Here is a 56,273-nt window from a genome sequence, read left to right on the forward strand (position 1 = left end):
TGGGCAAGCCGCTGCGTGAGCTTGTAGGCGATGTTCCCGGCGTCCAGGTCCGGAAAGACCAGCACGTTCGCCCGTCCGGCCACGGCGGACCCCGGCGACTTGCGCGCGCCCACGGACTCGATCAACGCCGCGTCGGCCTGCAGCTCGCCGTCCGCGGGGATGCCGGGCGCCTTCTCGCGGAAGATCTCCAGCGCCCGGCGCACCTTGTCGATGGACGGCCCCGCCGCGCTGCCCCTGGTGGAATACGACAGGAAGGCCACGCGCGGATCGTCGCCCACCACCTTCCGCCGTGCGTCCGCCGCCGCGACGGCGATGTCGGCCAGCTGCTCGGCCGTGGGATCCGGGACGACGGCGGCGTCGGAGTAGCTGAGCACCTCTTCGTCCGCCCCGCGGAACGGGGGCACCACCATGTAGAAGGTGGAGGAAACCGTGCGGATCCCCGGCGCCGGGCCGATCGCCCAGATGGCGGCGCGCATGACGTCCGCCGTGGTGCTCACCGCCCCCGCGACGCATCCATCCGCCTCGCCCGCGGCGACGAGGAGCGCGCCGAACAGCAGGGGATCGGCGGCGAGACGATGGGCATCCTCCTCCGTCATCCCCTTCGCGCGGCGGCGTTCGAAGAGGAGCGCGGCCAGCAGGGGCCGGCGCGCGTCCCCCGCCGGATCGAGCACCTCCACCTCCCCCGCCCCGATCCGCCTCAGCTCCGCGGTGATCTCCGGTCCGCCCACGACGAGCGGGCGCGCGAGGCCGTCCGCGTGCAGCCGGGCGGCGGCCACCAGCGTGCGCTCGTCCGCGCCCTCGGGGAGCATGATACGGCGCGGATTGGCCCGCGCCCTGGCGTGAACGGAATCCAGGAAGCTCATCGCGCCCCGAAGCGCTCCGTCAGCCGGCGGAGCACGGCGGGGGAGACGAACGGGGTGACGTCGCCGCCCAGCGAGGCGATCTGCCGCACGAGCGAGGACGAGAGGTACGAGTGCTCCAGGTCCGGCGCCAGGAACACGGTTTCCATCGCCTCCCACAGCTTGCGGTTCATCAGGGCCATCTGGAACTCGTACTCGAAGTCCGAGACGGCCCGCAGCCCGCGCACGATGATGGTGGCGCCCTGCGACTTGGCGAAATCCACCAGCAGCCCCTGGAAGGCCATGGGCTGCACGCGCGGCTCGTCGGCGAAGGTGTCGCGGATCATCTCCACGCGCTCCTCGACGCTGAACATCCCGCTCTTCACCTGCGTGGCGCTGTAGGCCACGGCGACGATCACCCGGTCCGCGAAGCGAAAGCTGCGGCGGATGATGTCTTCGTGGCCCAGGGTGACGGGATCGAACGATCCGGGACAGACCGCGATGCGCTCTGCGCTCATTCGGGCGCCGGGATGAAGGTGAGCTGGGTGTCGCCGTAGCGGCGGGTGCGCGCGCCGGGAAGTTCGGGCAACTCGTCGTCGCGGCCGTGCTCCACGCAGAGCAGCCCCGCGAATGGCGTCGCGTCGAAGGCCCGCACGATGGCCTCCGCGAATCCCTGGCCGTACGGCGGGTCGGCGAAAGCCACGTCGAAGGCGCCGGCGTCGAGGCCCGCAACGTACTTCACCGCGTCGGCCTTTACGATCTCGACGCGGCCGGCGGCGTCCAGGGCGGCGACGTTGTCGCGCAGCACCTTGAGCGCGGGCGCGCCCTGTTCCACGAAGGCGGCGTGCTCGGCGCCGCGGGAAAGCGCTTCCAGCCCCAGCGCGCCGGAGCCGGCGAACAGGTCCAGGACGCGGGCGCCGGGCAGGTACGGCGCCACGACGGACATCCACGCCTCGCGTACGCGGTCCGTCGTGGGCCGCGTGGCCCGCCCCGGCGGCGCCGCGATGCGCCGCCCGCCCCACTCCCCCGCGACGATCCTCACCGGCACCCGCTGGTTGTGGTTCCCCCTCCCCCGGCCCCTCCCCCGCAAACCGCGCGGGAGAGGGGGGAACTTCGACTGGGAGTCGATAGGACTCTTCGCATTCCGCGGGAGGGCCCCTCCCCCATCCCCTCCCCCGGCAAACTGCGCTGGGAGAGGGGGAACTTCGACCGCGCTATTCCGACGGGCGGAGGTCCACGAGCTTGGCCTGCACGCGCGTCTGGCCGTTGTAGTGGTTTTCCTCCAGCTTGAACGCCACGTCCAGCAGCGACGCGCCGAAGCCCGGCTCCTCGCACCGGTCCGCCATGTTGAAGCCGATGGCGTCGAGCTTCGCCCCGTAGGCGCCCAGCGTGAGCTTCAGGTGCCCCTTCCCGACCACCTTCTGGTCCACGACCGCCACGCCGCGCGCCGCGAACACCGGCGTGGCGTTCCCCGCGCCGAAGGGGCCCGCGTGCTTGAGCATGCGGACGAGGTCCAGGTCCGCGTGGCGCAGCTCCATCTCCAGGTCGATGCGCACCTCGGGAACCAGGTCGTCTTCCGTGAGCGCGGCGCGCGCGACGTCGTTGAAGGCTTCGCGGAAAGCGTCGACGTTCTCGCGGCGGATGGTGCACCCGGCCGCCACGCGGTGGCCGCCGAAGCGCTCCAGGTGGTGGCCGCAGGCGCGCATGGCGTCGTACAGGTGAAAGCGCGAGATGGACCGGGCGCTTCCCTTCCCTTCGCCGTGCTCGTCCAGCGCGATCATCACGACGGGCCGGTGGAGGCGCTCCACCAGCCGAGACGCCACGATGCCGATGACGCCCGGGTGCCAGCCGTCGTGCGCCAGCACCACGCCGTACTGGCGGTCCGGATCGTACCCGAACTCGAGGGCCGCCATCGCCTGCTTGAGCGTCTCGCCTTCCACCGACTGGCGCCACCGGTTGTCGGACTCCAGCGACTGAGCGATCTCGTCGGCCTCTCGCGGATCGTCGGTCAGCAGCAGCTTCACGCCGCGCTGCGCCTCGCCCATCCGCCCCACGGCGTTGATGCGGGGAGCCAGCTGGAAGGCCACCTGGGTGGAGGTGATCTCGCCCTTGTCCATCAGCCCCGTCACCCGCAGCAGGGCGCGGAGGCCCGGGTTGGGCGTTTCGCGCAGTACCTTGAGCCCCCAGCGCACCAGCGCGCGGTTCTCTCCCGCCAGCGGCGCCACGTCGGCGATGGTGGCGATGGCCACCAGATCCAGGAAGCTGAAGAGCTTCTCGACGGGGTAGCCGGTCTCGCCCGCCAGCGCGCAGCACACCTTCCACGCCACGCCCACCCCCGCGAGGCCCTTGTCGGGATATCCGCAGTCCACCCGGTTGGGGTTCACCGCGGCGACCGCTGCGGGAAGGGTAGGTCCGGGGGTGTGATGGTCGGTGACGATGACGTCGATTCCCGCGGCCCGGGCGCGGTCGATGGACGCGTGCGCCACGATCCCGCAGTCGCCCGTGAGGATCAACGTGGCGCCCATCTCGGCGGCGGCGCGGATGCCGGCGTCCGAGAGGTCGTAGCCGTCCTGGATGCGGTGCGGGACGAACGGAAGCGCCACGGCGCCCATCATCCGCAGGGCGCGGACGTAGAGTGCCGTGGCGCAGATGCCGTCGACGTCGTAGTCGCCGTGAACCAGGATGATCTCGCGCCCGTCGATCGCCTTCTTCAGCCGCGCGACGGCGTCGCCGATGCCGGCCAGGGCAGTGGGGGCGTGGATGTGCCCCGGCGTGGGGCGCAGAAAACCGCGGGCCGCATCCACCTCGCCGTGCCCGCGAAGCACGAGCAGGCGGCAGAGCGGCGCCGGAAGGCGAAGCTCGCGGCAGAGACGGTCGACGGCGGCCGCGTCTGGCGAGGGAGAAAAGACCCAGCGGCGCGCGGCAAGGACGGCTGACATTGTAAAAAGCTAGCCGCGTGCACGCCGACCACGCAACCCGATTCACGGTCCGCCACCGCGCGTGCGGGGCTAGTGCGCGAAGAAGTAGAGCACGGAGGCGGCCACCACCAGCACGGAGACGATGAGCGTGGCCACCTGGGCTACGCTGCGCCCCGGGCCGGGCACGGGGTCCTTCTGCTGCGGGACGGGCTGCGACCCTCCCTGGAACGGCGGTTCCTTGCGGTCTTCGGCCACGTTGGTCTGCTCCGGCGCGGTGGTTGGGATTCGGTGCACGTGCGGCCCGGCCCTGCGCAACGGGCATGCCTGACGTGGGAAGACGGAATAGGAAACCCGGACCACGGCGGGCCGGGTCGACGGTGCTGGCGCGGGCACCGATCTCGCCTAGTTTCGTACCCCGCACTCACGCACTCACGCACTCACGCACTCACGCACTTCCATGACGCTCGATCCACCCAACCTCACCACCGACCGCGTCATCGTGCGCATGGCGCAGCCGGACGACGTTCCCGCGATCGCCCGCTACTTCGTCGACAACCGGGAGCACCTGGCGCCCTCGCGCCCGCTGATGGCGCCCGAGTTCTACACCGAGGCGTTCTGGGCCGTGCAGGTGCGCGCCAACGCGGCGGAGTTTCGCGAGGGAAAGAGCGTGCGCACGTTCCTGTTCGACCGCTTCCACCCGGAGCGAGTGATCGGCAACGCCAACTTCACGCAGATCTTTCGCGCGCCGGCGCACTACTGCGTGCTGGGCTACGGGCTGGACAGGGCGTACGAGGGGCGCGGGATGATGCGCGAAGGACTGGAGGCGGCTCTGGGATACATGTTCCGCGAGCAGAACCTGCATCGCATCGAGGCCAACTACGTGCCCCGCAACGAACGAAGCGGCGGCCTGCTGCGGCGCCTGGGGTTCGTGGTGGAGGGCTTCGCGCGCGACTACCTGCTGCTGAACGGAAAGTGGGAAGACCACGTGCGGACGAGCTTGACGAACCCGGATTGGCGGCCGTGGTGAAGGGGAGTGCGTGAGTGCGGAAGTGCGTGAGTGCGTGAGTGCGTGAGTGAAAAAACTCACCCCGAGCGGATGACCGTTCGGGGGTGAGTGCGTTTCGGATCGCCCTCAGCGGGGCGGCGCGGGAAAGCGGATGGTGTCGCGCGGCGCGTTGGGGCGCGGCAGCGGTGCGGGCGGCGGTGTTTCCGGGCGCGGCTCCGGGATCGTTTCCCGCGGCGTGGGCGCGGGTGGCGGCCGCTGGGCCGGAGGCCGCTGCGCCGGCGGGCGCTGCTGAACCGGCTGCCGGGGCTGGGCCGCGGGCGGGCGCGGCTGCGTGGCGGGCGGTCGCTGCGGTTGCGTGACCGGCGGGCGCTGCGGCTGGGCGGCCGGCGGCACCCCGGGCTGCATGGCCGGTGGCACCGCGCCGGGCATCGGCTGCCCGGGGGCGGGCTGCGTTCCGGCCGGGGGCACCACCACGCCCGCGCGGCGGAGGGAATCCATGCGCAGGCTGTCCAGGCGCGTGGAGTCCACCGGAACGGTGATGGGCGCGCCGCCCAGCAGCCGGCGGAACGGCGGCCCGCTCACCCGGCGCACCAGCGCGGCGCGCGTTCCCCGCGGCCAGCTTTCCACCGCGCTCTGGAAGGTGGTCAGCTCCACCCACAGGGTGTCGCGCCGAACGTGGCCCGCCACGAACTGCCCCGTCCCCCCGCTGAACAGCACCAGCGAGACCGCGCTGTCGCGGCGCACCTCGCCCACGATGGGAAAGGCCACGCCGGCGCGCAGGTACTGCCCGGCGATGGAATCCAGCCGCTGGGTGGCGATCTGGAAGTCGCCCGGGGGCGTCAGGGCATACACCCGTTCGCGAACCAGCGTGGTGTCGGAGGCGGGGATCTCGAATCCCGCGAACCGCCACAGCCCGCGTACCTCCGGCAGCCCCGCGCGCGCCTCCGGCGACGGGCGCTGCAGGGGCGGAAGCGGCTGAACCTCAACCGACTGCGCCTCCTCGCACGCGCCCGCGGCCATCGCCGCGCAGCAGACCAGCATTGCTCCCCGCCGTGCTCGCACCTTGTTTCCTCTTCTCCGTGATTTGGACTGCCGCCGTTCCGCGCGCGAACCTCGCATCCTCCGTGCCCGGTACGCAAGTTTCGCGGCCGCAGACCGTTGACATCATCTCCCGCCATCCCTAGCTTGGATAGAGGGAAATCCTTGCCCTTGCGGCGCTTCTGTTCACCTCCTTCGCTTTCGTCCTCTCGCAGTGGACCCGATGCCGATCACCGCACGCATGTCGCCGGACCAGTTGGACGCGGTTCTTCGCGAGGCGCTCGAGGCCAACGGCCAGCGCTTTACGGAGCAGCGCGCCGCCGTGTACCGCGTTCTGCGAGGCACCACGGACCATCCGTCCGCGGACGAGGTGTTCACGGCCGTGCGCGGCGACATCACCGACATCTCGCTGGCGACGGTCTACAAGGCGCTCGAAACCCTGGTGAGCTGCAGCCTCGCCGTCAAGCTGACGTACGGCGACGGCTCCGCCCGCTACGACGCGCGCACCGACGACCACTACCACTCCCGCTGCCTGGTGTGCGGGCAGGTGCGCGACGTGCCCGGCGAGCCCCACGAAGTGCTGCCCCACATCGACGCCGGAGCGGGGTTCCAGGTGCGGGGCTACCGCGTGGAAGTCGTGGGACTGTGCCAGGCCTGCGCCTGATGACGCCCCCCGCTGGCCGGATCTACGCTCCCCAGCCGGGGAGCGTTTTTCGTTTCGGGCGCGGATGACGGCCGATGCGCGTTTTGCGATCGGCGGCGCGTTCGCCATCCCCGAACGTGGCTGCGTGGTCGTACACGGGTCGATCGTTTCAGGCCAGCTCGCTCCTGGTATGATCGTGACCGCCGGCCCTCCCGGCGCGCCGCGCTTCCACGAGCCCATCCAGGCCATCGGAAGCGTTCGGCCCCGCGCGGACGACCCCGAAGAAGTCGCGCTCGTCTTCCGGTGCCTGCATCCGCACTTCGGCGTATGGTGGCCGCCCCTGTTTCGCTCCGGGCAGGTGCTCCTCATCCCTGTCGATCCCGTACTTCACCCCTGCCCCTGCTGCGGATTCCATACGCTCTCCGAAGCGGAGCGCGGCACGTACGAGATCTGCCGCGCCTGCGGGTGGGAGGACGACGGCGCGCAGTCCGATGACCCCGAGTACCGGGGCGGCGCCAACTCCGAGAGCCTGAACGAGGCCCGCGCCGCGTTCCGGGCCGCGCATCCACACCTGTTCCCCTCGTTCGATGCGTGAGCGCCTCGTGTCGGCTGGCGTATCTCTCCCCGCCGACCCTCCGCCCGCGTTCCGCGGCGAGTTCTGCGTGGAGGAGGCGCGGCGCACGGAGTTCTCCGAGCACGCAGGGATCCTGCGCTCCACCCCCGCCGCCATCGCCGTGCCGGTGGACGCGGACGACGTCTCGGCCCTGCTGCGCTGGGCGTGGGACCACGGCGTGCCCGTGGTACCGCGCGGGGCGGGAACGGGGATGCCGGGCGGGAACATCGGGCCGGGTGTGGTGGTGGACCTGGTGACGCACTTCCGGCGAGTCGGAGCGGTAGATACCGAACGGCGCACGGTCCAGGTGCAGCCCGGCGCCACGCTGGCGGCGGTGAACGCCGCCGCGAGCCGCCACGGGCTGCACTTTCCCGTGGACCCGTCCAGCGCCGAACGCGCCACGATCGGCGGGCTGATCGCCAACAACTCCGGCGGCGCTCACACGGTTCGCCACGGCTCCACGCGACGCTGGGTGCAGTCCGTGGACGTCGTCTGGGACGATGGCACCCGGTCGACGCTGACGCGCGGCGTTCCCGCGGACGACGAGCACGCCCGCGTGCGCCTGGCCCGCGTGGACGAGGCGATCGGGCCGCATCGGGACTGGATCGATCACTCGTGGCCGCGGGTGCGCAAGAACTCGTCGGGCTACGCGTTGCGCGAGTACCTGCAGACCGGCGACCCGGTGGACCTGCTCGTCGGCAGCGAGGGGACGCTGGGGCTGGTGGTAGGCGCGACGGTCCGGCTGGAGCCCATCACCGCGCACCGGGGGCTGGCCCTGGTGGAGTTCACGGACCTTGAGGCCGCCGGCGCGGCCGTGCTGCGCATCCTGGAACTGGGCCCCGCCACCTGCGAGATGGTCGACCGCACGTTCATCGACCTGGTGCGCGATTCGGGGGAGGACCCCGGCTACCCGCTCGGCGAAGGGCTGGAGGCCATCCTGTTCGTGGAGATGGAGGGCGAATGGGTGGAGGCCGTCGCGGACGCCCTGGAGCGGGTGCGCGCGGAGATGGCCGGCGTGGCGCACCGCGTCTCCCTCGCAGTGGATCCCCAGCAGCAGGAGCGGTTCTGGCACGTCCGGCACGCCGCCAGCCCGCTGATCGCCAGGATGGCCGGCGGGCGGGTGTCGATGCAGTTCATCGAGGACGGCGTGGTGCCGGTGAACCGCCTTCCCGACTACATCCGCCTGCTGAGGGCCGTGCTGGAGCGGCACGCGCTGCCCGCCGTCATTTTCGGCCACGCCGGCGACGGCAACCTGCACGTGAACCCGCTGGTGGACGTAGCGAAGCCCGGGTGGCGCGAAGAGGCGGAGGCGATCGTGTACGAGGTGGCGGAGGGCGTGGCGCTGCTGGGCGGCACCATGGCCGGCGAGCACGGCGATGGGCGTCTGCGTGCGCCCGTGCTGGAAACCATCTGGGGGGCGGAGATGGTGAGCCTCTTCCGCGCGGTAAAGGACGCGTTCGATCCGCGCGGCATCCTGAACCCCGGCGTCATCCTTCCCCTCCCCGGACAGCGCCCGCTGGACGCCATCAAGTACGCGCCAGTCCTGGCGGACTGAGGGCGGCCCCTCCCCCGGCCCCTCGCCGCACGGTACCGCTGTGCGGAGAGGGGAGAACTTCGATCGAGGTTCGACGATCTGCATCGCATGCCGCGGGAGCCCCCTCTCCCGTCTACTCCCGGGTAAGCGTTACCGACACGTCGCGGTACCCCGATCCGCTCACCTTGCCCTTGATCACGTTGTCGCTCATGCGCTGGCCCCCGAAGTTCAGGGGCGCGTACTCCGGCGAAGAGAGCACCATGGACAGGTCCGGATGCGTGTAGCTGCTGGACGTTACCCTCAGCTCCAGAAAGGTGGGCACCACGGAAATGTTGCCGAAGCCGCCCACCACGGTTCCGTTTGGGCTCTCCGCCAGAATCAGGTACAGAGTCGCCCCGTCGACTTTTCCCCGCCACGTGCCGTCCAGCTTGGAAGTCTTCGCGGCGGGGGTCGGTTCGGTGGGCCCATCCCCGCCGCCGCAGCCGGCGAGTACGAGACAGATCGCGAACGACAGGAAGGCGCGTCGGCTAAATGCGCGGGCCATGCTCGATTCTCCTGCTGGGGGGTGATGGACGGGCTGGATGAACGACCACCTGGAATGCGGAGCCGCGGCGCGTGAGCCGGGTCGGGTGACCGCGGGCCGTGTGGCGGCGGAAGAAGGTACCCGTCCCGATCATCCCGCGCCAGACACATACGTTTACGCCCGCTCCGCCTCGCTTCCTGACGGGGTAGGCCAACACGCCGTGAGGTCGTTGCAGCGAATTCATTCGCCCGTGCGGGGCCGGCGGCGATCAGCGCCCTGCCAGCCCGCGGACGATCCTGGCGGTCGTGATCACCTGGCCGGTATGGCGCTGCGTGTGCTCCGCCGCGTGGAACAGCAGGCCCAGGACGTTGCTGGGAAGCTGCTGCCGGCCCACGCCGCGGAACTCCAGCAGCGTATCGGGTGACGTGGCGCGGATCTGCGCCAGGGCCCGTTCCACCGCGGCGTGCATCGCGCCCACCAGGTCCGCGGCCGTGCGGGGCGGATCACCCGGGTCCTGCTCGGCGCGCAGATACGCGAACTGCTCCTCGCTCAGCGCCTCGCCACGGGCGTAGGTGAGCAGCCGGTCCAGGCTGCCCGCCGCGTGCGCCAGGTGAAAGCCCACGGACGCAGCCCCGCCGGGCTTCGCCCACAGCTCGTCGTTCGACAGGCCGACCGCGGCCGCCTCCATGTCCTCGGCCGCGCCGATCAGCGCATGGGCAGCCGGCATCAGCAGCGGATGCACGCCTTCGACGGGTCCCCGCATCCAGGCTTCAGGCTTGGTCATCCCCGGTTTCTCTCCACAATCGTCCACACGGGTCACCCCTCGGGCGACGAGATGCGCTCGCGGACCATCCGCGTCAGCGTTTCGCGGTCGTTGAGCGACGGGTCGTCGGTGACGCGCTCCAGCAGGTCGCGCAGGATCTCGCCGTAGAGCGGCCCCGGAGGCAGCCCGAGGGCGCGCAGCTCGCCCCCGCCGATCGCCAGGCCGCCGATCTCCAGCGGAGCCTGCTGGCGCAGCTCGCGGCGGATGCGCTTGCACAGGCGGAGAGTCTCGTCCAGGCGCGGATCGCCTTCCCCTCGCGCCCGCAGGTCGGCGATGCGCAGGCGGACGAGGTCGCGCAGGTACTCCTGCCCGATGCGCCGCAGCCAGCGCCGCAGCTCCGGCGCCGGCGCGTCGGGCGCGGGAAAGCCGGAGTGCTGCGCCACCAGGTGCACCGTCCGGTCGATCTCGGCGTTGGAGAACTTCAGTCGCCGCATCAGCACGTGCGCCGTTGCCGCACCGGCCGCGGCGTGGTCGGGAAAGCCGGCCCCCGCCTGCGTCCGCGGCTTTCCCGCATCGTGCAGCAGCGCCGCGACGCGGAGAACGGTGCGGTGCTCCGGCACCTCACCGACCACCCGGAGCAGGTGCGTCCACACGTCAGCGTGGCCGTCCTTTACGCCGACGCACGCTTCCAGCTCGGGATACAGGTGCCGCAGCGCGCCGCATTGCTGGTACAGCGCCAGCGAGACGGACGGGGGCCGCACCTGCCGCAGCACCTTCAGCAGCTCTTCGCGCACGCGCTCGGCGGACAGGTGCACCAGCTCCGGCGCGGCATCCCGGGCGGCGGCCCAGGTGCCGTCCTCGATCGTCAGACCGAAGCGGCCGGCGAAGCGCAGGGCGCGAAGGACGCGCAGCCGGTCTTCGCAAAAGCGCTCCCCTGCGTCGCCCACGGTGCGCAGCAGGCCAGCGCGAAGGTCGGGGACGCCGCCGTGCGGATCGCGCACCTCGCGCGTCAGCGGGTGCCAGGCGACGGCGTTGATGGTGAAGTCGCGCCTCCGCAGGTCTTCGTCCACCGTCTGGGCGAAGATCACCCGTGCGTGCCGCCCGTCGGTTTCGACGTCTCGGCGAAAGGTGGTCACCTCGTACAGGCGCCCGTCGCGCCCCAGCACGCCCACAGTGCCGTGCGCGACACCCACGGGAACGGTGCGCCTGAAAAGGCGCTGTACGTCGCCCGGGCGCGCGGCCGTGGTGAGGTCCCAGTCTCCCGGGCGGCCGCCGGACAGGGCATCGCGCACGGCACCGCCCACGGCCCAGGTCTGGAACCCGGCATCCTGCAGGCGCCGCGTGATACGGACGACGTCGTCGGGCGCATGCAGGTCCGGACGGGGCGGATCGTGATCGGCTACGGTCACGCGGACACTCGCGGACAGCCGGCGGAACTGAGCACGCAAATCCGCATGCGGGAACGACTTGGCGAAATGGGCACGATGCGTTAGATTCTGCGGTCCGCGAAAAAGTTCCCTCCACACCCGGTGCTGCCCGTGACCCTTGCCGACCTGCTGGACCGCTCCTCCGCGGCCTCTCCCTTTCGCGAAGCCCTCCTTCGCTTCATCGACGACGGCCGCTCCAGCGAGCGAATCAGGTTCGGCTACGGCTGCCCACCGGTAAAGGTTCAGCGGACGCTGCACAAGGCGCTGGTAGAATACCCGGCTCTCCCCATCGAATCAATCGAGCTTCGCGCGTCCTCGGGCTGCGAGTACTTCCGCGGCACGCTCATCGTGCGCACGCTCACCGAAGAGCGCCACATCGCCTTCCACTGGGATTGCAAGTGGCGAGCGGAAAGCGAGGGGTGGCGCGACTGGTTCGGCTTTCCCGACCAGACCCGCGCCGCGCGCGAGTTCGACTGGGACTGCTTCCGCGCATGGAACCAGGAGGAGGTCATCCAGGTGGCCCCGTTGCTCGTGGTGGAGCAGGATGCCGCCCGCCCCCTGATGGTGGACGCCATCCTGGCCTGACGCACCCGGCTTGTGCCAACGTGTTCCGGCCGCCCTCGCCATGAGGGCGGCCGGATTCGTTCCACGACCCCGCCGACAAAGCGTCGCTACGCGATGCACACAGGGGAGCCAGTTAAGCGTACCGCTCAAAAAAGGCCGTGACGTTCCAGGTTGTGCAATCCCCCTGAATGACTGGAACGCGCAAAGTTTTCTGCGTACTGAACCACATTTCGGTTGCAGATGAGTAGATTGATGCCTGGTTAGCACAGGTGCCCAAAGCGCGATGAAGGGTCGGTGACGGCGGGTACGAGCGCGCTACTTCTCTGCCCTACAAGCACTTGTGCTCAGTCGCACCGGATCGGAGTCGGACGCGGTATACGGTATTCAGGACAACATCGGGGGGCTTGCGCGAAAGGGTGATGTTAAGGCATTATGTGTGCGGATGCTATCCGACGCATTTCCCTGCAAGACAAATTTTCTCTCCTGGCCCACCACCCCGCCAGGCCGCGGTCCTTATCCATCCCCCCGGAGCTTCCAATGATTCAGCTGTCGAACGCGTTCGGCACGCGAGGCGTTCGCGTGGTCGGTGCGGGAGCCTACGTGCCGCCCCGCGCGGTGAGCAACGAACACATCACGCAGGCCATCCCCGGCTGGTCGGCCGAGTGGATCGCCGAGAAGACACAGATCCAGGAACGCCGCTTCCTGTGGGACCTGAACCCCGAAGCCGGCGTCACCACGGCCCCCGCCGCGGTGGCGGGCGAGCCCGTGAACAACACCGACATGTGCGAGGCCGCCCTGCGCCGGGCCATGGAGATGGCGGGCATCGAGGGGCACGAGCTCGACGCCGTGTTCGTGGTCACCTGCACGCCAGACCGGGTGAACTTCAGCCACGACGCCATGGAGGTGCACCGCCGCGTGGGGTGCCGCCCCGACTGCTTCGGCCTGCTGATCGACGACGGCTGCGGCGGCACCCCGTACGTGACCGACATGGTGTACAAGATGATCCGCAGCGGCGCCATCCATACCGCGGCGGTCATCGGCAGCGCGTTCACCTCGGCGCTGGTGGACCGCGACGTGTGGAGCGGCGACGTGGCCTCGGCCCCGGGCCGCAAGCGGCTGCCCGCCGCCTTCGGGGCCTACGTGTTCGGCGACGGCGCGGGGGCCATCATCCTGCGCGGCGACGGGCGCCCGGGCGAGGGCATCATCTCATCCATGTCGGGCAACGACTACCTGCAGCTGGTCATCCGCCGCGCCGGCGGGCTGGAAAGCCGCATGGCGGCCGTCGCCAACCGGGCAGACGAGGCGTTCGTGGTGGACGGGCACCTGGTGGCCCGGTCGTACCCCACCTACATGAACGCCTGCATCGACGGCGTTCTGGCCGAGCAGCCGGAGCTCGCCCCGTTGGTGCAGCGGTACTACTTCCACCAGCCCAACAAGCGGCTGATGGACACCTTCGTCAGGCAGTCGGGACTTCCCGCCGACCGCGTGGCGTGCAACGTCGACCGCTACGGCAACACCTCGGCCGCCGGAATGCTGATCCTGCTGGCCGAGGACCTGGAACAGGGCGTCGTGCAGCTGGGCCGGGGCGACCTGGTTCTGATCGCGGCCGTCGGCGCGAACGTGCACTACGGCGCCCAGCTCATCCGCCTGTAGCCGATCTTCCATCCATCTTTCATCGAAGGATTCGCATGTACTCCCGCTCTGTTGCAGCCCTCGCGCTCTGCGTCCTGCTGTCCGCCTGCGGCGATGCCCCCGCGGGCACCGACCGCCACCCCGCCCCCGGCGACGCCGCCCTGTACGGCGGCAGCGCCGAAGTGATCAACTCGTCGCCCCAGACCGGCGCGCGCCCCACGGTGCTGCGCTTCCGATCGGTGGAAGACCCCGACTTTCCCGCCGACCGCGCCGTCTGCGCGCAGGCGCCCTTCCAGACCAACGTGTTCCTGGGCGCCTCGCTGTGGTCGGAGGCGGGCACCGCCTCGTCGGGCCGCATCGTGAACAACGGCGTCCGGCGCGTGGGCAGCGCCACGGCCTGCCTTCGCATCACCGATCCGCGCTTTCCGCCGGGGCTGCCGCAGCAGTTCTACGCGCGGTTCGACACCCCCGAGGGCGTGTTCACCGCGTCGGGCGCGTGCACGCTGATCAGCAACGACGTCCCCCGGGCCGGGCTGGTGATGGGCGGCTGCCACCTGCGCGTGGTGGACGGGCCGTCGTGGATGGCGGGCGGCGCGGTGACCAGCCTGAGCATCTTCAACCCCGCGAAGCTGGCCGGCTTCGCCACCGGCTCGGAGTGGACGGTGCAGTTCTATCCCGAGTCCTGACCGTCGGGTGGCTCGATCAGAGCGAAATAGCCGGCCGATTCGGCTGGTTGTGAGATGAAAAGCAGGCCGTCCTTTCAGGGGCGGCCTGCTTCGTTTCATCCACGTCCGCGCGGTGGCGGGTGGCGGTTTGGAATTCCGGTATCCACGACGCGATATTTCACTCCGTCCACTTGCTGCATCGCCAAGCCCCGCGGAGCGGCGCTCCCGAGGGTACGCGATGTGCCGCGTTTATCCACCCGACGACCCGGAGCCGCAATGAGCCCCACGGCAGGTATGCGCGAGAAGCCTCGTCTGGATACGATCAGCCACTGGCACGTGCTGCCCATTCCCGGAGGGGGCTGGCACGTTTTTGACGGGGGCACCCCGACCCCGGTTGGGGAGTTCGCGCGAAAGAAGGACGCCGTGGCGCTCGCCCGCGAGAAGGCGGCGGCGAGCAACGCGGGCCAGAAAGACCCGAAGAAGCATCGCAGGGTGATCATCTCGCCACGCGCGATCTACAAGACCGAGATCGTTGGGAATGTCGAGCGGTTCGTGCCCCTGCCTGGCGAGCCCCCGCCACGTCGCGCATTCGGGAGCCTGGCAGGCCGGGTCTGGATGTCTCCTGATTTCGACGATCCACTCCCGGAGTTCGAAGAGGAGGACGAATGAGGCTCCTTCTCGATACTCACGCGTTCATCTGGCTGGTCAGTGGGGCACCCGAGCTCTCCGCGGGTGCGCGTCGGATGACGCTCGATCCAGCGAATGAGTTGCTCGTGAGCGCGGCGAGTCTGTGGGAAATGGGGATCAAGTCGAATCAGGGTAGGCTCACCCTCAAAGATCCGTTCATCGAGTTTGTGCGAGAGGGCCTTGGACAGAACGGAATCGACTTGCTGCGGGTCGAGCTCACTCATGTGTTCCGGTTCGAGAGGCTGCCGCGCCTCCACAAGGATCCGTTCGACCGCATGATCGCCGCGCAGGCGCTTGCGGAAGGCATTCCGGTCGTAGGGCGGGACCGGATGCTGGACGAGTACGGTGTAGACCGGCGCTGGTGAGCGTCGAACCCGGCGACGATGGCGATGGCGAGGTGCCGCGCCTTGCCCTGACGGGCCCGCGGGTCCAGTTTTCGTCCATCGCACCTTCCTCCCCCGCGCCCCCTGATGACGTGAACCACCCAACGAACCTTCCGCCCGACGAGCTGGCCCGCATGATCGTCCAGGCCGCGGAGCAGGCGCAGCAGCAGGGCTACTGGCGCGGCGAGGGCTCGGTGACGGAAGACGCGGCCCGGCACCTGTCGCACTTCCTGGGGCTGCTGATGGCCGGCGACGACGACCTTCACCGCCGCGAGCTGGACGTGTACGGGCGCGTGTTCCACGCAGCGGGCAGGGGCGAGCACTCGCACGACGACCTGCGCACGGCGGCGATGGAAAGCATGGAGATGGCCAACGACCCCGACGCGCTCCACGCCTTTCTGACCGACACGCCGGCGTACCTGCGCGCCATCCTGGAGATGGACCGCGAGCGCGGCACCCACAATGCCGACCAGGTGGTGACCGCGCTCGGCGGGCTGGGCCTGGCCATCCTCACGGCGGACGGCCGGGAGACGGTGGAAGAGGACAGCTTGTTCACCACGCACCTCAATCACCTCCGCGGCGAGCTGGACGTCTACGGAGTGGCACTGCCGACGTGACCTGACGCATCCAGGGGCATGGACGAAGGGCCGCTCCCGGCGAGGGGAGCGGCCCTTTCTTCACCCCGGCAACCCGCGCCCGCCTACTTGACGAACAGCATGTCGCGGTAGGTGGGCAGCGGCCAGTAGTCGTCCGGCACCACCTTTTCCAGGCGGTCGGCGGCGGCGCGCACGGCGCCCATGGCCGGGACCACGTTGTCGCGCACGTGGTACGCCTTGCTGTGCACGGTTTCGCCGCCCAGCTCGGCGTTCTGCTCCACCAGCGCGTCCAGCGCGTCGCGAAGCTCGTCCACCAGTTCGTTGACGATCTTCACCGTGCGGGTGAGCCCGCGCGTTTCAACACCCAGCGTGCGGGTGCGGTCGGCGGCGGCCACCAGGTCGTTCAGGTAGCGCACGGCGGCCGGCAGGATCATGGTGCTGGCGATGTCGGCCGTGGTTTCGCCCTCGATGTTCACCGTCTTGAAGTACTGGTCCAGCGCCACCTCGTGCCGGCTTTCCAGCTCGCGGTGCGAAAGGACGCCGTATTTTTCGAAGAGCGCCCGGTTCTTGTCGCCGGGCTGCATCTCCAGCGCGTCGAGCGTGTTGGGCAGGTTCAGCAACCCGCGGCGGGCCGCCTCGTCCTTCCAGTCGTCGCTGTAGCCGTCGCCGTTGAAGATGATGCGCTTGACCTTGCGGATCTCCGACGCGATCAGCGTGCGCAGCGCGTCCTCGAACGACGTCCCCTTCTCCAGCTCCGCATCCAGCAGCGTGTTCAGCTCATCCAGCGACTCGGCCATGATGGTGTTGAGCACCGTGGCCGCGAACGACACCGACTGCGACGAGCCCGGCGCGCGGAACTCGAACTTGTTGCCGGTGAAGGCGAAGGGCGAGGTGCGGTTGCGGTCTCCCGCGTGCTGCGGAAGGTTGGGCAGCACCGGCGAGCCCAGCCCCAGCAGGCCGCCCTGCTTGCTTTCCGTGGCCGTGCCGGCGCGCTCGATCTGCTCGAATACGTCCGCGAGCTGGTCGCCCAGGAACACCGAGATGATGGCCGGCGGCGCCTCGTTGGCGCCCAGGCGGTGGTCGTTGCCGGCGTGCGCCACGGTCGCGCGGATCAGGTCCTGGTGCCGGTCCACCGCGCGCAGCACGGCCGTGCAGAAGAACAGGAACTGCATGTTGTCGTGCGGCGTTTCGCCCGGCTCCAGCAGGTTGGCGCTCTCCGTTCCCAGCGACCAGTTGAGGTGCTTGCCGCTGCCGTTGACGCCCGCGAAGGGCTTTTCGTGAAGCAGGCAGGCCAGGCCGTAGTTCCGCGCCACCTTGCGCAGCGTGATCATCATCAGCTGCTGGTGGTCGGCGGCCAGGTTGGCGTTCTCGTAGATGGGCGCCATCTCGAACTGCCCGGGCGCCACCTCGTTGTGCCGCGTCTTCACGGGCACGCCCAGCCGGTACAGCTCGCGCTCCACTTCCATCATGAACGCCAGGACGCGGTCCGGAATGCTGCCGAAGTAGTGGTCTTCCAGCTCCTGCCCGCGCGGCGGCTTGGCGCCGAACAGCGTGCGCCCCGTGGTCACCAGGTCCGGCCGGCGGTAGAAGAACTCCTGGTCGATCAGAAAGAACTCCTGCTCCGGCCCGCAGGTGGCCGTCACCTTTTCCGACGTGGCGCCGAACAGGGCCAGCGAGCGCTTGGCCTGCACCGCCAGCGCCGACATCGACCGCAGCAGCGGGATCTTGGTGTCGAGCGCGTCGCCCGTCCACGACAGGAACGCCGTGGGAATGCTGAGATAGCACCCGGCCGGCGTCGATACGATGAAGGCGGGCGAGGTGGGGTCCCACGCGGTGTAGCCGCGGGCCTCGAAGGTCGCGCGCAGGCCGCCCGAGGGGAACGACGACGCGTCGGGCTCGCCCTGGATCAGCTCCTTGCCGTTGAACTCGGCGACGGCGCCGCCACCCTCGTTGGGGGTGATGAAGCTGTCGTGCTTTTCGGCGGTGCTGCCGGTCAGCGGCTGGAACCAGTGGGTGAAGTGCGAGGCGCCCTTTTCCAGCGCCCACTCCTTCATGGCCAGCGCCACGGCGTCGGCCACGGAGGGGTCCAGCGGCTCGCCGTGGTCCACGGTGCGGCAGAGCGCCTTGTAGATCTGCTTCGGCAGCCGCGCGCGCATCTCCGCCAGCCCGAAGGTGTTGCTGCCGAAGAGGCTTTCGATGTCCATCGGCTCGGAGGTGCCGTTGCCGTTGCGGCTGTCGGCGCCCCATCCCGTGGCGGCGGCCAGGGTGTCGAACCGGGCGGTGGTCCTGGGCATGGGCTTGGTTCCTTGCAAGGGGTTGAGTGCTGTGTCGCGTCCGTCGGGGCCGCTGCCCCGCCCTGGAATTCAGCCTGCGTCCCCCGTGGGACGCGGGCCCAGCCGCAGGTCGCTGGTTTCCTTGATCGTCGAAAGCACGATGCTCGTGGTGGTCCACTGCACGCCGGGCCACGCCTGGATCTCGGCCAGCAGCCCCTCGAGCGTCGAGGTGCTGTCGGTGCGGATCTTCAGCAGGTGCGATCCCTGGCCGGTGATGCTGTGGCACTCCAGCACTTCGCCATGGGCCATCACCCGCTCCCTGAACTCCGGGTAGTGGGGCGAGCCCGCCATCCCCACGGCGATGAAGGCGGTTACGTCGCGTCCCAGCCGCTTGGGATCCACCACGACGGTGAACCTGCGGATGATCCCGCGTTCCTCGAGCTTCCTCACCCGCTCGCCCACCGCCGGCGACGAAAGCCCCACCGCCTGCGCCAGGTCGTGCTGCGAGGTGCGCCCGTTCTCCTGCAGCATCTCCAGCAGCCGCAGGTCGATCTCATCCAGACGAGTGGGTCCGTTCACTTTATTTTCTTAGGTATAGCAGCCAGTCAGCATAATTTTCGCGACGATAGTTTGCCGTGGCGGCTTACGCAAGAGGTGTGACACGGAATGTTGATGGGGGGATCGGGTCGCCGTCTATGGGCCACACATACTTTTCCCAGTGCGGGGCGAGGCCTCGGCTCCGCTGGGGCGAATGAATTCGCGGCAACGACGGCCCAAAGTCCGCCTGCGCGGACTGCACGCGCAGCCGAGTGCGCGAGGCCAGCCGAAGTGGGATTCAGGTCTCCCCCTCCCCTGCGCAGCGGGGGCCGGGGGGGTTCGCGCGGCATGCAAGGCACCCAGTGGAACCCGACCGAAGTTCTCCCTCTCCGCACGCTGTTTGTGCGGGGAGGGGCCGGGGGAGGGGCCCACGCGAACGAATCCCCCGCGCCGATGCTCCGGCGCGGGGGATTTCGTCTTCAGGGCCGATGTCGCCAGCCGTGGCTCAGGGGCCGATCACCCGCTCAGTGGGCGACGTCCTGACGGCGCAGGAAGTTGTTCACCTGCGTGAAGAACGCCGTGGGCTGCTCGAGCCAGGGGAAGTGCCCCGCCTGCTGGATGACGCTGAAGCGGGCGCCGGGGATCTCGTCGGCATAGGTCTTCGTGCTCTGGAACGGGATGGGGTCGGCGGCGCCGTGGATGACGAGCGCGGGCGCCTGCACCGTCCGCAGCATCGGCCGCAGGTCGAAGTCCGGGCCCAGCGACGCGCGGCCCACCACCATCGTAAACAGCAGCGCGTTGGCCGCGGGGGCCGGGACGTCGCACCAGCTTCCCTTCAGGTTCGACATGTTGGCCGCGTCATGGAAGTAGGCGGGGAACCAGATGCTGAGCAGCTCCTCGCACGCCGCGGCGGGGTCCGGCGACTGCCCGCCCGCCAGCTCGCCAAACAGCTCTCCCTGGCGCTGCAGCGCGGCGGCCGGGGTGCGGGCGATGCGCTCCGCCTCGAACTGCGCGTCGTAGTGCGCCTGCACGGGGCCGGGCGTCACCATCACCAGCCGGTCGACGTTGGCCGGGTACTGCGCCGCGTACATCGGCGCGACCATGGCGCCCCACGAGTGGCCGACCAGGGACAGCTTTCCGATGCCGAAGTGCTGGCGGACGGCTTCCACGTCGGCCACGTGCTGCTGAATGCCCATCTGCGCCGGATCGAAGAGCAGCGTGGACCGGCCCGCCCCGCGCGAATCGTAGAAGATCACGGTGCGGCCGTTGGCGAGCGGCGCCAGGTCGCGGTCCAGGTAGCCCAGCGACAACCCGGGGCCGCCGGAGATCACCACGGCCGTGTCGGGACCGCTGCCGTACACGCGGTAGAACAGCTGGACGCCGCCCGCGCCGGGCAGGTATCCCTCGCCGGTCTTTGGCGCATCGTACGAGGTCGCCAGCGGGGCGGACGTTCCGGCGGAGACGGTGGGAGCGTCGTCGCACGCGGCGGCGGCGAGGGGAAGCAGCAGGGCAAGAGTGCGGATCTTCATGGCGATCACCCGGTGGTCGGGAGGTTTTTGGATGTTTTTCAATGCCCGGCACTCCGCCGCGGCACGTCCTCCGTAAAGGCAGAGACGGGGCCGGGAGCGGCACGGCGTACCGCCATCAAGCTAAGTGTTTGTCGAAAAGCAGCTTGCTTGAGGACGGGGACGCCGGACGAGCTCCGCCGGCGCGGGGCATCTCCGACCCAGCGGGGAGACCCCGTCCCACCGCCGTGTATCTACCGTTCCGCCAAGGGGTTGCCTCAATGGGTCAGGTGACCCGGATGCCGCGGGTGCAGAACACGAAAAAAAGCGCCCCTCCGGAGACACGGAGAGGCGTCCAAGGTGCGGGGGAAGGTCGAGAATCAGTGCTCGTAGCGGCCCGCTTCGATCACCTCGCGGATCGCACCGAGATCCTGCCCGTGCACGCCGATGGCCAGCATCAGCTCGATGCGGGCCTGCTGCCCGGTCATGTGGTCGGCCAAGATGGCGCCCATCTCGCGCAGCATGTGGCCGCCGCCAGGATAGGCATAGGTATCCAGCACCCGTCCGCGCAGCGACCGCGAGGTGATGACCATTGGCCGTCCCGCATCTGCCCACCGCTGCATGCCGGGCATCACCTCCGGCGGCACGTTTCCCCGCCCCAGCGCCTCCAGTACGATGCCCTGTGCCCCGCTTTGCAGGCTGGCCTCCAGCAGCCGCGAGTCCGCGCCCGCGACGATCTTCACCAGGTCCACCGGCGTGGCGGGTGCGGAGGGCGTCAGCGGCGGCTTGCGGCGCGACTCGCGATAGAAGAGCACGCGGCCCTTGTCGGTGACGCCCAGCGGGCCCCAGTTGGGCGAGCGGAAGGTGCCTGCCGCCTCGGTGTGGGTCTTCACCACCTCCGCTCCCTGCACGATCTCGTCGTCCATTACCACCATCGTCCCGCGGCCGCCGGCTTCCGGCGCCGCCGCCACCTCGATGGCCGCCATCAGGTTGGCGGGCCCGTCCCACGACAGCTCCGACGAGTTGCGCATGGCCCCCGTGATGACGACGGGGTGGCCGGACGCGATGGACCGGTCCAGCAGGTACGCCGTCTCTTCGATGGTGTCCGTGCCGTGGGTGACCACCACGCCGTCGTAGCCCTCGTCGAGCGCGGCGAGCACGGCGGCCCGCATCTCCCACATGCGCTCGATGGTCACGTGCGGCCCCGGCAGGCGCCCGAACTCGCGCACCTCCACCCGCGCCACCTCCTGCACGCCGGGGATGAAGTCCAGGATCTCGCGCCCGCTCAGCCGCGGGACGGCGCCGCCCCGCTCCGGGTCTACCTGCATGGAGATGGTGCCGCCCGTGGCCAGCAGCAGCACGCGCGGCTTAGCCACAGAGCACGCTCCCGCCGTTGACGTTCAGCACTTCGCCCGTCACGTGGCGCGCCAGGGTGGAGCAGAGAAAGACGATGGGGCCGGCCACGTCGTCGGCGCTGGCCACGCGGCCCAGGGGAATGCCTGCCTCGATAGGCCCACGTCGTTCGGCCAGCGGCCGCTCGATCATTTCGGTGTCGATCCACCCCGGCGCCACGCAGTTCACCGTCACGTCGCGCTCCGCCAGCTCCACCGCGACGGACTTGGTGAACGAGATCAGCGCCCCCTTGCTGGCGGCGTAGTCCGCGTGGAACGCCTCGCCGCGCTGCCCGGCGGTGGACGAGACGATGACGATGCGCCCGCCGTCCGTCACGAAGCGCGCGGCGAGCCGCACGGTCTGGAAGACGGAGGTGAGGTTGGCGGTGATCGTGCGCTCCCACTGCGCGTCGGCCATGCCGGCCAGCGGCACGTCGTCGGGCACCCAGATGCCCGCGTTGGCCACGAACACGTCCACGCCTCCCAGTTCCACCAGGCAGCGCTCGAACAGCATCTCGGCGCCCCAGGGGGTGCTCACGTCGGCGGCCTGCGCAAAGGCGCGCACGCCCAGGTCGCGCGCCAGGCCCACGACTTCGTTGGCCTCGGCCTCGCGGGTGGCGTAGCCCACGCCTACGTCGGCGCCGGCGCGCGCCAGCATCAGCGCCGTGGCGCGCCCCACGCCGCGCGACGCGCCCGACACCAGCGCGCGGCGGCCTCTGAGTCCCAGCATCAGGCGGTTGTCCACTTCCCCCCCAGCTCCTCGGCGTGGTGCCGCTCGGTGTCCAGTATCTCGCCGAGCAGCGCGCGGGTCGTGTCGTCCATCCCGGTCCTCAGCAGCTGCTCGTAGCGAAGCACCTCGGCCTCTTCGCGGACCCGGGCCGCGGCTTCCCACGCCTCCATCCTCACCGCCTGGGACGAGACGTGGTCGAGGTCGGTGAGGCCGGCGCCCAGTTCCAGCAGGCGTGCCGTCAGGCGGGAAAGGTGGTGCTGCTCGTCGGCGTGCAGCTCGTTGCAGCGCTCGCTTAGCTCGGCGTCGCCGCGGTCTTCGGCCTGCGCGGCCAGCCCGCGGTAGAAAAGCGCCTGCTCCTTCTCGGCCGCGCGCGCCTCGTGAAGGGCTTGAATGAGGTTCAAAACTGGTCCGGGCTGTGGCGGGTAAAGATGCACGTTCTGGACGGTTTGGGTGCTAGATTTCAGGTGCCTGTTCGACCGGCGCCTGAACCCCGCACCAAACTCGCAGATCGGCCGGGATTATGCAATTTGAAGACGAATACGCGATCATGGGACCCATCCGGGGTGCGGTAACGATCGCGCGAGGCCACGGCATCAGGGAATTGGCCGAACTGCGGGCGGAGTTCGGGCCGGGCCAGTGGCGCAAGAGAAAAGGCGTCGCTACCGTTCTTGTAAGACGGACAGGCGACGTCCTCGAAGCCGAGCTTCACTGGTACGAGGCTGCCGGAATCGGGAAGCGGCGGATGAAGCTGAAGCGGAGATTGCGATGAACGTAAACGTCGCGCCGAGTGACGAAGCGACGACTCACGAGGAGGGCTGTAATGAAGATCAAGCCACCGGCAGAGAGCGAGCAGTTTCTGGTTTGTGTCGATAACGAAGGCTACCGCTTCGATCTCCTGGTGGAGAAGCGGTACCGGGTGATCCCCGATCCAGACGGCGAAGAGGTCGGGCTGGTCCGTATCGTTGACGAAACCGGCGAAGACTACCTGTACCCACGCAGCATGTTCGCGCCAGTGGAGCCGTCACAGGCTGCGCCAGGCGAGATGCTTCGCGCGTCCTGAAGCGCACGTCAGGCGGGAGAGCATATGGAAGATTCGCAACGCCAGCGCGGCCAACTCGGACGATGCGTGCAGAACATGGGCTATGAGGTAGACCTCCGGGTGGGAAGTGTCTACCAACTGCTCCCGGACCCGGTAGGCGAGCGCCGCGGGTTCCTGCGAGTGGTCGATGAAGACGGGGAAGACTTCATGTTCCCGAAACGCTGCTTTCTGCTCATCGAAGCGGCGCACGCAGAGGAGAGCACGTTCCCGACCTCTTCCTGACCTGCGAGAGGACGCGTATGGGCAGTCAACAGAGAGCGCGCGGCCGGTTCGTGCAATGCGTGCGCAACGACGGGCTCGAGATTTCTCTCGAACTACACCGTTGGTACGAGGTGCTCCCTGACCCCGAGTGGGAAAGCCGGGGATGCATCCGTGTCATCGACGACTCCGGCGAGGACTACGTGTACCATCCGCGGTACTTCGCGATTTCAGATCCTGCCGAGCAGGCGGACGGGAACGCGGTCCCACGGGATCCCTGATCGCGTTCCCCTGCACTACTTCTTACGAGCAGCCTTCCACGTACTCCACCTGCGGGTGCTGGCCGGCGCGGAAGCGGAGCACGCGGCTGCCGTCCGTCTCGAAGACCAGCAGGCGCGTCGTGTCTCCGTCCGCCGGGCGCACGACGAGGTAGTGGCCGTCGGTGTACTTGTGGGGCTGCACCTCCACACGGCCGGGATACGTCTGCTGGATTCGTGCTTCCAAGTCCCCGATTCGCGCGCCTTCCACCGTGGCGACGTTCCCCGAGTCCACCTCCACGCGCACTACGCGCGCTCCCTCCAGCATCACCATCATCCCCTCGGGCAACTGACCTGAGCGGGCGTACTGGCACCCCTCCGGACCGTCTACCGCGCCCACGGCCTGGCCATCGGGCTGAAAATCGCCGCCGAGCGCGGCGCGCGCCTCGCCCACCGTCATCCCGACGCGGAGCGGGCCGGCCCCGTCGAACCGCAGCGCCCACGTGGTGTCGCCGGCGAGCTGCGGCGTGGTGACGGTAGCGGGTGCGGAGTCGCCCGGCGCGGCGGTGGACGCCGGACGCTCGTCGCCTGGGCCGCAGGCAGCGAGAACGGAGAGAGCGAACAGCGGCAGCAGGCGGTGCATCGGCAGGGATATCTTCTGGCGAGAGATGGCGCGCACATCGGCGAGTCCGGGATGCGGGCCCTGAGGTACCCCTGCCAGGGGCGATTGGTTACAGCAGACCCATCAGGAAGCCAACGATCGCGGGTTGCAGGATGCTGACGGCAGGTGTATCAATGGCTTCCCGCTCGCACGTCGCTCATGCATCACCCAATCGCGGCTTTCCTCCCACATTCATGCCGGATTCGACCACAACGAGCGGCAGGCGCGCCGATGTCACCAGGGAGCCGCGCGGAAGGCTCGCCGCGGTGTCCGATGCGGGGCGAAGGGCGTGGCTCCCTCTCTGGGTGGCGCTGGCGTGCCTGCCGGTGCTCGCGGCGCCGTGGATCAGCCGCGCGCTTCACCCGCGTCCAAAGGCCTTCAACTCCGACCTGGCCATTCCCGTGCTGATGATTCGCGCCCGGGAATGGAGCCTGTTCGACGTCTACTACTGGGGCCAGGACCGGCTGGGCACGTGGCACCTGCTGCTGCTGCGGGCGGCCAGCCAGGTTTCGGGGCACGCGTTCGACTACGCGGACCTGCACCTGGCGGGCACCGCGTGGGTGCTGATGGCGGCCGTGGTGATGGCGCGCCTGGCGGGCGCCTGGGGGTGGGCGGCGGGGGGACTGCTGGCCGCCGTGCTCGTGGGCAACTCCGATTCCCGCGTTCCCCTCTTCGACGCCGCGCACCCCTACGCCTGGCAGATCACCGCCATCATGCTCGCCTGGTGGGGGCTCCGAAGGCTCGGCGATCGGCCGGACGCCGAGGGGCGCGGCCGTTGGCGGTTGCGCGGCGCTACCGCCTGCGCCGTGTTCCTGGCGCAGTGGACGTCGCCGCTGAGCGGGCAGATGCTCCTGATGGTGGCGGGGGTCGAGGCCCTCCGGGCGCACGGGCTTGATGCGGCGCCGGGCCGCTCCCTCCCGCGGAGGCTGGCGGAGAGCGGGCTGGTCGTGATGGGGGGGATGCTCGCCGGGCGGCTGCTCCGCGCCGGCTTCGACCTCTACTGCCACGTCCGGTTCGGCAGCTATTTCCGAACGGGCCTGGTGATCGACCACGGGCACCTGGCGGACAACGCGTGGCGCGTCTGGAAAAGGCTGGCCGCATCCGCCTCCATGCCCCTGCTGGTGTTGGCGACCTTCGGCGCGCTCGCCGCCGCCGTCGTGCTGTGGCGGGCGCGCGGGGGGCGGTCCCCCGCGTGGCGGGTGGAGGGCGCGGCCCTGGTGCTCGCCTGCTGGATGATGGCCGTCGTCCAGGTGCCGGTGTTCTTTCTCGTGCGCCACGTGCGCATGAACGATTTCCACGTACGCTATTTCTCGCTCGTCTTCGTCTTCGGGACGCTCGCCGGGCTGATCACGCTGGTGTGCCTGGCGGCGAGCCTTCCCGGCGTGTCGCGCCGGTGGCGGGGGGTGCTGGCGCTGGCGGGGATCGCGGGGCTTGCGGCGGGCGTGCTGCGGGTGCCGGCATCGGCCGCGGCGTACCCGCAGGGCCTGGGGAACGTCGCCGTCCGTCTGGAGATGCGGGCCCCGGGGGCGACGCTCCTGGGCGGCTACTGGAGCACGTACGTCTTTGCGGCGCTGCAGCGGTCCGGGACCATGCTCCACCCGGTCCCGTGCGAAGGGCGGCAGGTTCGCACTCCCTGGTGGGCCGACGAGGTGCCGCGGCGCCGCTGGGTGATCGTGGTGGGAAACACGTGGGAGTGCCCCGACGCCGGCTCGCGCGCCGACCCCGCGCCCTGGGTATACCAGCACGGGGCGCTGCTGCGGCTGGTCCAGGGAAACCTGGAACGCGGCGCCGACGTCAGCTTCGCCCTCTACGAGAACGCCACCGCGCGCGCGGTGGCCCACACCGCGCAGCCCGCGGCCGCCACCTGGCGCTACTGCCAGGCGGGCGCGACGCTACGAATGAGCTTTCCCGCGCGCGGGGAGGCGTTGGTGATGGTCGCCCGCGTGGCGCGCTCGCCAGCCGCTACCCTGCTGGCGGCGCCCGTCTTCGCCGACGGCAGGGTGGGACAGCCGGTGCCCATGGCCGCGACGGGGCGCCTGCACCGCGCGGAGTTGCGCGCGGCCGGGGCGCGACTGGTGGGTGCGCGCATCACCGTGCGGGGCGTCGCGCCACTCAAGGCGCGGCAGACGTGCATCGCGGCGAACAGCCTCGTCGTAATCCCGGATCCCCCAACGGAGCGCTGACTTCGCGAGGGAGGCGCCGCGCGGAACGTTCCTTCTCCCGAAACTCCTGGCTTCACCGAAATGTCGCCGGACGAAACGAAGGGCCGGCTCCATGGCGTGGAGCCGGCCCCTTCTGTCCGCATGCGAAATTCTCCGCCCCTACCGCATCCCCAGCGATCGAAGCAGCAGCGCCACGGCCACCGTCATGCGGGCATCATCCAGCCGAGCGCGCCCGCTGCACCCATGCGGTCCGCCAGCGCGGGAAGCCCGTCGGGGTCGGCCTCGGCCTGGGCTTCCAGGGCGTGGGTGAACAGCGCGTCCGCCGCCAGCAGCGGAAGCGCCTCTTCGCGGCTTTCCCCGCGCAGCCGGGCGTAGAGCGCCAGCGCGGCGGCCGCCAGCGCGTCCGGGACGGGGAGCGCCGGGTCGGCGGGGAGCACGGAGACCATCGCGTCGAGCAGCGCGGGAGGCGCGCCCCGCAGCCGCCCGCGGATCCACTCTTCCGCCGGGTTCACGCGGGAGCGCCGGCCAGCAGCCCTTCCACGATCTCCCGCACCTTTTCCATTGCGCCGGGGACGCGCGAGGGATCGCCCACGCCGGCCTGCGCCATGTGCGGCTTGCCGCCGCCCTTTCCTCCCGCCAGGGCCGCCACCTCGCGAACGACTGCATCGGCCCGAATGCCGCGCCGAATCAGGTCGTCCGTGACCACCACGACAATCATCGGCTTTCCGCCCTCGGTTTCGGCCAGCACGGCGACACCGCTCCCCAGTCGCTCGCGGAGAACGTCGCCCAGGGCCTTCATCTCCTCGACGCTGCCGAATGCTCCGCTGGAAGTCACCACCCGCACGCCGTCCAGCGACGCGGCCGAGGCCAGCAGTGTCGACACCACGTCGCCGCCGCCGGAGGTGCGCGCCTTTTCCACCTGCTTCTGCAGGTCGCGGCCCTGCTCCAGCACCTGCTGGATGCGCGGCAGCAGGTTCTCCTCGCGCGTCTTCAGCAGGGTGGCGGCCTCACGCAGGGTGCGTTCGTCGCGGCGCACCCGTGCGAACGCCTCGCGCCCGGTCACCGCCTCGATGCGCCGCACCCCCGCCGCCACGCCGCTTTCCGAGAGGATGCGGAAGAGGCCGATCTGCCCCGTCGTCCGCACGTGGGTGCCGCCGCACAATTCCATCGACACGCCGGGGATTTCCACCACCCGCACCACGTCGCCGTACTTTTCGCTGAACAGGGCCATGGCGCCCCGGGTGATGGCGTCGGGGTACGCCATCTGGTTGGAGCAGACGTCGTAGTTGGCCCACACCGCCTCGTTCACCATCCCCTCGACGGTGGAAACCTGCTCCGGCGTCATGGGCCCGCCGTGCGTGAAGTCGAAGCGCAGGCGGTCGGGCGCCACCAGCGATCCGCGCTGGTGCACATGCTCGCCCAGCACGCGGCGCAGCGCGGCGTGAAGCAGGTGCGTGGCGGTGTGGTTGCGCTCGGTGTCGCGACGGGGCGGCTCGTCCACCTCCGCCGTCACCGGGCCGGGGATGAAGTCGCCCTCCACCGGGCCGACGACAGCCACGCGACCCGCCACCTTGCGCACCTCGTTCACGGCCATCGACCAGCCGTCGCCGCGCACGTGGCCGCGGTCGCTCACCTGGCCGCCGCTTTCGGCGTAGAACGGGTTCTCGCGCAGCTGCAGCGCCATCCGCCCGTCCTCCATCCGCCGGAACGCCAGGATGTCGGTCTGCGCCGCCGTGGCACGATACGCGGCGAAGTCCTGGTCGGCCGTGTCGCCCGGCACCTCTTCCCACCCCATGGCGAACGCGTCCGCCTCCACGCCGATGCCGGCCGCCTTGCGGTCCTCACGGCTGCGGTGGCGCTGGGCATCCAGCTCGCGCTCGAAGCCCTCCAGGTCCACCGCGTAGCCCCGCTCCTGCGCCATCAGCTCCGTCAGGTCCACCGGAAAGCCGAAGGTGTCGTACAGCTTGAAGACCTGCGCGCCGGCGATGGTCCCGCTGCCCCCCGCGGGCGCCAGCTGATCGAACAGCTTGATCCCCGCGTCGATGGTCGCCAAGAAGCGCTCCTCCTCCGCCCGCGTGTTGCTCACGATGTACTCTCGGCGCGCCAGCAGCTCGGGAAACGTCACCCCCATGCGGTCGATGACGGCCTCGACGACTTCCACCAGCGTCGGCGCGCGGCGGCCCAGCAGGTACGCGTGGCGAACCGCGCGGCGCAGGATACGCCGCAGCACGTACCCGCGGCCCTCGTTCGACGGGAACACACCGTCCGCCAGCAGGAACGCCGTGGCCCGCCCGTGGTCCGCCAGCACGCGATAGGATACGCCCTGTTCCGTGTCGTACTCGTACGGCACGCCCACGACATCGACGGCGCGGGCGATCACGTCGGCGAACAGGTCTGTCTTGTAGTTGGCGTCTACGCCCTGGAGAACCGACGCCAGCCGCTCCAGCCCCATCCCGGTGTCCACGCAGGGCGCGGGCAGCGGATGAAGCTCGCCGTCGGCGTCGCGGTCGAACTGCATGAAGACCAGGTTCCAGATCTCCAGGAACTCGCCCTTCTCACCCAGCTCCTCGAACTCCTCGCGCGACACTTCGGTCCCGCGCCGCCGCTCGGGGCGCAGGTCGAAGTGGATCTCCGAGCAGGGGCCGCAGGGTCCCGTGTCGGCCATCTGCCAAAAGTTGTCCTTGTCGCCCAGCCCAAAGACGCGCTCGGGGCTGATGCCGGCGATCTCCAGCCACAGCTGCCGCGCCTCGTCGTCGGTGTGGTGCACCGTCACCCACAGCCGCTCCCGGGGAATGCCGAACTCCTCGGTCAGCAGCTCCCAGGCGAAGCGGATGGCGTCGCGCTTGAAGTAGTCGCCGAACGAGAAGTTGCCCAGCATCTCGAAGAAGGTGTGGTGGCGCGCCGTGACGCCCACCGCCTCCAGGTCGTTGTGCTTGCCGCCCGCGCGCACGCACTTCTGGCTGGTGGCGGCGCGGGTGAACGGCACCTCCTCCATGCCCAGGAACACCTTCTTGAACTGCACCATCCCCGCGTTGGTGAACAGCAGCGTGGGATCGTCGCCCGGAACGAGCGACGACGACGGCCGCACGGCGTGCCCCTGGCGGGCGAAGTAGTCCAGAAAACGGGAGCGGATTTCGTCGGCGCGCATGGATCCGTCGGGCGAGGGCTTGGCTTCGGCTCGGAAAGCCGTAAGATAACGCGCCCGTCGTGCGCCTCTCAAGGTGCGGGCCGTGCCGCGGTTCATCCAGCAGAGACACTGGATGGAACTTGCATCACTACCCCGCGAGTATGAGCCATGCTCATCCGCGCACGCCCCACGTTCCCCGAACTCCACCGTCGATGAAGCCCAGATCCGCAGTCCTGCGCTGGCTGGCGCTCGCCATGCTGGCAGTGCCGCTGTGCACGGCGGCGCCCGTGCTGGCGCAGGCCCCCGCCGCCGAATCGGCCCAGCCCGCCGGCCCCGCGCCGGGGGTGAACCCCGCGCAGGCCCCCGGCGGCGCCGAACAGGCCCCGGTGGCCACCTCCGAAGAGGCGCAGCCCGCCGAAGAGGCCCAGCCCGGGTTGATGGGCTCCATCGACCGGGCGATGGGGACGGTGAACCAGGTGATCTCCGCCGTGTTCTTCTTCGACGTGCTGTTCTTCACCGACGCGGCCGTGCTGCCGCTGGTGGTGCTCTGGCTGGTGCTGGGCGCCATCTTCTTCACGGTGAAGATGAACTTCATCAACTTCCGCGGGTTCGGCCACGCCATCCAGGTGGTGCGCGGCAAGTACAGCGACCCCACCGACGTGGGGGAGGTCAGCCACTTCCAGGCGCTCAGTGCGGCGCTCTCCGCCACGGTGGGGCTGGGCAACATCGCGGGCGTGGCCATCGCGGTGAGCGTGGGCGGCCCGGGCGCCACCTTCTGGATGATCGTCGCAGGCCTGCTGGGAATGAGCAGCAAGTTCGCCGAGTGCACGCTGGGCCAGCAGTACCGCGAAGTGCGCCCCGACGGCCGCATCATGGGCGGCGCCATGGAGTACCTGTCCAAGGGATTGAAGGAGAAGGGCTGGCCGCGGCTGGGGATGTTCCTGGCCGTGATGTTCAGCATCCTGTGCATCGGCGGCTCGTTGGGCGGGGGCAACAGCTTCCAGGTGAACCAGTCGCTGAACGCCATGCAGGAAACGCTGCCGTTCCTGGCCGAGCAGCCGTGGATCTACGGCCTGTTCATGACGGTGATCACGGGCGTGGTGATCGTCGGCGGGATCAAGCGCATCGCCAACGTGGCGGAAAAGATCGTCCCGCTGATGTGCGGCGTGTACGTGCTGGCCGCGCTGGCCATCCTGGCGATGAACTTCAGCGCCATTCCCGGCGCCATCGGCGCCATCGTCTCGCAGGCGTTCACCCCCGCGGCGGGGTACGGCGGGTTCATCGGCGTGCTGGTGACGGGCTTCCGGCGCGCGGCGTTCAGCAACGAGGCGGGCGCCGGCTCGGCGGCCATCGCGCACTCGGCGGCCAAGACGCCGTATCCCGTGCGCGAAGGCATCGTGGCGCTGCTGGAGCCCTTCATCGACACCGTCGTCGTGTGCACCATGACGGCGCTGGTGATCGTGATCACGGGCGCGTACAACAACCCCGAGTACGCCGACCTGGTGTCGCAGAGCAAGGGCGCGGCGCTGACCTCGCGGGCCATGGGCGAGTACATCTCGTTCTTCCCCTACGTGCTCTCGTTCGCCGTGTTCCTGTTCGCCTATTCGACCATGATCTCGTGGTCGTACTACGGCGAGCGGTGCTGGGCCTGGCTGTTCGGCGACCGCAGCACGCGCGTGTACCAGGCGCTGTTCCTGCTCTTCGTGTTCCTGGGCTCCATCATCACCTCCGTGAACGTGCTGGAGTTCGGCGACCTGATGATTTTGGGGATGGCCTTCCCCAACATCCTGGGCGTGGTGATGCTGAGCGGAAACGTCAAGCGCGAGCTGACGGCCTACTGGGCCAAGCTCAAGAGCGGCGAAATCCGCCGCTACGACGCGCACGCCGTGGCGGGCGATTGATCTTTCGGCGCGCGCCGTGCACAGTCGGCGCGCGGGCAGTTGTGGGCCGGCCCGGGAACACCGGGCCGGTCTCGTTTACCAGGCCAGCGACCCGTACTCCATGACTGACAGGAACGACCCCGCGGTGCCGGCGCCGGACGCGTTCGAGCGCGAACTGTCGACGGACCTCGACGACCGCACGCCCGACAAGCCGCGCGGCATGCCGCTCCATACCAAGATCCTGCTGGGGCTGGTGATCGGCGCCGCGGCGGGGCTGGGGGCCAACGCCCTGCTGGGGGCCGACCATCCGGGGCTGGCGTGGACGGTCAACAACGTGGCCTCGCCCATCGGCGCGCTCTTCCTGCGGCTGCTGCTGATGGTGGTGATGCCGCTCGTCTTTTCCGCCCTGGTGGTGGGGGTGGCGGGCATCGGCGACATCCGCAAGCTGGGCCGCGTGGGCGCCAAGGCCTTCGGCTACACCCTGGTGGTGTCGGCCATCTCGGTGGTGATCGGCATCACCCTGGCGAACACCATCCGCCCGGGCGAGCGCATCGACGCCACCACCGCCGCGGGGCTCGAGGCGCGCTACGGGCAGGACGCCGCCAAGCGGGTGGAGGCGGCCACGGGAAACGATGCGGCGAAAAAGCCGGTGCTGACCCAGGTGGTGGAAACCATCGTTCCCGCCAACCCGGTGGCCGCGGCGGCGGGAGAAACGCCCAACCTGCTGCACGTGATGTTCTTCGCCCTGGCGCTGGGCGTGGCCTCCACGCTGGTGCGGCCCACCGTGGCGGCGCCCTTCATCAAGGTGATGGAGGCGCTGTTCGACATCTCGGTGAAGCTGATCGAGCTGATCATGAAGATGGCGCCCTACGCCGTGGCGGCCCTGCTCTTCGCCAACACCGCCGGCTTCGGGCTGGACCTGCTGGGCACGCTGGCGTGGTTCATGGCCACGGTGCTGCTGGGGCTGGCGCTGCAGATGTTCGGCGTCTACTCCATCTCTGTCGCCCTGCTGTCGCGCATTCCACCGCTGGAGTTCTTCAAGCGGATCAAGACGGTGATGATGACGGCGTTCAGCACCTCGTCGTCCAACGCCACACTGCCGACCGCACTGCGGGTGACGGAAAAGAACCTGGGCGTGCCGCCGGAGATCAACTCGTTCGTGCTGACGGTGGGCGCCACGGCCAACCAGAACGGAACGGCGCTGTACGAGGGGGTCACGGTGCTCTTCCTGGCGCAGATCGCGGGGGTGGACCTGTCGCTGGGCGCGCAGATCACCATCGCGTACATGGCCATCCTGGGCGGCATCGGCACGGCGGGGGTGCCGTCGGGCTCCATTCCCTTCATCATCGTCATGCTGGCGTCCATCGGCGTGAACCCGGCGCTGATCGGCATCATCCTGGGCGTGGACCGCATCCTGGACATGTGCCGGACCACGCTGAACGTGGCGGGAGACATCACCGCCGCTACGTACGTCGCGCGCTCGGAGGGCTACACGCTGCTCGGAGGCCGCGGCAGCCCGCCCGCACCGATCTGATCGGCGTCGAGCGGCCCGTCCATCGCATGATGGACGGGCCGCTTGACCGTGCGCCGCCGCCGTCGCATTCTCTCCCGTCCTCCGCCGTCTTCCCTGCCCCGTCCAGCGTACGAAATTCCTCCAATGCTGAAGAAGCTCGCCTACGTGGTCCTGGGGCTGGTGGTGGTCGTCGTGTGCGTCGCGGCGGGAGGCCGATGGTGGCTGGGGCGTTCGGCGTCCCCCGGCGGAGACGCCCGGCTGGCCGGGCTGGAGCAGCCGGTGGAGGTGTGGCGCGACTCGCTGGGCGTGCCCCACGTGTGGGCGAAGACGGATGCGGACCTGTTCCGCGCCATGGGCTACGTGCACGCGCAGGACCGGCTGTTCCAGATGGAGATGTTCCGGCGCGTGGCCGACGGGCGCCTGGCCGAGATCCTCGGCGAGCCGCTGGTGGATACCGACAAGTTCCTGCGCACCGTGGGGATGGGGCACTCGGCGGAGGAGAGCGTTCGGAGGCTGACGCCGGAGCAGCGCCGGCTGATGCAGGCCTACGCGGACGGGGTGAACGCGTGGATCGCCGACCATCCCGGGCCGCTCCCGCCGGAGTTCGTCACGCTGCGCTTCGAACCCGAGCCGTGGACCGTCCGCAACAGCATGTCCATCGCCAAGATCATGGCGTGGGACCTGGCCGACTGGGAGGTGGGCCTTTCCGTGCAGCAGGCCATCGACCGCGTGGGCGAGGCGCTGGGGCGCGAGCTGATGCCCTTCTACCCCGACTCGGGGCTCACCATCGTCGGTGCCGACGCGCAGTGGCGCGGGAAGGGCGGTGCGGCTCCCGCGGCGGCTCCGGGGCCCGCCCCGCGCGTCTCCGGCCCCGTTCCCCGCGTCGATGCCCCGCCGCTCGCCCTTCACCTGCTGGAAGGTGTGGCCGCGGCGCACGCCTCCAACTCCTGGGTCGTCGGCGGCAGCCGGACTCGCTCGGGCAAGCCGATCCTGGCCAACGACATGCACCTGACGCTGCGGGCGCCCGCCATCTGGTACCTGGCGGCCCTGCACGGCGGCGGCTTCAACGTCACCGGGATGACGCTTCCCGGCGTTCCCGTCGTGATCGCCGGACACAACGACCGCGTGGCGTGGGGCTACACCAACGCCATGGTGGACGACGTTGATTTCTACGTCGAGCAGGTGGATTCTGCCGATTCGGGACGCTATCGCACGCCGGACGGATGGGCGCGGTTCACCGTCCGCCGCGAGGTGATCCGCGTGAAGGGGGGCGACTCGGTGGTGCACCAGGTCCGCGGCACCCGCCATGGCCCCGTGCTCTCCGACGTGGACGAACGTGGCGGGAACCGCGTGATGTCCATGCGCTGGACGGCGTACGAGCTTTCCACCGAGATCACCGCCCTGCTGGGGATGAACCGCGCGCGCTCGGCAAGCGAGTTCGTCCAGGCGTTGCGGGGGTTCAACAACCCGCACCAGAACGTGGTCTTCGCCGACGTGGAGGGGCGGATCGGCTACTGGATGGGCGGGCGCGTCCCGGTGCGCCGCGGCGGGGACGGCGTGCTTCCCGTCCCCGGATGGACGGATGAAGGCGAGTGGGTGCGCTTCCTGGAGTTCGACGAGCACCCCCACGTGCTGGACCCCGCGGACGGGTTCGTCGTCACCGCCAACAACCGGCAGGCCGGCGCGGACTATCCCCATCACATTACCACCCACTGGGCGGAGCCGTACCGGGCGATGCGGATCCGCCAGATAGTGGAAGCCGGGCGCGGGCTGACCGCGGCGGACGTGCTCCGCCAGCAGATGGACGTCACCGACGCCTTCGCCCTGCGCCACCTGCCCCGCGCCATCCAGGCGGCGGAGCGCGCAAGCCTGGCCGAGGCCGCGCGCGAGCTGCGGGGGTGGAACGGCGAGGCGCGGGTGGACTCACGCGCCGCGGCGCTCTTCTACACCTGGTTCGAGGAGCTGCGCACCCGCGTGGGGCACGACGAGTTCCGGGGGCGCAGCATGTACTTTCCCCGCGCCACGCTGGAGCGAATCCTGGAGCGCGGCACCAGCCCGTGGGTGGACGACGTGACGACGCCGGCGACGGAGACGCTCGATGAGCTCTCCGCCACGGCGATGAAAACGGCGGTGCAGCGCGTGGGCGAGCAGCGCTGGGGCGACCTTCACCAGACGTCCATCGACCATCCGCTGGGCGTCGTGAACGTGCTGGACCGCGCCCTGGACCTGAACATCGGCCCGTTCCCCAACCGCGGCTCGTTCCACACGGTAAACGTGAGCGGATACGGCAGCCGCCAGCCGCCGTTCCGGAACGCCTACGGGGCCAGCCAGCGCCACGTGGTCGACATGGCCGACGTGGACGGCGCCGGCGGATTCGTGATCCCCACCGGGCAGAGCGGCAACCCCCTCTCCGACCACTACCGGGACCAGAACGCCATGTGGCGCGAAGGCCGCCTCTGGCTCATTCCCCTGGACCGCGCCAGGGCCGAGGCGCGCACCGTCAGCCGCATCCGCCTGACGCCGCGCTGACTACGAACCAGGTCCCTGAATGCCGAAGCCCCCGTGAGCAAGGCGATCTCACGGGGGCTTCGTGGTCCCGCCGGTCGCGGGCTCAGCGGCCGGCAAGTTGGCAGGCGAGGGCAAAGGTTTCCAGCTCGCGCCATTCCAACGCCGTCCAGGTGCTCCATGTTCCTCCGATGTCATCCGAGCTGTACACCAGTTCCTCGTTCAAGAACTGGTACAGCGCCATCATGCGGTGGCGGTAGCCGCGGCAATCCACTTGATAGGTAACGAGTTCAAGGTTGTACGTGTCGCCCGTGCTGTCGGTGTGGGGCGTGTCGTACGTCCGGCCGACCGTGGCTTCTAGGTAGCCTGAGGGCAGGATCCGCAGCGTTTCCCTGTTCACGTATTCGGACCTGCCGTTGAAGCGCAAGCCCGCCGCCCACGGTTCCGATTCGGCCGAGGTCTCGGCGGAGCCCGGGGCGGAGCGGACGCGGTCCGCGCGCGGCGTCACGCGGCGCGGCGGCGGCGTAGCGGGAACCTCGAACGCGTATCGCCCGGCCGGGCTCTGGAGCAGTGCCCGAACGTCTGCCGCCGAAACCGCGAAATTGAGGTTCTGTCCGCCCTGCAGGAGAGAGACGGCCACTCCGACCACCTCGCCGGCTTCGTTCAGCACCGGCCCGCCAGACGAACCGCTGGAGATCGGCGCGGTGATCTGGATGAGGCGCTGGCCGTTCTCGTTCCGGATGCCGCTCACGATGCCGTCCGAAACCGTGTTCGCCAAGCCCAGCGGGGACCCGATCACCACCACCCTCTCCCCGACGCGCGGCGGCGCAGCGGAGATGGCGAGCCGCTCGGCGGGGTCTCCCATCCGGGGCAGCACAGCGAGGTCGACCGTGGAGCTCGTAGCCTCAGCGAACTGCGTGGTGCCCTGCAGCAGGCCGTCTGCGTCGAACACTTCGGCGCGCCCCGCACCCTCGACGACGTGCGCGTTCGTGATCACGCGGCCGTCCGGCCCGTAGAACCCGCTCCCGCTGCCCAGCGCGGCGCCACGGGCATCGAAGGTCCGAATCTGCACCACGGCGGGCCGGACGCGCTCGATCAGCGTGGGCAGGTCCGGGCCGCCCTGTGCGGCGACCGGGCTCTGCAGGGCAAGCAGCGCGGCGATCACCGCCAGGCTCGAACGGCAGTACATGCGTTTTCTCGTGCTGGGGTTCCTGCGCCTCGCGCCAGGTCCGGCGCGAGCACACTCCACGATGCGGCGAGTACCATGCGGATCGCAAGCGTCTTGTCCCGCCGTTCGCGTGGGGAGCGCGTGGAAGCGCCCTGAAGGGTGCCCGCCGCCCCCGTGCGTGGCCCGCCCGGCCCACATTCGCGCACCCGGGAGCGGTGCCGAGGACAGGGGTAGTGCGCGACTGGAGCCTCATCTGCACACCGGGCTCAAAAGCTCCGAAACACGACGAGCCCCCGAAGGGCGTAAGCACGTCGGGGGCTCGAAGTCAGGGCAGTGCGCCTGGGCCGATTCGAACGGCCGACCTCACGCTTATCAGGCGGCTCCTCCCCGGCTGCAGGGCCCTGCCGGCTGTTCGGACACCCATTTGGACACCCCGGCGGCGCACCGGCCAGACGCTTCATCGCCCCTCCGTCAGCTGGCGGCGTCCAGCCGCGGCGGCTCAGGCGGGGGGTCGTCCGGCAGCCAGTCCGCGATGCCGGCGATCTCCTCCGCCTGGCGCCACGCCGCCTCCAGCGCAGCCAGTTCGCCACGCAGCGCTTCGCGCTCCAGCTCGTCGTGCACGGCCATTTCCAACGCCAGCCTGCGGGTGCCCCGCACCCAGCCGTCCGCGGAGTGGTCATCCACCGGTATCCGGTCCGCGGCGCCACGGCGCAGGTACATCTCCGCCGATCCGCTGGCCGCGAGCAGGTTCACCGCCGCCTGCACCCTGTCGCGGCCGGCGCCGGCGGCGTTCAGTTCCAGCATTCCCCGGCGCAGCACGGTGCGCGCGTTTTCCGCGTTCAGCACCAGCACGCCGTCGCGCCAGCTGCCCAGCCCGGGCAAGACCTCGTCCTCCGGCACCTCCAGTTCCAGCCCCACATGCCCCTCGAAGGTGAAGGCGAGCCGGGCCGCTCGAAAGTCGAAGCCGTCCACGTCTAACCCCGAGTACGGCAGGAGCGAGCGGGACTGCAGCCGGGGGCGCCACTGCGCCGCGAGCAGCAGGCCCTTGGTCAGCAGGAAGAAAACCGCCGCGGCCCCTGCAAAGCCGACCGCCATCGACGTAATCATGCCCGCCGGCACGATTACCGTCACACCCACCACCGCTGCAGCCGCCGCGCGCCGGCGCTGCATGATCGTCCCGTAGCGCCACACCGCCAGCTCGCCCGGCAGCGCGCGGCCAATGCGGATCAGCCGGGTTCCGTCGCGGAGCTTCGTCAGCCCGACGTTTTCGCTCTGCACCCGTACCCGCGTGTCGCGGAACCGGCGCTCCGCCTCCTCTACGGCCTCCCAGCGCTCGTGGAGTGGCGCCAGGTTCCACCGCGCGCACCTGGGGCAGACAACCCACAGGCGCCCCTTCGCCGCGTCGAACGCCAGGCTGCGCCCGACGGGAAAGTGCTCGATCGACTCGTTGGCTCCCAGCGCCGACCAGCAGAAGATGCATGCGCGGTACATCGTCAGTACGCCACCGGGACGAGGGGGGAACGGGGAAAGGGCGACCACGTCGCTCCCGGCGACGTCGCCCACCTGGCCGGGATGGTTCCTCCGACGTGTCCACCGCGAGTTCTACCCGGACCGCAGACGCGCAGAGGTCGTCCGTGACGAATCCGGCGAGCTTCACGTCCTTCCTCTGGCAGAGCGCGGCCAGGAAGAGGAAGTGTTCCCAGGGTTTCAGGCGCCCCGTGCGGAGGGCAAGCTCGGCCCCCCGCAGGAGGTACAGGCCGTGCTCGGGTCCGGGCGCGAAGCCGGGATCGAATCCGTCCCGCGCCCACCCCACCAGCTCCCGGATCGTCCTCAAGTGCTGCTGGAGCACCCGCTCGGGATCTGCGTCGCTCCTGATCCGTCGCATTCGGGCGCTGCGGCACCGGTGGAGGTCCTGGTGAACGAAATGGGCGCAGAAGCGCCGGTGGCGAGCCACCGAGGGCGGAACAAGCTAACCGCGCGGGGCACACGCGAAAAGCGGCGGCTCCCAGCCCCCCGGTCGAGCCGATCGGTGCGACGCGTACCCGGGCCCGCCGTGCGGCAGCGCCGGCTCATTCCTTTCGAAACCCGTGCAGGTCTAAGAACAGGCGGCACTCCTCCACCGCGCCCGTGGCGATCTCGCCGGTGCCGCCGCCCACGGCGAAGAGCCGGCCGGAAAGGGCGGCGAGGCCGAGCCGCTTGCGCGCCGTCTGCATCTCCGGCCTCCACCCCACCCGCCTCCGGGGTCTAGCACTGCGCGAGGCGCGTGGGCCCGGCCCCGGCGTCTCCACCCACCTGGTACAGCACGCCGTCCATCTCCGCGAGCGCCGCGTCCCAGGCGCGGCGTGGGAACGTCGTCGAGCTCATTCCATCGCCCGGACGCGGGATCGTAGGATTCCGCGTGGCCGGACGGGCGCCCGTGGCGCAGCCCCGGCTGCGGCACTGGAAAAAAAGTTCTTGATCTGGAAGCCCGACGGGAGGCATATTCGGCAACCCGTCCGCCGTCCTCCTGCGGCATTAGCGCCTTCTCGCCTCCACCCCGCCCCCACCCATGACACAGAGCCCCTACCTGAGCGGCCCCCGCATCGACCCCGCGCGCATCGGCGCCGGGATGAGCATCACCGAGCTGGTGGACGGCACCTTCCAGGCGTACAACGCCGGGCGGATGCGCGAGGCCTGCCAGCTCCTCGCCCGGCGCATGCTGGAGGACGACGTGACGGTGGGGCTGGCGGTGACCGGCGCGCTGACCCCGGCCGGGCTGGGGATGAGCGCGCTGATCCCGCTGGTGGAAGCGGGGTTCGTGGACTGGATCGTCTCCACCGGCGCCAACCTGTACCACGACACTCATTTCGGGATCGGCCTCCCGCTGCACCAGGGCAGCCCGCACGTGTCGGACGTGGTGCTGCTGCGCGACGAGGTGGTGCGCATCTACGACGTCTTCCTGGACTTCTCGGTGCTCCTCGACACCGACGAGTTCTTCTGGGAGATCATCGGCGCCGACGAGTTCCAGCGCACGATGTCCACGGCCGAGTTCCACTATCTGTGCGGCCGCTACGTCGCCGAGCGCGAGCGGGCGCTGGGGCTGGGGCGCAAGTCGCTCCTGGCCGCCGCCTGGGAGCACGCCGTCCCCGTCTACACCCCCGCCCCGGGCGACTCCACCATCGGGATGAACGTGGCGGCCAAGGCGCTGCGCGGGAACCGGCTGGCGTTCGACGTGAATGCCGACGTCAACGAGACCGCGGCCATCGTCCTCGACGCCAAGCGCCGGGGCGGCAAGAGCGCCATCTGGATCCTGGGCGGAGGCAGTCCCAAGAACTTCGCCCTGCAGACCGAGCCGCAGATCCGCGAGGTGATGGGGATGGAGGAGCGGGGGCACGACTACTTCCTGCAGATCACCGACGCACGCCCCGACACGGGCGGCCTCTCCGGCGCCACCCCGGCCGAGGCGGTGAGCTGGGGCAAGGTCGATCCCGAGATGCTCCCCAACGCGGTGACCGCCTACGTCGACTCCACCATCGCCCTTCCCCTGCTCACCGCCTACGCGCTGGAGAACCGCGCGCCGCGCACCCCCCGGCGGCTGATGGACCGGCGCGGCGCCATGCTCGAACGGCTCGCCGCCGAGTTCGACCGCTTCGCGCGCGACGAGGCGGCGCAGCAGGCGGCGCGCGACTACGCCGCCCAGGCCCGCCGCGCGTTCACCCCGGCGTGAGTCGCGGCGCGGCGCCCCGCCTTCCCCCCTACGCGAGCGCCAGCGCCCCCGCGTCGAAGCCCGGGACGGCGGCGCGCAGCACCTCCTCGGCAAAGGGCTCGAAGCGCTCCGGCGCGGCGTCGGCAATGGCGCCCACCCACCGGTCGAAACGCTCCCCCTCGCGCTCCTGCCGCGCCAGCATCTGCATCAGTACCTCGCGGCGCCCGTCGGGGAGCCCCGGGTGCGTGGCGGCCCACCCCCGCAGCCGCTCCGAAAGGCCCTCGTACAGCCGGTCGTTCACATCGCACAGCCGCTCGTAGTAGGCGCGCGGCGATTCCATCCCCGGCGCCCGCACCGACAGGATCTCGTTGCCGATGCACAGGTACGAGGGGTCGAAGACCCGCCCCTCGGCCAGGTTGCGCTGGTGCAGCTCGGTCTCGGGGAGCGAAAAGGGAACGAACACCGACGGGATCACGTTGGGGCACCGCGCCGACAGGTCGCTGAGGAAAAGGAAGGTCTCGTCGGAAAAGTCGCGCGGGTCGTACCCGTAGATGTAGTTGGCCACGACTAGGAAGTCGCAGTCGGAAAAGATCGCGGCGAAGTCGGCGCCGCGGTTCTTGGCGAAGGGCGAGTTCACGTTTTCGATCCCCACCTCGGCCATCACCCACCCCGCGTTCCCCAGCGCGCGGCGGAAGCCGGCGTCGCGCAGCATGGAGCTGGTGGTGAAGGAGATGAAGTGGCGGTCCTCGAGCCCCGCCAGCCCCTGCAGCAGCTCGCGCCCGGCGCGTCCCACCCCCAGCGTAGGGTCGTTGAACACGACCAGCGGCTCGCCGCCCCCGGCCACGTTGCGCACCACCTCGCCCGGCTCCTGCGCGTCGTAGCGGGTGGTGGCGTCGCTGCAGAAGGCGCAGGTGTACGGGCACCCGGTAGAGGCGAGGGCGTTCATGAACCCCTGCCCGGGGATGAACCCCAGTTCGCGGAAGCGCGCGTGGTGCGGAAAGCGGTCCACCGGCACGTCGGTCTCGTAGCGCGGCTGCAGCGCCCCCGCCGCGGCGTCGGCCACCATCCGCAGCAGCAGGTCGCGGTTGCAGCGCCCCACCACGGCGTCGGCGCCCGCGCGCAGGCAGTGGCCGGGGAAGCTCACCGCGTGCGGGCCGCACACCACCACCCGGCAGTCGGCGCGCTCCCGCGCCTGGCGGATGGCCGTCTGCAGGCGGTACGCGGCCACGCTGAACAGCACCAGGAACACCAGCTCGGCCCCGGGCGCCCTGGAGCCGGGCGGATCCCAGTGCACGGACACCTCGTGCCCCGCCTCGGCTGCCCAGGTGGCGCACGCCATCATCATCACGTTCTGGCGGTCGTCGCGCCCGTCGCTGCAGTAGCGCACGTTGGCCACCGGGTACTCGGCGGTCAGCTGCTCGAAGTGGATGCGCATGGTCGGCTACGCGGTTTCTTTCCGGCTTCGGGGAGGTGGGCGTCGGCGTCAGCGCGACACGCGCCGGCCGTCCACGATCATGTGACAGGTGCAGGCGCGGCCGTACATCCCGCGTTCGTGGAGGACGTCGCGGGCCCACCACACCGGCTGCGACAGCAGGAGGTGGCGGAGGCGGTGGCCGAAGTTGTTGACGCTGATCGACGCGTCGAGCGACTGCACCCGGTGCCACCAGCCGCGGGGGATGAACAGCATCTCGCCCGGGTGCAGCACCACCTCGTGCAGCCGCGCCCGGGCGAAGCGCGGGTGGCGGGCGGGGTCCCAGCTGTCGGGGTCCACCGAGGCCAGCGTGCAGCGGTACTCGTACTTTTCGCTGGGGTAGAGCATGGGCGACTGGTCGGGCGCGGCGAGGAGCACGCGCTTGCGGCCGAGCACCTGCGCCAGGACGTTGTCCATCCAGTCCTGGTGGAACCCGGACACGGTCCCCGCCGGGCCCAGCCAGGCGAATACCCGGTTCAGCACCGTGTGCCGGCGCAGCAGGGAGAAGTCGACGTCGTTCACCAGTTGCGGGAGAACGGTGAAGATGTCGAAGAGGGAGAGGTAGGGCACCCGGCCGGGCGCCGCGGCCGCGCCGCTGGCCAGCGCGTTCAGGAACTCGCCCAGCTTCACGTGCCGCAGCGCCGTCTCGCCCTGGATCACGTTGCCCTCTTCCAGGCACACCTGGCACTCGGCGTTCAGCCGCGCCAGCGACTGGAACGACCAGCGCCGCATCGCCGGCCACTCGTCCATCATCCCGGTCAGCAGCACCGGCCGCCCCGGGCGGAGGTAGCGGGCGGCGAACTCGCGCGGCGACAGGCGGGCCACGCGGTCCACCTCTCCGCGCGGCTGGACGGCTGGCTCCGGCGCCGTGATCACGACGGCCTCGGGAGAATGGGAGACGGGCGCATTCCGGCGCAGGACAGGGACGCGGAGGTCTCGTGGATCGGCACGAGCGTTTTCCGACACTCTACGTAAGCCCGGTGTTCGCCATTGCGCAATGCTTTCGTTGCCGGCGTGTCCCCCCCGTGCCGCCCCGTCGCCGGTGCCGCCGCCCGGGTGGGTGACGGCGCGGTGATCCCTGACCGCCGCGCGGAGCACGACTGGTCTGCCGACAAATGGCTGCAGCAGACGCGTGTTGAGACGTTCCAGAGATCTGGCCCGGCGGTCCTCCGCCGCCCGCATCAGGCCGCCAGGCGCCACGAGGAGTGGATCTGCCGGTAATCGCAGGTGAGCTCTTCGCCCGCGGCGATGTCGCGCAGCGCGACGCATCGATCGCCCACCTGGTCGAGGTTGGGCTGGGGGGAGTGATTCATGAACCGCCCGTTGTCGACCTCGCAGAAGGTGAATCCCGGCTCCCGGTCGTCCTGGTACCCGTAGTGCTCCAAAAAGCCGCGCATCAGCGGCGGCATCCGCTCCACCTCCTCGTTGGAGAAGGCCAGGTCGAACCGGTCGTCCCACCTGCAGGCCACGGTTCCGGCGGCGATCGGCCTGGTGGCGAACAGCCCCACGCCGTGGATGGGGCTGGACGCGACGAAGGTGGCAACGGTCATCATGGCTGGTCCGGGGCGGAGCGGTGGGAAGGAAGCCGGGCGCACGGGCGCCGGGGCCGGGGTAGCCGGGCAAGCACGGCGTTGGACCGAGCACACATGAAAGCGTTCTCCGTTCCGGCGCGCAATCGGCCCCGCCACCCCCGGCGCCCGCCCGCGTGGACGCCACGCCGGGCGACGTGGTGACCGGCCGGCGACCCGCCCGCTGCCCGGCGAGTGACGTGGGGCTGGTCGACCCGTTCGGCCTGGCTGTTCCGGAAACCGGCCCGCTCAGCAGCCGACGCCGCCCGAGTCCGGGTGGCGGGGGGCCGGCGGAAGCGGCTCCAGCCCCAGCCGCCCCTCCCATTCCTCCAGCGTCATCGACAGCAGCCCGGCCGGCTCGCTCCCCGCGGGGATGGCGCCGCGCGGCAGCAGCAGGTAGGGGATGCAGGTGAGCGAAACCCCCCACTCGTGCGGGCCGGCGTAGATGTAGCGCGCCCCCGCGTAGATCTCGGTGAGGGGCATCCCCCGGTCTTCGCCCCACAGGGACATGGTGCGCCCGATGTGGCGGATGCGCGCGTCGAGGATGGCCTCGGCCTGGGCGCGGGTGGGGGTGACCTCCACCCTGCCGCCGGGGCGCACCGTCTCGTGCGCCGGGATGGTGTTCACGTCCTCCATGAACAGCGTGGCGCAGCGGCCGCGGTCGCGCGCCACCCCCACCGCGATCGCCGACCACGCGTACGCCGGCCCCCGCACCCCCACGTCCTTGTTGGCGCAGATGATGTGCGCCCCCGGCAGCGGCGGGAAGCGCCGCCGGTCGCGCCGGCCCCCCGGCTCGCGGTCGAGCCGCCCGAACAGCCGCTCGCCCGCGTCCAGCACCGGTCCGATCGGGTACAGCGGGATCCCGTTGAAGCGGTCGATCGGCTCCGCGGCGCCGTGCGCCAGGGCGGACGCGCGGGCCAGGTCCACCCCCCAGATGACGCCGTTGATCCCCGTGAACGAGGTGGCGGTGAGGAAGTTGATCTCCCCGAAGTAGGCGTCGTCCATCTCGCAGCGGTCGTACGAGAAGATCTCCTCCATCCCGGGGTCCAGGTCCGAGCAGTCCACCTTGTTGACCGACAGCTTCATCGCGTTCACGTATCCGTGGCCGCTGGCGCCGGGGTTCAGGTAGCCCATGCAGTGCCGGTCGAAGGGGCCGATGGCGCCGTTCACCACGTCGGCCATGGAAAGCGGGGGCGGGATGCTCATGCTCTACATCGTTGGAGGCGGGGGAGGAGGCCGGACCGGAAGGTCCGATGCCCAGGAATCGGATGATCGGAACGCCGGCTGGGCGAAGGGTCCGCCCGGCGCCGGCCGGAAGGCCGCGCGACGATCGGCGCGGACGAAGGGGGACGTGCGGCGGCGGATCAGAAGCCGCACTCGTCCCCGATCCACCCCACCACCAGGCGAACCAGGCGCAGCCGGCAGCCGGAGAAGGAGTGGTCGGCCCGCAGCACCACGCTGCGCACGCGGCGCGAGCCGGCCGCCCGCAGCGCGTCGGCGACCGGGTGCTGGTGCTCTTCGGGCGGGAGCTCCAGGTCGCGGCTTCCCCCCACCATCAGTACGGGGCGCGTGGCCAGGGCGGGGGCAACCCCCACGAGGTCGAAGGCCTCGGCGTGCTCCATCTGCTCGCGCAGGAGCGCGTCGGGGCTCTCGGCGCGGATCGGGCGCCCCTCGCCCACCGTCGCCTCCAGGTAGCCCAGCCACCGCTCCCGCTCGTCGGGGTCGTCGCGGTAGCAAAGCCCATCGGCGCCCAGGTTCTCCAGCCCCATCGCCACGGCGCCGCACACCGCGGCGTCGTGCGCGGCCACCCACAGCGCCAGCCACGCGCCGGTGCTGTGCCCCGCCAGCACGATGCGCCCGCCGTCCACCCGGTAGCGCTCGCGGGCCTGGGGGGCGCGCAGGAAGGCGAGCGCCGCCGTCACGTCGTCGGCTGCGTTCCGCCAGGAAAAGAGGCCGCCGCTCCCCCACGCCCCGCGGTAGTGGAAGAAGAGGACGCCGATTCCCGCCCGGCGCAGCGCCTGGGCCAGGTCCAGGCTGCGCTCGTTGCCGGGGAAGCCGTGCAGCAGCACCACGGCCGGGTGCGGACCGGGCCCGGCGGGCAGGTACAGGTGCCCGTTCATCCTCGTTCCGGCGACGGGGATCCACAACTCCTCGAGCGACGCCGGCCACGCGCCTCCGCCGGCCGCGGAAGCCGCCGGCGCGGGCGCGGCGCGAGGTGCTGCGAGCGGGTTTCCGAGTGTCATCCGGTCGGGCGTGGGCGCAGCGCGGGGGGCGAAAGGCGGGCGTCGGGGCAAGATAGGCATCCGGAAGCGGAAAAGGAATAGAAATTTTTCGACCGTGCGGACCGCCGCCGTTTCGAAGAAAACCCTTGCACAGGGCGTCCCTTCTCCTTACTGTAGCCGAACGGTACCGATTGCATTGCGCCTCCCAATACGGGCATTCCTCCCGTCACCCTCCCTCCGTTCCCGATGACGCCCTCCGCCGCGCCCCCGGCCACCACCGCGCCCGTCCCGCCGCACCCGTACGCGGGGAACGGCGCCGCGGTGGCGGTGGAGCAGGAGATCTTCGACGCCTATGGCTGCGAGTGCCCGCTGGACGACCCGGTCTTCCTGGCCGGGGCGCTGGAACGGGCCGTCCTTTCCGTGCACGCCACCGTGGTGGACAGGGTGGTGCACCACTTCGTCCCCCACGGGGTAACCGTGGTGCTGGTGCTGGCCGAGTCGCACGCGGTGCTCTCCACCTGGCCCGAGCACGGCTACGCCAACGTGGCCATCTTCCTGTGCAACCCCGAGATGCCCCCCGCGCGGGTGTGGGCGAAGCTGCGCACCGAGCTGCGCCCGGCGCACACCGTGGTCCACCTGCTGCGGCACGAGATCGGCCCCGCGCCGGCCGCGGCAGCCGCGTGAGGCGCCGATGAGCACCGAAACGGGCCGCTGGGAAGAAGCGGACTCGCGCGCGTTCCTGGAGTTCGGCGACCTTCTGGTGCCGAACCGCGAGGAGCAGCTGGCCACGCTGGTGCAGCTGGTTCCGGCCGCGGCGGGCGAGGAGTTCGCGCTGGCCGAGCTGGCGCCCGGCGGGGGCGTGCTGGCGCGGGCGCTGCTCGGCGCCTTTCCCCGCATGCGCTACCTGGGGCTCGACCGCTCGGAGGTCATGCTGACGGAGCTGCGGGAGACGCTGGCCCCTTTCGGCGGCCGCGTGGAACTGCGGCGGGCAGAGCTGGACGACCCCGACCTGGCCGCCGCGCTCCCCCGCCCGCTGCGCGCCGTCCTCTCGTCGCTCGCCATCCACCACCTGCACGGGCCGGAGAAGCGCCGCCTGTACACCGGCCTCGCCGGGGCGCTGGAGCCCGGCGGCGCGCTGCTGGTGGCCGACCTGGTGGAACCCGCGTCTTCCCCGGCGCGCGAGGTGTACGCCCGCCAGTGGGACGAGGCCGTGCGCCGGCGCAGCCTGGACAAGCGCGGCGACCTGGCCGGGCACGACTTCTTCGTCGCCGAGGAGTGGAACTACTTCGTCCACGGCGCGGACGATCCCGTCGATCACCCCTCCTCCCTGGCCGACCAGCTCCGCTGGATGGAGGAGGCGGGGGTGCGCACCCCGGAGTGCTTCTGGATGAACGCCGGCCACGCCATCTTCGGCGGCTATGTCTGACGCCGGTTCCCCGCCCCGCCTGGTCTTCGCGAACATCGCCTCTCCCGTGATGCTCCCGGTGCTCCCCGCCGCGTACGCGCGCCGGCTGAACGGCGTCTCCCCGCGCGTGGTGTGGACGGCCCGCGAGGGCGACTTGCTGGTGACCGGAAGGCCGGTGCCCCCCGACCTGATGGAGTACGCCTGCGGGGTGCTGGGGATGGACCCGGGCGCGATCGAAACGCTGTCGCCCCGCGACGGGCTGGAGCTGCCGCTGGCCGAGGCCCTCCGCCGCGAGGGGCTGGCCGAGGGCTGCGCCCGGGCCGCGCGGGCGCGCCCCGGGATCCGCTTCTCCCCGTTCGCGCTCGACCGCCCAACGGTGGCGTTCGGACGCGAGTTGGGCGTGCCGTTCGAGGGGTACTCCCCGGGCGCGCCGGACGACGGGGTGGTGGAGCTGGTGCACGCCCTCAACACCAAGTCGGGGTTCCGCCGCCGGGCCGCGGCGCTGGGCATCCCCCTGGCCCCCGGCCAGGCGTGCGAGGGCGCCGGGCAGGTGGCGGCGGCGGCGCGGCGGCTGTGGGCCGAGTGGGACGCGGTGCTGGTGAAGGCCGACCGCGCCAGCAACGGCTTCGGCCACGCGGTGATCCACCGCCGCGACGGCGCCGCGGCGGCCCGCGCGGCGGTCGACGAGGCGCTGGCGCCGCTGGCCGGCCAGCCGCAGCGCTTCGTGGTGGAGGCGTTCCTGGAGGTGGCGTGGATGCCCAGCGTGGAGGTGGAGGTGGACGACGCGGGCCCGCGAATCCTCTACGTCTCGGACCAGCGCTGCCCCGGCCACTCCTTCTCCGGGCTGCTCACCCCGCCGGTCGACACTCCCGCCGGCGCGCTCGAGCGGCTGGAGGCCTACGGGCTGGCGTTCGGCGCCTGGGCGCACGGGGCCGGGTACCGCGGGGTGTTCGACGTGGACGCCTGCGTGACCCCCGGCTGCGCGCTGTACGCCACGGAGAGCAACGTCCGCCAGACGGGCGGCACCTACCTGCACCGGCTGGCCGAGCGCATCCTGGGCGACGGCTACTGGGAGAGGCGCGAGGTCTGGTGGCACGACGCGATCACCGGCGCCGAGCCCGGGCTGGGGATTGCCGGGGCGGTGCAGGCGCTGGAGGGCGAGGGGGCGGCCTTCGACCCGGCCACCCGCCGCGGCGTGCTGCCGCTGGTGGACACCGCCGACATCGATGGAAAGTGGCGCTACATCCTGTTCGCGGGTTCGGTCGCCGAGGCGGCGGAGTTCGAGGCCGCCGCGCGCCGCGCGCTGGCCGCCGCCCCCGCCGCGGCATGACGATCCCGGGGATCCGCGTGGCCCCGTGCGGCGGCAAGGGCCGCGGGCTGGTGGCCGAGGCGCCGATCCCGGCGGGGACCGTGGTGTGGGCGCCCTGCCCCGCCTGCAGCCGCTGGACCGGCGCCGACCTGGCGGACACCCCCGCCCACGAGCGCGAGCGGGTGATCGAGCTGGGCTACTACCTGGCCGACGGGAGCGTGCTCCTCCCCTGCAGCGGCTTCTGCTTCATCAACCACTCCTGCCGCGCCAACGTGCTCGACTCGCTCCGCGGCTACGCGCTGGCCGTGGACGACATCGCCCCGGGCCAGGAGCTCACCTACGACTACCGCGTGTTCGTGCACGAGCCACCCTGGTCCTTCGCCTGTGCCTGCGGGAGCCCGGAGTGCGTGGGGACGATCCGCTCGTCGCGGGCGCTCGCGCCCGGGGTGGTGGAGGCCTGGAACGCCCGGCTGGCCCCCGCGCTGGCGAGGATGGACCGCGTTCCGCAGCCGCTGGCGCCGTGGCTGGCGGCGCATCCCCCGCGCGCCGCGACGCCCGCGGGCGCGTGCGAAGGGGTGGCGTGACGGCGCCCGGCTGGCGCCTCCGCGACGGGGCGATCCTCCTCTGCCGCGGCCCCGGCGCCACGCTGGTCGACTCGGTCCGGGGCACGGTGCACCCCGTTCCACCCGCGCACGCCGCGGCGCTCACCCGCATCGCCATGCGCCTTCCCGCCCCCGACCCGGGAGGGGGCGCATGGGACGCGCTCCGCGACGCGGGGCTGATCCACCGTGCGACGGACGATGCCGACCCCGTGCTGCGCGCGCGGCTGGAGGCGCTGGGGCGCGGCCTGCTGTGGAAGATGCCCGCCGGCGCGCCGCCCGCGCTCTACCCGCTGGCGCTGGACCTCCACGCCGGGCGCAAGGCGGTGTCGGTAGACCTGGTCCAGGGGCCGTGCCTCCCCGAAACCGCGGTGCGGCGCGCGCTGCTGCTCCACCAGCGCCACCCGGGCGGCCGCATCCTCTGCCTGGGCGACGACGACCTGGTGTCGCCGCTGCTCGCGAGCCTGGGTGCCCGGGTCGTCGTGCTGGAGCTCGACGAGGTGCTGCTGGAGGTGCTGCGCAGCCGCACCGCGGCGCGCGGGCTGGCGGTCGAGCTGCGCCGGCAGGACCTGCGCGACGCCTTTCCGGCCGACCTGGCCGGCGGCTTCGACGCGGTGATCGCCGACCCGGTGTCGGCCGAGCCCTGGCTGCGGCTGTTCGCCTCGCGCGCGGTGGCGGCGCTGCGCCCCGGCGGCGAGCTGGTCCTGACGGCATACCGCCGCCGCGAGGCGCTCGCGCGACGGCTGCTGGCGGAGATGGGGATGGAAGAGCGCGAGGTGCGGCTGGGATTCTCGCACTATTACAACGAGTTCTTCCAGCACGTCTCCTCGTGGGACTCGGCGATGGTGATCGCCGCGCGCCCGCCCGGTGCCGCCCCGGCGCTCGAGGGCGACCGCCGCATGGACGACGACCTGCGCGGGTTCGCGGGTGGGCTGCGGGTGAGCTACGCCTACGACTTCCACGGCTGCGAGCCGCCGGACGGCTGGAAGGGCGCCATGGCGGCGCTGGCCCGCGAAACGGCGCGCGTGTTCGCGGTGGACGGCGCGGCGCCGTGCCTTGGCCGCGCCGGCGCCGCGCGCACCCTGCACCTGGCGGGAGCCCGGCTGGTGTGCACGGCCGTGGCCGACGAACAGGCGGGCCACCTGGCGGTGGACCTGCTGGGGCCCGAGGAGATGCCCGACAAGGAAACGGTGGTGGGGGTGGTGGAGCGCCTGTTCCGCCCCCGCCGGCTGGAATACGACGAGCTGATCCGCCGCGTGGCCGGCGCGTGAGCCGGGGCACGGCGCCGCCGCGGCCCCGGTCGTCTACCGGAGGGCTCGGACCGGCGGACGACATTGGCGGGACCCACGATTCGCGCCGCTGAAAGGCCGGGGGGTGAGCATGGAACGTTGGCAGACGACGCTGCGGGAGGGGTGCACCAGCGCCGAGGGGCTCGTTGAGCGCTTCGGCGCCGACCTCGTGGACGTGCAGGCGGTCCGCGAGGCGGCGGAGCGCTTCAACCTGCGCATCACCCCCGCCGTGCTGGCGCAGATCGTCAAACCGGGCGACCCGATCTGGCGCCAGTACGTCCCCTCGGCCGACGAGCTGGAGGTGGAGGACGGGGTGGAGGACCCGCTGGCCGAGGACGCCGACTCGCCGGTCCCCAACCTGACGCACCGCTATCCCGACCGCGTGCTGTTCCTGGTGTCGCCCGTGTGCGCCAGCTACTGCCGGTTCTGCACCCGTCGCCGCAAGGTGGGCGACCCCGAGAAGATCCCGCTCAACCAGTTCGACGGTGCGTTCGCCTACCTCCGCGACCACCGTGAGGTGCGCGACGTGATCCTTTCCGGCGGCGACCCGCTCCTCCTTTCCGACCGCAGGATCGAGTTCTTCCTCTCCACGCTCCGCGGGATCGAGCACCTCGAGATCCTGCGCATCCACACGCGCGTGCCGGGGCAGCTCCCCGAGCGGGTCACCCCCGAGCTGTGCGAGATGATCCGCAGGTATCACCCGGTGTTCGTGAACGTGCACTTCAACCACCCGGCCGAGCTGACCCCGGCCGCCGTGCGCGCGCTGGAGCTGCTGGCCGACGCCGGGATCCCGCTGGGGAGCCAGACGGTGCTGCTGAAGGGGGTGAACGACGATCCCGCGGTGATGAAGGAGCTGATGCAGCGGCTGCTGCGGGCGCGGGTGCGGCCGTACTACATCTACCAGGCCGACGTGGTGGCCGGCGGCGAGCACTTCCGCACACCGCTGGAGGTGGGGCTGCGGATCATGCGCGAGCTGCAGGGGTGGACCAGCGGGCTGGCGGTGCCGCGCTTCGTGATCGACGCGCCCGGCGGCGGCGGCAAGATCACCGTCCACCCCGACTCGGTGCTCTCCGTGAGCGAGCGCGAGGTGGTGCTGCGCAACTACGCGGGTGACGTCTACCGCTACCCCCTCCCCATGCACGAGGCCGCGGTCCCGGAGGGGATCGGCTGACGGTCGGACCGGGTGAGCGATCACGGATGACCCCATGAGGCTCCTGTCCGTCGTCAACTCGGCCACGGGCTTCCCCGTCGGCGCGGGAGGGGTGAAGAGGGGTCCGCCCGGCTGTGGACACCCACCCCGAAAAGTCCGAAAAAACAGCAAAGCCCCCGTCAACGGAATCCGTTGCGGGGGCTCTACGTAGGGCAGTGGGCCTGGGCCGATTCGAACGGCCGACCTCACGCTTATCAGGCGGCTCCCGGGGGGAGCGGAACACCGCAGCCTGTCACAAAAACCCAGACAGGACGCGCGATCTGCCGACGTTCCCTTCCCCGCCGCGGGACCGTGCCCGGCAGTTTGGACACCCATTTGGACACCTCGTCGCGGGTAAACTCACGGTCCACTGTGGCGCACATTATCTAAAAGCCAATCCCGATCCGGACGGACGGCCCGCGGACCCCGAGCTTGGGCCAAGGGAAATCCTCCACATATTCGGTGGGAGATACATCGGCATAGCGGTAAAAGGTATCGGCCCAGCGATACCGTGCCTCGGCGAAGATCCACATTCCTGGCTTAGGATGGTACGCCAACCCCACCCGGCCGTCACCTCCGGCACCAAAAGAAACGACGCTCAGTGTATCAGAGGTTTCTGCCCCGGTCTCGTCGATAACCTCCATGTGCTGTCCAGCCACTGATAGCCAGCCAGTTGCACCTAAGATCATGCGGAAGCGAGTGCGGCCGAGCGGCAGGAATGGCTCGACGGCAGGGCCCATTAAGAGCGTGGGAAAGTCCGTCTGGTGGAAGTATCCTTCCACCTCCAGGCGGAGGCCCCCGGCGGACCCAACGCTAAAGCCGTAAGTCAGCAGACTCGCTGGCGCCTCAGGCATCCGCACCCTCACCTCCTCGCCGTTCGGCAGGCTTACTTGATGCGTTCCGGCATCAGTTCCCTTCCACTCCGGCGTCATTAATCCGCCAAAAACCGTGGCAATGCTTGGTCGGCCATAGTAGATCGGATACAGTACCCGACGCGAATACCGCGACGGGGTCTCTCTCCCGACCGTCGACGGCTCGGACCGCTGCGGGGGAGGAGGGGGCGGAGGGGCGACCGCCACCTGTGGCGGGCGCTGGCAGCTGCTTCGCAGGCCGTTTACCAGCGCGTCCTCAGCGCCCGCTCGCCGCAACTCCGCTTCGGCGTCGCCGTCTATTCGGAAGGCGAGGCAGCGACCCTGCACCAGCCGGAGGATGCGCGTGGTCTTCACCCCGCTTGAGATCCAGAGCCGGACATCGTCTAGGGTGTACGGATCGCCTTGGGCGACCAGCCGCCCAGGGTCGATTCCCACGGCCAGGAGGGCCACCACCAGAGCAGCGGTGAGTCGGAGCGTCCGGCGCTTCGGCGTGAGTTCGATGAAGTAGCGCATGATCGGCATTCGGTCCGTAGAGGGGAGAGAATTCGAGGAACTCACGGGCACCGCGCGGAACTCATCCCGGGCAGGCCGCCGAACCCTCGCCGCGCTGGCGCGAGACGATCTCCTCGCCCCGGCATGCCTCAACGGCGTCGCGAAGCCGCCGGTGAATCTGCCGGTCCAGCTCTTCCAGCTGGTCGGAGGAGCCGTAGCGGCTGCGGTGCAGGCTGACCGCCTCGCGGGCCCGGGCATACTCTCGCCCGGCGCGCAGATAGGCGTCGCGAGCCCCGCTCTCCAGCGCTTGATCGGCGGCCGCCAGCCAGCCCGAGACCTGGGTCGAGAGCGCCGCGTACGCCCGGTCTGCCTCGGAGGGTTCGTGCCCGGCGGGCGCGGGCGACGGGGGCGGCGGACGAGGTGGGGACCGCGTCACCCCCACGTGCTCCCCAACCTTCTTCGGCCACTCCTCATCATCGGGGTCCAGCTCCAGCGCCATCCGGTACAGCTCGCGGCCCACGAGCGGCTCGCCCTGCTGGACGGCGCGGTCGCCCAGGTCGCCCACCCACTCGTCGTTCGTAATGCCCAGCCGGCGCACCGCAGCCGTAGCGCGTGACAGCGAGGGCTGGTGTTGTTGCCACTCGTAGTCCAAGGGATCTAGGAGGAGCGCCAGCGCATACGCCTCTTCCGCCGCCGTCGGCTGGCCGGTGACGGCGTAGGCGTCGCCTAGGTCGCCCCACGCCTCATTTGCGGTGGGGTCGGACCGGACCCGCCTCTCGGCCGAGCGCACTGCGTCAAGGTTCAGCCGCCCCCGCCACTCCGGGTCGCCGGCATCCAGCTCAGCCGCGAGCCGGTACAGCTCGCGGGCGGCGAGCGGTGCATCTTGCCGATCGGCCCGGTCGCCCAAGTTCCCTACCCACTGGTCGTCCCGGATCCCGGCCGCGCGCACCGCCGCCGCAGCCGCGGTCAGGTCGGGGGCGTGGTCCCGCCACTCGCCGTCACCGAAGTCCAGCAACCGCGCCACGGCGTACGCTCCTTCCGCCGCCTGAGGCTGGCCGGCGGCGGCGTAGGCGTCGCCTAGGTCGCCCCACAATTCGTCATTGCCGGGGGCGACGCGCACCTGCTCCGTCAACCTCTCCGGCGCAGGTGCCGGAGGCAACGCGTACACCTCCTCGGTATCGGAAGCAACCTCGTCCTGCGCGCCGCCCCTTAAGGTCCCTACCAGCGCCGCCCCCGCGATCAGCGCCGCCACCCCTCCGAACGCGGCGAGCGGCGCGCGGGACCTACGCGGGGCTTGCCGGGGAGTTGCCGTGTGCGGGAACCGGGGCGCGGGCTGTGGGGCGGGCCCCGCGGGGTGCGACAGACGGGAACCGGGCCGCGCGGCCGCGCGGCCTCCCAGCCGAACCCCCGACACGGGACGCGGGAGATCCGGCATCGTATTCTCGTAACCGCCGTGGAGCCGGACGACGTCCTGCGCCCGCATGGTATCCCAGCTCGACCGCAGGAACGCCCCCCTGCAGTGTCGGCACACGACGACTTCGTCGCCCGGCTGCAAGGGGTTCTTCGTCACGGCATCCCTGGGCTGCCCCGCTAGGAACGCTTGGTGGCGCTGCGCGTCGAGCCGGTGGAAGTAGGGTCCGGCCATGGAGCGTCACTTTCCGAGCAGGGAGTGGCGGCGCAGCGCTCGCCACAACGCCGCCAGCGCCGCCCATATCTCGCGCCCACGGGATGGCGCCGCGCCCAGCGCCTGCGCGGACCCCGGCTCGATCATGGGGGCGGGGCCGCACCCCAGGCCCCCTTGCCCCTCCTCGTGCCGCGGTGGCGGATAGGACAGCGTCGCGGCTAGGTCGACACCGCGAAACACGAATCCCGGACATTCCCGAGCCTCGGTCCCGATGAACACCTTCCAACGCTGGCGGTGAGGGTTGAGCACCAGCGCACACTGCCACCGGCCGCCGAACACCCGTTCCTGCGTCCGCCGGTCCGCACCGGACATGAACAGGTCTAGGTGATTGGGGTGCGTGTGATACCACCCCAGGATCTCCACCCCGTCGTGCGCGTCCATGATCTCGTCGGCCCGATCCAACATGGTCTTCCAGGTGTCGTGGCCTACTAGCAGGGTAATCTGGGTACCTAAGGCAGTCTCGCCCGAGATAGCGTGCACCACCACACCGTAGGTCACGCCCCGCTCCGGGTCCGTGTGGAGCCGCCCCAGCAGAAGCCCGCCCTGCTCGTTGCGGTTGTCCTCCGTGTCGCGGCCCCAGCCGATGTGCTCGAAGATGTCTCGCATCGCCGAGAAGCGGACGTAGACTTCGTGCCGGACCTCGGCTTGGCCCTGGAAGTCGGAGTTGAGCCCCGGAACGGTGTCGAACGGTGGCCGCTCTGCTGAGAGCGGCGTGTACGGCGGCTTGGCGTCCTCCACCTCAAACCGTTTGCCCGCGGGCGGCGCAGCGGTGGCACCCTCTCCCGGCACGAGCCCGGAGCCTTGGCGACCGGGCTGGATGATGAACGTCTTGCGAACCCCGTCCGGGTACCGCGGGACCGGCTGCACCGCCGGACGACGACGCAGGACGTATTCGTCGGAATCGGGAAGGGGCGAGTGGTCGGTGGGAAAGAGCCGGTCGGGAGCGTCCTTCCAGCGCAGGAACCACTGCAGCGCCGTCCGGTTCCCCACCTCGCGCGGGTCCTCCCGCACATAACCGGGCTCGTAGCGCAGTGAACGCGCGATCCGCAGTACCAGCGAAGCGGCGCTCTCCTGCGGGTCGTAGCGCCGGTAGTCGACCCACTCGCCGCCACTGCCCCGTACCCGGCGTAACGGGGTGAACTGCGGGTGGAAGACCGGCGCTGACCCCGGGGCGAGCCGGCAGCGCGGTGCGTCTGCGAGCGGGTATCCACGCGGAAGCTCCACGTCGAGCATGAACCGGGTGCCCCACAGCGGGCGGTCGTCCGATCCCACTTGGCTCACGCAGCGGAGGTGGAGCATCACCCGGTAAGTGCTGGGGAGCTCTCCCGGGTCCACGGCGATGACGGAGATCAGCTCCGATCTACGGGAGAGTTCCTCCAGCGCCCGGAAGTCCGCCACCAGGCGCTCCATGCGTTCCGCACTTAACGAGGGGACATCCAAGGGCTCTCCTCCTGGTCCGCTGTGCTGGGCCTCGCCGCCCGCCCATGCCCATGCCCATCGCACGTACCCGCGAAGCGCCGGCCGGGGGCGACGCATACGGCCCGCGGGAGCAGGAGCCGTGCGCCCGCGGGCCCGAGCCTCACTCCACCACACCCGCGTCCCTTCCGGAGCCCGCCTCCGAGCCGGAGGAGTACCGCACCCCAAATCCGGT

Annotated in this window: 53 protein-coding genes (2 of these 53 only partly in view); 23 read left to right on the forward strand and 30 right to left on the reverse strand. The window is 70.7% G+C overall.

Translation table 11 applies throughout. The annotated features are described in order from the left end of the window. From pta to VGB24_RS01025, 5 genes are all read right to left on the reverse strand, one after another. Window positions 1-863 carry the 5' portion of a phosphate acetyltransferase gene (gene pta / locus VGB24_RS01005; RefSeq protein WP_331071090.1) on the reverse strand. The gene continues 121 nt to the left of window position 1, outside the view, so 863 of the gene's 984 nt are visible here — the first part of the coding sequence; its start codon is at window positions 861-863; its stop codon lies beyond the left edge, outside the window. After that, a complete protein-coding gene (gene coaD, locus VGB24_RS01010; protein ID WP_331021662.1) occupies window positions 860-1,357 on the reverse strand; it encodes a pantetheine-phosphate adenylyltransferase in 498 nt (165 codons plus the stop codon). The genes pta and coaD overlap by 4 nt, the downstream gene beginning before the upstream one ends. Then, entirely contained in the window at window positions 1,354-1,881 is a 528-nt protein-coding gene (gene rsmD, locus VGB24_RS01015) for a 16S rRNA (guanine(966)-N(2))-methyltransferase RsmD (protein WP_414676688.1), read from the reverse strand. Before rsmD ends, coaD begins: the two co-directional genes overlap by 4 nt. Window positions 1,882-2,053: 172 nt before the next feature. Continuing rightward, complete coding sequence (gene recJ, locus VGB24_RS01020; protein ID WP_331071092.1) at window positions 2,054-3,778, reverse strand: single-stranded-DNA-specific exonuclease RecJ; 1,725 nt, start codon at window positions 3,776-3,778, stop codon at window positions 2,054-2,056. Window positions 3,779-3,847: 69 nt separating this feature from the next. After that, window positions 3,848-4,051 (reverse strand): hypothetical protein, encoded by a 204-nt coding sequence (locus VGB24_RS01025; RefSeq protein ID WP_331071093.1) that lies wholly within the window; start codon window positions 4,049-4,051, stop codon window positions 3,848-3,850. A 163-nt stretch (window positions 4,052-4,214) separates the two neighbouring features. Here VGB24_RS01025 and VGB24_RS01030 point away from each other — a divergent pair, with 163 nt between their 5' ends. Continuing rightward, window positions 4,215-4,784, forward strand: coding sequence for a GNAT family N-acetyltransferase (locus tag VGB24_RS01030; RefSeq protein WP_331071094.1), 570 nt, complete (start codon window positions 4,215-4,217; stop codon window positions 4,782-4,784). A 105-nt stretch (window positions 4,785-4,889) separates the two neighbouring features. Here the strand turns inward: VGB24_RS01030 and VGB24_RS01035 are convergent, their stop codons facing one another. Then, window positions 4,890-5,804, reverse strand: coding sequence for a hypothetical protein (locus tag VGB24_RS01035; protein ID WP_331071095.1), 915 nt, complete (start codon window positions 5,802-5,804; stop codon window positions 4,890-4,892). A gap of 220 nt (window positions 5,805-6,024) precedes the next feature. Here VGB24_RS01035 and VGB24_RS01040 point away from each other — a divergent pair, with 220 nt between their 5' ends. From VGB24_RS01040 to VGB24_RS01050, 3 genes are all read left to right on the forward strand, one after another. Next, on the forward strand, window positions 6,025-6,465 hold the full coding sequence (locus VGB24_RS01040) for a transcriptional repressor (RefSeq protein ID WP_331071096.1): 441 nt from the start codon (window positions 6,025-6,027) through the stop codon (window positions 6,463-6,465). Between the two features lie 175 nt (window positions 6,466-6,640). Continuing rightward, on the forward strand, window positions 6,641-7,039 hold the full coding sequence (locus tag VGB24_RS01045) for a CPCC family cysteine-rich protein (RefSeq protein WP_331071097.1): 399 nt from the start codon (window positions 6,641-6,643) through the stop codon (window positions 7,037-7,039). Beyond that, window positions 7,032-8,612: an FAD-binding oxidoreductase gene (locus tag VGB24_RS01050; RefSeq protein ID WP_331071098.1), complete on the forward strand. Its 1,581-nt coding sequence runs from the start codon at window positions 7,032-7,034 to the stop codon at window positions 8,610-8,612. The genes VGB24_RS01045 and VGB24_RS01050 overlap by 8 nt, the downstream gene beginning before the upstream one ends. Before the next feature lie 112 nt (window positions 8,613-8,724). Here the strand turns inward: VGB24_RS01050 and VGB24_RS01055 are convergent, their stop codons facing one another. The 3 genes from VGB24_RS01055 to VGB24_RS01065 all read right to left on the reverse strand — a co-directional run bounded on the left by VGB24_RS01055 (window position 8,725) and on the right by VGB24_RS01065 (window position 11,286). Continuing rightward, complete coding sequence (locus VGB24_RS01055) at window positions 8,725-9,135, reverse strand: hypothetical protein (RefSeq protein WP_331071099.1); 411 nt, start codon at window positions 9,133-9,135, stop codon at window positions 8,725-8,727. Between the two features lie 247 nt (window positions 9,136-9,382). Next, entirely contained in the window at window positions 9,383-9,898 is a 516-nt protein-coding gene (locus tag VGB24_RS01060) for a DinB family protein (RefSeq protein ID WP_331071100.1), read from the reverse strand. Between the two features lie 32 nt (window positions 9,899-9,930). Next, a complete protein-coding gene (locus VGB24_RS01065) occupies window positions 9,931-11,286 on the reverse strand; it encodes a CCA tRNA nucleotidyltransferase (protein ID WP_331071101.1) in 1,356 nt (451 codons plus the stop codon). Window positions 11,287-11,415: 129 nt separating this feature from the next. Here VGB24_RS01065 and VGB24_RS01070 point away from each other — a divergent pair, with 129 nt between their 5' ends. From VGB24_RS01070 to VGB24_RS01095, 6 genes are all read left to right on the forward strand, one after another. After that, window positions 11,416-11,889: a hypothetical protein gene (locus tag VGB24_RS01070; protein WP_331071102.1), complete on the forward strand. Its 474-nt coding sequence runs from the start codon at window positions 11,416-11,418 to the stop codon at window positions 11,887-11,889. A 516-nt stretch (window positions 11,890-12,405) separates the two neighbouring features. Next, complete coding sequence (locus VGB24_RS01075) at window positions 12,406-13,521, forward strand: 3-oxoacyl-ACP synthase III family protein (protein WP_331071103.1); 1,116 nt, start codon at window positions 12,406-12,408, stop codon at window positions 13,519-13,521. Window positions 13,522-13,556: 35 nt separating this feature from the next. After that, a complete protein-coding gene (locus VGB24_RS01080) occupies window positions 13,557-14,186 on the forward strand; it encodes a hypothetical protein (protein WP_331071104.1) in 630 nt (209 codons plus the stop codon). 255 nt (window positions 14,187-14,441) lie between these two features. Then, entirely contained in the window at window positions 14,442-14,834 is a 393-nt protein-coding gene (locus tag VGB24_RS01085; RefSeq protein ID WP_331071105.1) for a DUF2188 domain-containing protein, read from the forward strand. Beyond that, window positions 14,831-15,217 (forward strand): type II toxin-antitoxin system VapC family toxin, encoded by a 387-nt coding sequence (locus VGB24_RS01090; RefSeq protein WP_331071106.1) that lies wholly within the window; start codon window positions 14,831-14,833, stop codon window positions 15,215-15,217. The genes VGB24_RS01085 and VGB24_RS01090 overlap by 4 nt, the downstream gene beginning before the upstream one ends. Window positions 15,218-15,327: 110 nt before the next feature. Further along, complete coding sequence (locus VGB24_RS01095; protein WP_331071107.1) at window positions 15,328-15,852, forward strand: hypothetical protein; 525 nt, start codon at window positions 15,328-15,330, stop codon at window positions 15,850-15,852. Between the two features lie 83 nt (window positions 15,853-15,935). Here VGB24_RS01095 and VGB24_RS01100 read toward each other — a convergent pair whose 3' ends face one another. From VGB24_RS01100 to VGB24_RS01125, 6 genes are all read right to left on the reverse strand, one after another. Beyond that, on the reverse strand, window positions 15,936-18,125 hold the full coding sequence (locus VGB24_RS01100; protein WP_331071108.1) for a glutamine synthetase III: 2,190 nt from the start codon (window positions 18,123-18,125) through the stop codon (window positions 15,936-15,938). A 69-nt stretch (window positions 18,126-18,194) separates the two neighbouring features. Beyond that, window positions 18,195-18,683 (reverse strand): Lrp/AsnC family transcriptional regulator, encoded by a 489-nt coding sequence (locus tag VGB24_RS01105; RefSeq protein WP_331071109.1) that lies wholly within the window; start codon window positions 18,681-18,683, stop codon window positions 18,195-18,197. A 482-nt stretch (window positions 18,684-19,165) separates the two neighbouring features. Beyond that, complete coding sequence (locus VGB24_RS01110; protein WP_331071110.1) at window positions 19,166-20,170, reverse strand: alpha/beta hydrolase; 1,005 nt, start codon at window positions 20,168-20,170, stop codon at window positions 19,166-19,168. 356 nt (window positions 20,171-20,526) lie between these two features. Next, window positions 20,527-21,522: an asparaginase gene (locus VGB24_RS01115; protein WP_331071111.1), complete on the reverse strand. Its 996-nt coding sequence runs from the start codon at window positions 21,520-21,522 to the stop codon at window positions 20,527-20,529. Beyond that, window positions 21,515-22,267 (reverse strand): SDR family NAD(P)-dependent oxidoreductase, encoded by a 753-nt coding sequence (locus tag VGB24_RS01120; protein ID WP_331021687.1) that lies wholly within the window; start codon window positions 22,265-22,267, stop codon window positions 21,515-21,517. The genes VGB24_RS01115 and VGB24_RS01120 overlap by 8 nt, the downstream gene beginning before the upstream one ends. Then, window positions 22,267-22,668, reverse strand: coding sequence for a ferritin family protein (locus tag VGB24_RS01125; protein WP_331071112.1), 402 nt, complete (start codon window positions 22,666-22,668; stop codon window positions 22,267-22,269). The genes VGB24_RS01120 and VGB24_RS01125 overlap by 1 nt, the downstream gene beginning before the upstream one ends. A 419-nt stretch (window positions 22,669-23,087) precedes the next feature. Here VGB24_RS01125 and VGB24_RS01130 point away from each other — a divergent pair, with 419 nt between their 5' ends. Together VGB24_RS01130 and VGB24_RS01135 are read left to right on the forward strand one after the other, a co-directional pair. Beyond that, window positions 23,088-23,327 (forward strand): hypothetical protein, encoded by a 240-nt coding sequence (locus VGB24_RS01130; protein ID WP_331071113.1) that lies wholly within the window; start codon window positions 23,088-23,090, stop codon window positions 23,325-23,327. Between the two features lie 24 nt (window positions 23,328-23,351). Then, window positions 23,352-23,588, forward strand: coding sequence for a hypothetical protein (locus VGB24_RS01135; protein WP_331071114.1), 237 nt, complete (start codon window positions 23,352-23,354; stop codon window positions 23,586-23,588). Between the two features lie 279 nt (window positions 23,589-23,867). Here VGB24_RS01135 and VGB24_RS01140 read toward each other — a convergent pair whose 3' ends face one another. After that, the gene (locus VGB24_RS01140) at window positions 23,868-24,464 is read right to left on the reverse strand and encodes a hypothetical protein (protein WP_331071115.1); all 597 of its coding nucleotides are present in this window, start codon (window positions 24,462-24,464) and stop codon (window positions 23,868-23,870) included. A gap of 323 nt (window positions 24,465-24,787) precedes the next feature. Between VGB24_RS01140 and VGB24_RS01145 the strand changes: the two genes are divergently transcribed. Further along, entirely contained in the window at window positions 24,788-26,665 is a 1,878-nt protein-coding gene (locus tag VGB24_RS01145; protein ID WP_331071116.1) for a hypothetical protein, read from the forward strand. A 182-nt stretch (window positions 26,666-26,847) separates the two neighbouring features. Here the strand turns inward: VGB24_RS01145 and VGB24_RS01150 are convergent, their stop codons facing one another. Then, window positions 26,848-27,156, reverse strand: coding sequence for a hypothetical protein (locus VGB24_RS01150; protein WP_331071117.1), 309 nt, complete (start codon window positions 27,154-27,156; stop codon window positions 26,848-26,850). Next, window positions 27,153-29,792, reverse strand: coding sequence for an alanine--tRNA ligase (alaS, locus tag VGB24_RS01155; protein ID WP_331071118.1), 2,640 nt, complete (start codon window positions 29,790-29,792; stop codon window positions 27,153-27,155). Before alaS ends, VGB24_RS01150 begins: the two co-directional genes overlap by 4 nt. A 191-nt stretch (window positions 29,793-29,983) precedes the next feature. Between alaS and VGB24_RS01160 the strand changes: the two genes are divergently transcribed. The 3 genes from VGB24_RS01160 (at window position 29,984) to VGB24_RS01170 (ending at window position 35,693) form a co-directional block, all read left to right on the forward strand. Beyond that, window positions 29,984-31,672, forward strand: a complete 1,689-nt coding sequence (locus VGB24_RS01160) for an amino acid carrier protein (protein ID WP_331071119.1) — start codon at window positions 29,984-29,986, stop codon at window positions 31,670-31,672. A gap of 100 nt (window positions 31,673-31,772) precedes the next feature. Then, window positions 31,773-33,185 carry a dicarboxylate/amino acid:cation symporter gene (locus tag VGB24_RS01165; RefSeq protein ID WP_331071120.1) on the forward strand — a complete coding sequence of 471 codons (1,413 nt, stop codon included), beginning with the start codon at window positions 31,773-31,775 and terminating at the stop codon, window positions 33,183-33,185. A gap of 123 nt (window positions 33,186-33,308) precedes the next feature. Then, on the forward strand, window positions 33,309-35,693 hold the full coding sequence (locus VGB24_RS01170; RefSeq protein ID WP_331071121.1) for a penicillin acylase family protein: 2,385 nt from the start codon (window positions 33,309-33,311) through the stop codon (window positions 35,691-35,693). Window positions 35,694-35,775: 82 nt separating this feature from the next. On the opposite strand, the gene VGB24_RS01175 is transcribed toward VGB24_RS01170, so the two are convergent. The 3 genes from VGB24_RS01175 to VGB24_RS01185 all read right to left on the reverse strand — a co-directional run bounded on the left by VGB24_RS01175 (window position 35,776) and on the right by VGB24_RS01185 (window position 39,050). Then, window positions 35,776-36,834 carry a S1C family serine protease gene (locus tag VGB24_RS01175; protein WP_331071122.1) on the reverse strand — a complete coding sequence of 353 codons (1,059 nt, stop codon included), beginning with the start codon at window positions 36,832-36,834 and terminating at the stop codon, window positions 35,776-35,778. A 474-nt stretch (window positions 36,835-37,308) separates the two neighbouring features. Next, window positions 37,309-38,328 (reverse strand): hypothetical protein, encoded by a 1,020-nt coding sequence (locus VGB24_RS01180; RefSeq protein ID WP_331071123.1) that lies wholly within the window; start codon window positions 38,326-38,328, stop codon window positions 37,309-37,311. A 578-nt stretch (window positions 38,329-38,906) separates the two neighbouring features. Beyond that, window positions 38,907-39,050, reverse strand: a complete 144-nt coding sequence (locus tag VGB24_RS01185; protein ID WP_331071124.1) for a hypothetical protein — start codon at window positions 39,048-39,050, stop codon at window positions 38,907-38,909. Between the two features lie 335 nt (window positions 39,051-39,385). Here VGB24_RS01185 and VGB24_RS01190 point away from each other — a divergent pair, with 335 nt between their 5' ends. Next, the gene (locus tag VGB24_RS01190) at window positions 39,386-40,543 is read left to right on the forward strand and encodes a homospermidine biosynthesis protein (RefSeq protein WP_331071125.1); all 1,158 of its coding nucleotides are present in this window, start codon (window positions 39,386-39,388) and stop codon (window positions 40,541-40,543) included. Window positions 40,544-40,571: 28 nt separating this feature from the next. On the opposite strand, the gene VGB24_RS01195 is transcribed toward VGB24_RS01190, so the two are convergent. From VGB24_RS01195 to VGB24_RS01215, 5 genes are all read right to left on the reverse strand, one after another. After that, a complete protein-coding gene (locus VGB24_RS01195; protein WP_331071126.1) occupies window positions 40,572-41,957 on the reverse strand; it encodes a hypothetical protein in 1,386 nt (461 codons plus the stop codon). Window positions 41,958-42,005: 48 nt separating this feature from the next. Further along, window positions 42,006-42,869 (reverse strand): cupin-like domain-containing protein, encoded by an 864-nt coding sequence (locus VGB24_RS01200; RefSeq protein ID WP_331071127.1) that lies wholly within the window; start codon window positions 42,867-42,869, stop codon window positions 42,006-42,008. Window positions 42,870-43,174: 305 nt separating this feature from the next. Then, entirely contained in the window at window positions 43,175-43,546 is a 372-nt protein-coding gene (locus tag VGB24_RS01205; protein WP_331071128.1) for an SET domain-containing protein, read from the reverse strand. Between the two features lie 264 nt (window positions 43,547-43,810). Continuing rightward, on the reverse strand, window positions 43,811-44,767 hold the full coding sequence (locus VGB24_RS01210) for a histidine decarboxylase, pyruvoyl type (RefSeq protein ID WP_331071129.1): 957 nt from the start codon (window positions 44,765-44,767) through the stop codon (window positions 43,811-43,813). Window positions 44,768-44,925: 158 nt separating this feature from the next. Then, the gene (locus VGB24_RS01215) at window positions 44,926-45,681 is read right to left on the reverse strand and encodes an alpha/beta hydrolase family protein (RefSeq protein ID WP_331071130.1); all 756 of its coding nucleotides are present in this window, start codon (window positions 45,679-45,681) and stop codon (window positions 44,926-44,928) included. Between the two features lie 348 nt (window positions 45,682-46,029). On the opposite strand from VGB24_RS01215, the gene speD reads away from it, so the two are divergent. The 6 genes from speD to VGB24_RS01245 all read left to right on the forward strand — a co-directional run bounded on the left by speD (window position 46,030) and on the right by VGB24_RS01245 (window position 51,556). Beyond that, entirely contained in the window at window positions 46,030-46,467 is a 438-nt protein-coding gene (speD, locus tag VGB24_RS01220) for an adenosylmethionine decarboxylase (protein ID WP_331071131.1), read from the forward strand. 7 nt (window positions 46,468-46,474) lie between these two features. Beyond that, complete coding sequence (locus VGB24_RS01225) at window positions 46,475-47,209, forward strand: class I SAM-dependent methyltransferase (protein WP_331071132.1); 735 nt, start codon at window positions 46,475-46,477, stop codon at window positions 47,207-47,209. After that, complete coding sequence (locus VGB24_RS01230) at window positions 47,202-48,518, forward strand: peptide ligase PGM1-related protein (RefSeq protein ID WP_331071133.1); 1,317 nt, start codon at window positions 47,202-47,204, stop codon at window positions 48,516-48,518. The genes VGB24_RS01225 and VGB24_RS01230 overlap by 8 nt, the downstream gene beginning before the upstream one ends. Further along, window positions 48,515-49,081: an SET domain-containing protein gene (locus VGB24_RS01235; RefSeq protein WP_331071134.1), complete on the forward strand. Its 567-nt coding sequence runs from the start codon at window positions 48,515-48,517 to the stop codon at window positions 49,079-49,081. Before VGB24_RS01230 ends, VGB24_RS01235 begins: the two co-directional genes overlap by 4 nt. Continuing rightward, complete coding sequence (locus tag VGB24_RS01240) at window positions 49,078-50,367, forward strand: bis-aminopropyl spermidine synthase family protein (protein WP_331071135.1); 1,290 nt, start codon at window positions 49,078-49,080, stop codon at window positions 50,365-50,367. The genes VGB24_RS01235 and VGB24_RS01240 overlap by 4 nt, the downstream gene beginning before the upstream one ends. Before the next feature lie 109 nt (window positions 50,368-50,476). Next, on the forward strand, window positions 50,477-51,556 hold the full coding sequence (locus tag VGB24_RS01245; RefSeq protein ID WP_331071157.1) for a KamA family radical SAM protein: 1,080 nt from the start codon (window positions 50,477-50,479) through the stop codon (window positions 51,554-51,556). Between the two features lie 404 nt (window positions 51,557-51,960). Here the strand turns inward: VGB24_RS01245 and VGB24_RS01250 are convergent, their stop codons facing one another. The 4 genes from VGB24_RS01250 to VGB24_RS01265 all read right to left on the reverse strand — a co-directional run. Further along, window positions 51,961-52,959 (reverse strand): hypothetical protein, encoded by a 999-nt coding sequence (locus VGB24_RS01250; protein WP_331071136.1) that lies wholly within the window; start codon window positions 52,957-52,959, stop codon window positions 51,961-51,963. A gap of 61 nt (window positions 52,960-53,020) precedes the next feature. Then, a complete protein-coding gene (locus tag VGB24_RS01255; RefSeq protein WP_331071137.1) occupies window positions 53,021-54,190 on the reverse strand; it encodes a hypothetical protein in 1,170 nt (389 codons plus the stop codon). 399 nt (window positions 54,191-54,589) lie between these two features. Then, a complete protein-coding gene (locus VGB24_RS01260; protein ID WP_331071138.1) occupies window positions 54,590-56,032 on the reverse strand; it encodes a hypothetical protein in 1,443 nt (480 codons plus the stop codon). Between the two features lie 169 nt (window positions 56,033-56,201). After that, window positions 56,202-56,273, reverse strand: the 3' portion of a protein-coding gene (locus VGB24_RS01265) for a hypothetical protein (RefSeq protein WP_331071139.1). It continues 546 nt past the right edge of the window; the window shows 72 of its 618 coding nt (coding positions 547-618); its start codon lies off the right edge, out of view — the gene reads right to left on this strand; it ends in the stop codon at window positions 56,202-56,204.

Source organism: Longimicrobium sp., assembly GCF_036399935.1.
Classification (GTDB): Bacteria; Gemmatimonadota; Gemmatimonadetes; order Longimicrobiales; family Longimicrobiaceae; genus Longimicrobium.

What these genes read in the sequence shown, in the direction of transcription:
- VGB24_RS01170 (WP_331071121.1), top strand. Translation starts at nt 33,309, where the DNA reads ATGCTGAAGAAGCTCGCCTACGTGGTCCTGGGGCTGGTGGTGGTCGTC.
- VGB24_RS01250 (WP_331071136.1), bottom strand. Translation starts at nt 52,959, where the DNA reads ATGCGCTACTTCATCGAACTCACGCCGAAGCGCCGGACGCTCCGACTC.
- recJ (WP_331071092.1), bottom strand. Translation starts at nt 3,778, where the DNA reads ATGTCAGCCGTCCTTGCCGCGCGCCGCTGGGTCTTTTCTCCCTCGCCA.
- VGB24_RS01040 (WP_331071096.1), top strand. Translation starts at nt 6,025, where the DNA reads ATGCCGATCACCGCACGCATGTCGCCGGACCAGTTGGACGCGGTTCTT.
- VGB24_RS01140 (WP_331071115.1), bottom strand. Translation starts at nt 24,464, where the DNA reads ATGCACCGCCTGCTGCCGCTGTTCGCTCTCTCCGTTCTCGCTGCCTGC.
- VGB24_RS01195 (WP_331071126.1), bottom strand. Translation starts at nt 41,957, where the DNA reads ATGCGCATCCACTTCGAGCAGCTGACCGCCGAGTACCCGGTGGCCAAC.
- coaD (WP_331021662.1), bottom strand. Translation starts at nt 1,357, where the DNA reads ATGAGCGCAGAGCGCATCGCGGTCTGTCCCGGATCGTTCGATCCCGTC.
- alaS (WP_331071118.1), bottom strand. Translation starts at nt 29,792, where the DNA reads ATGCGCGCCGACGAAATCCGCTCCCGTTTTCTGGACTACTTCGCCCGC.
- VGB24_RS01180 (WP_331071123.1), bottom strand. Translation starts at nt 38,328, where the DNA reads ATGTACCGCGCATGCATCTTCTGCTGGTCGGCGCTGGGAGCCAACGAG.
- VGB24_RS01120 (WP_331021687.1), bottom strand. Translation starts at nt 22,267, where the DNA reads ATGCTGGGACTCAGAGGCCGCCGCGCGCTGGTGTCGGGCGCGTCGCGC.
- VGB24_RS01035 (WP_331071095.1), bottom strand. Translation starts at nt 5,804, where the DNA reads ATGCTGGTCTGCTGCGCGGCGATGGCCGCGGGCGCGTGCGAGGAGGCG.
- VGB24_RS01260 (WP_331071138.1), bottom strand. Translation starts at nt 56,032, where the DNA reads ATGGAGCGCCTGGTGGCGGACTTCCGGGCGCTGGAGGAACTCTCCCGT.
- VGB24_RS01225 (WP_331071132.1), top strand. Translation starts at nt 46,475, where the DNA reads ATGAGCACCGAAACGGGCCGCTGGGAAGAAGCGGACTCGCGCGCGTTC.
- VGB24_RS01245 (WP_331071157.1), top strand. Translation starts at nt 50,477, where the DNA reads ATGGAACGTTGGCAGACGACGCTGCGGGAGGGGTGCACCAGCGCCGAG.
- VGB24_RS01160 (WP_331071119.1), top strand. Translation starts at nt 29,984, where the DNA reads ATGAAGCCCAGATCCGCAGTCCTGCGCTGGCTGGCGCTCGCCATGCTG.
- VGB24_RS01135 (WP_331071114.1), top strand. Translation starts at nt 23,352, where the DNA reads ATGGAAGATTCGCAACGCCAGCGCGGCCAACTCGGACGATGCGTGCAG.
- VGB24_RS01050 (WP_331071098.1), top strand. Translation starts at nt 7,032, where the DNA reads ATGCGTGAGCGCCTCGTGTCGGCTGGCGTATCTCTCCCCGCCGACCCT.
- VGB24_RS01185 (WP_331071124.1), bottom strand. Translation starts at nt 39,050, where the DNA reads ATGCAGACGGCGCGCAAGCGGCTCGGCCTCGCCGCCCTTTCCGGCCGG.
- VGB24_RS01085 (WP_331071105.1), top strand. Translation starts at nt 14,442, where the DNA reads ATGAGCCCCACGGCAGGTATGCGCGAGAAGCCTCGTCTGGATACGATC.
- VGB24_RS01110 (WP_331071110.1), bottom strand. Translation starts at nt 20,170, where the DNA reads ATGAAGATCCGCACTCTTGCCCTGCTGCTTCCCCTCGCCGCCGCCGCG.
- VGB24_RS01100 (WP_331071108.1), bottom strand. Translation starts at nt 18,125, where the DNA reads ATGCCCAGGACCACCGCCCGGTTCGACACCCTGGCCGCCGCCACGGGA.
- VGB24_RS01055 (WP_331071099.1), bottom strand. Translation starts at nt 9,135, where the DNA reads ATGGCCCGCGCATTTAGCCGACGCGCCTTCCTGTCGTTCGCGATCTGT.
- VGB24_RS01215 (WP_331071130.1), bottom strand. Translation starts at nt 45,681, where the DNA reads ATGAACGGGCACCTGTACCTGCCCGCCGGGCCCGGTCCGCACCCGGCC.
- VGB24_RS01205 (WP_331071128.1), bottom strand. Translation starts at nt 43,546, where the DNA reads ATGATGACCGTTGCCACCTTCGTCGCGTCCAGCCCCATCCACGGCGTG.
- VGB24_RS01230 (WP_331071133.1), top strand. Translation starts at nt 47,202, where the DNA reads ATGTCTGACGCCGGTTCCCCGCCCCGCCTGGTCTTCGCGAACATCGCC.
- VGB24_RS01080 (WP_331071104.1), top strand. Translation starts at nt 13,557, where the DNA reads ATGTACTCCCGCTCTGTTGCAGCCCTCGCGCTCTGCGTCCTGCTGTCC.
- VGB24_RS01210 (WP_331071129.1), bottom strand. Translation starts at nt 44,767, where the DNA reads ATGAGCATCCCGCCCCCGCTTTCCATGGCCGACGTGGTGAACGGCGCC.
- VGB24_RS01090 (WP_331071106.1), top strand. Translation starts at nt 14,831, where the DNA reads ATGAGGCTCCTTCTCGATACTCACGCGTTCATCTGGCTGGTCAGTGGG.
- VGB24_RS01030 (WP_331071094.1), top strand. Translation starts at nt 4,215, where the DNA reads ATGACGCTCGATCCACCCAACCTCACCACCGACCGCGTCATCGTGCGC.
- speD (WP_331071131.1), top strand. Translation starts at nt 46,030, where the DNA reads ATGACGCCCTCCGCCGCGCCCCCGGCCACCACCGCGCCCGTCCCGCCG.
- VGB24_RS01075 (WP_331071103.1), top strand. Translation starts at nt 12,406, where the DNA reads ATGATTCAGCTGTCGAACGCGTTCGGCACGCGAGGCGTTCGCGTGGTC.
- VGB24_RS01235 (WP_331071134.1), top strand. Translation starts at nt 48,515, where the DNA reads ATGACGATCCCGGGGATCCGCGTGGCCCCGTGCGGCGGCAAGGGCCGC.
- VGB24_RS01165 (WP_331071120.1), top strand. Translation starts at nt 31,773, where the DNA reads ATGACTGACAGGAACGACCCCGCGGTGCCGGCGCCGGACGCGTTCGAG.
- VGB24_RS01060 (WP_331071100.1), bottom strand. Translation starts at nt 9,898, where the DNA reads ATGACCAAGCCTGAAGCCTGGATGCGGGGACCCGTCGAAGGCGTGCAT.
- VGB24_RS01130 (WP_331071113.1), top strand. Translation starts at nt 23,088, where the DNA reads ATGAAGATCAAGCCACCGGCAGAGAGCGAGCAGTTTCTGGTTTGTGTC.
- VGB24_RS01190 (WP_331071125.1), top strand. Translation starts at nt 39,386, where the DNA reads ATGACACAGAGCCCCTACCTGAGCGGCCCCCGCATCGACCCCGCGCGC.